This is a genomic window from Paenibacillus sp. TY11 (assembly GCF_059772165.1).
In genome coordinates, this window is record NZ_JCBAIQ010000028.1 from 1 (window position 1) to 57671 (window position 57671).

The 57671-nt window shown below is 46.8% G+C and carries 57 protein-coding genes, 1 other RNA gene, 1 pseudogene and 1 riboswitch (1 of these 60 running past the window's edge); of the genes and pseudogenes, 21 read left to right on the forward strand and 38 right to left on the reverse strand.

Annotated elements, in window-relative coordinates:
* Positions 1-518 precede the first annotated feature (518 nt).
* The 14 genes from AC6EJC_RS23405 to rpoE all read right to left on the reverse strand — a co-directional run bounded on the left by AC6EJC_RS23405 (position 519) and on the right by rpoE (position 13579).
* Entirely contained in the window at positions 519-794 is a 276-nt protein-coding gene (locus AC6EJC_RS23405) for a pro-sigmaK processing inhibitor BofA family protein (protein WP_444956028.1), read from the reverse strand.
* Positions 791-1102, reverse strand: coding sequence for a DUF2508 family protein (locus AC6EJC_RS23410; RefSeq protein WP_025719101.1), 312 nt, complete (start codon positions 1100-1102; stop codon positions 791-793). Before AC6EJC_RS23410 ends, AC6EJC_RS23405 begins: the two co-directional genes overlap by 4 nt.
* A 211-nt stretch (positions 1103-1313) precedes the next feature.
* The gene (gene recR, locus AC6EJC_RS23415; protein WP_103050204.1) at positions 1314-1913 is read right to left on the reverse strand and encodes a recombination mediator RecR; all 600 of its coding nucleotides are present in this window, start codon (positions 1911-1913) and stop codon (positions 1314-1316) included.
* A 27-nt stretch (positions 1914-1940) separates the two neighbouring features.
* On the reverse strand, positions 1941-2252 hold the full coding sequence (locus tag AC6EJC_RS23420) for a YbaB/EbfC family nucleoid-associated protein (RefSeq protein WP_444956029.1): 312 nt from the start codon (positions 2250-2252) through the stop codon (positions 1941-1943).
* 43 nt (positions 2253-2295) lie between these two features.
* The gene (gene dnaX, locus AC6EJC_RS23425) at positions 2296-4047 is read right to left on the reverse strand and encodes a DNA polymerase III subunit gamma/tau (RefSeq protein WP_444956030.1); all 1752 of its coding nucleotides are present in this window, start codon (positions 4045-4047) and stop codon (positions 2296-2298) included.
* A 157-nt stretch (positions 4048-4204) separates the two neighbouring features.
* Positions 4205-4471, reverse strand: an RNA gene (ffs, locus tag AC6EJC_RS23430) — signal recognition particle sRNA large type.
* A 110-nt stretch (positions 4472-4581) separates the two neighbouring features.
* On the reverse strand, positions 4582-4779 hold the full coding sequence (gene rpmE, locus AC6EJC_RS23435) for a 50S ribosomal protein L31 (RefSeq protein ID WP_165179801.1): 198 nt from the start codon (positions 4777-4779) through the stop codon (positions 4582-4584).
* A gap of 157 nt (positions 4780-4936) precedes the next feature.
* A complete protein-coding gene (locus AC6EJC_RS23440; RefSeq protein WP_444956031.1) occupies positions 4937-6208 on the reverse strand; it encodes a radical SAM family protein in 1272 nt (423 codons plus the stop codon).
* 96 nt (positions 6209-6304) lie between these two features.
* Entirely contained in the window at positions 6305-7642 is a 1338-nt protein-coding gene (gene rho / locus AC6EJC_RS23445; protein WP_444956032.1) for a transcription termination factor Rho, read from the reverse strand.
* 218 nt (positions 7643-7860) lie between these two features.
* On the reverse strand, positions 7861-9114 hold the full coding sequence (murA, locus tag AC6EJC_RS23450; RefSeq protein WP_322158330.1) for a UDP-N-acetylglucosamine 1-carboxyvinyltransferase: 1254 nt from the start codon (positions 9112-9114) through the stop codon (positions 7861-7863).
* A 230-nt stretch (positions 9115-9344) separates the two neighbouring features.
* Positions 9345-10199, reverse strand: a complete 855-nt coding sequence (gene fba / locus AC6EJC_RS23455; protein ID WP_013308219.1) for a class II fructose-1,6-bisphosphate aldolase — start codon at positions 10197-10199, stop codon at positions 9345-9347.
* Between the two features lie 247 nt (positions 10200-10446).
* Complete coding sequence (locus AC6EJC_RS23460) at positions 10447-10815, reverse strand: response regulator (RefSeq protein WP_013308218.1); 369 nt, start codon at positions 10813-10815, stop codon at positions 10447-10449.
* Positions 10816-11027: 212 nt separating this feature from the next.
* Positions 11028-12629: a CTP synthase gene (gene pyrG / locus AC6EJC_RS23465; protein WP_013368772.1), complete on the reverse strand. Its 1602-nt coding sequence runs from the start codon at positions 12627-12629 to the stop codon at positions 11028-11030.
* Between the two features lie 401 nt (positions 12630-13030).
* Complete coding sequence (gene rpoE / locus AC6EJC_RS23470) at positions 13031-13579, reverse strand: DNA-directed RNA polymerase subunit delta (protein ID WP_444956033.1); 549 nt, start codon at positions 13577-13579, stop codon at positions 13031-13033.
* Between the two features lie 405 nt (positions 13580-13984).
* On the opposite strand from rpoE, the gene AC6EJC_RS23475 reads away from it, so the two are divergent.
* Entirely contained in the window at positions 13985-15145 is a 1161-nt protein-coding gene (locus tag AC6EJC_RS23475) for a S8 family peptidase (protein WP_444956034.1), read from the forward strand.
* 14 nt (positions 15146-15159) lie between these two features.
* Here the strand turns inward: AC6EJC_RS23475 and AC6EJC_RS23480 are convergent.
* The 4 genes and pseudogenes from AC6EJC_RS23480 to AC6EJC_RS23495 form a co-directional block, all read right to left on the reverse strand.
* Positions 15160-16544, reverse strand: a pseudogene (locus AC6EJC_RS23480) (MBL fold metallo-hydrolase).
* Positions 16541-18211 (reverse strand): ABC transporter permease, encoded by a 1671-nt coding sequence (locus AC6EJC_RS23485; RefSeq protein ID WP_444956035.1) that lies wholly within the window; start codon positions 18209-18211, stop codon positions 16541-16543. Before AC6EJC_RS23485 ends, AC6EJC_RS23480 begins: the two are co-directional and overlap by 4 nt.
* A 4-nt stretch (positions 18212-18215) precedes the next feature.
* Positions 18216-19286: an ABC transporter substrate-binding protein gene (locus tag AC6EJC_RS23490; RefSeq protein WP_444956036.1), complete on the reverse strand. Its 1071-nt coding sequence runs from the start codon at positions 19284-19286 to the stop codon at positions 18216-18218.
* Between the two features lie 20 nt (positions 19287-19306).
* On the reverse strand, positions 19307-20305 hold the full coding sequence (locus AC6EJC_RS23495; protein ID WP_444956037.1) for an ABC transporter ATP-binding protein: 999 nt from the start codon (positions 20303-20305) through the stop codon (positions 19307-19309).
* A 202-nt stretch (positions 20306-20507) separates the two neighbouring features.
* Between AC6EJC_RS23495 and AC6EJC_RS23500 the strand changes: the two genes are divergently transcribed.
* Together AC6EJC_RS23500 and AC6EJC_RS23505 are read left to right on the forward strand one after the other, a co-directional pair.
* Complete coding sequence (locus AC6EJC_RS23500) at positions 20508-21401, forward strand: LysR family transcriptional regulator (protein ID WP_444956038.1); 894 nt, start codon at positions 20508-20510, stop codon at positions 21399-21401.
* 126 nt (positions 21402-21527) lie between these two features.
* A complete protein-coding gene (locus tag AC6EJC_RS23505) occupies positions 21528-22388 on the forward strand; it encodes a CYTH domain-containing protein (protein ID WP_444956039.1) in 861 nt (286 codons plus the stop codon).
* 111 nt (positions 22389-22499) lie between these two features.
* Here AC6EJC_RS23505 and argS read toward each other — a convergent pair whose 3' ends face one another.
* The 3 genes from argS to AC6EJC_RS23520 all read right to left on the reverse strand — a co-directional run bounded on the left by argS (position 22500) and on the right by AC6EJC_RS23520 (position 25600).
* Complete coding sequence (gene argS / locus AC6EJC_RS23510; protein ID WP_444956040.1) at positions 22500-24179, reverse strand: arginine--tRNA ligase; 1680 nt, start codon at positions 24177-24179, stop codon at positions 22500-22502.
* A complete protein-coding gene (locus AC6EJC_RS23515; protein WP_444956041.1) occupies positions 24176-24616 on the reverse strand; it encodes a YwiB family protein in 441 nt (146 codons plus the stop codon). The genes argS and AC6EJC_RS23515 overlap by 4 nt, the downstream gene beginning before the upstream one ends.
* 93 nt (positions 24617-24709) lie before the next feature.
* Complete coding sequence (locus AC6EJC_RS23520) at positions 24710-25600, reverse strand: LysR family transcriptional regulator (RefSeq protein WP_444956074.1); 891 nt, start codon at positions 25598-25600, stop codon at positions 24710-24712.
* Between the two features lie 147 nt (positions 25601-25747).
* Between AC6EJC_RS23520 and AC6EJC_RS23525 the strand changes: the two genes are divergently transcribed.
* From AC6EJC_RS23525 to AC6EJC_RS23540, 4 genes are all read left to right on the forward strand, one after another.
* On the forward strand, positions 25748-27499 hold the full coding sequence (locus AC6EJC_RS23525) for an ABC transporter ATP-binding protein (protein WP_444956042.1): 1752 nt from the start codon (positions 25748-25750) through the stop codon (positions 27497-27499).
* A complete protein-coding gene (locus AC6EJC_RS23530; protein ID WP_444956043.1) occupies positions 27496-29235 on the forward strand; it encodes an ABC transporter ATP-binding protein in 1740 nt (579 codons plus the stop codon). Before AC6EJC_RS23525 ends, AC6EJC_RS23530 begins: the two co-directional genes overlap by 4 nt.
* Before the next feature lie 210 nt (positions 29236-29445).
* Entirely contained in the window at positions 29446-29760 is a 315-nt protein-coding gene (locus AC6EJC_RS23535; protein ID WP_444956044.1) for a MazG nucleotide pyrophosphohydrolase domain-containing protein, read from the forward strand.
* Between the two features lie 13 nt (positions 29761-29773).
* On the forward strand, positions 29774-30355 hold the full coding sequence (locus AC6EJC_RS23540) for an LOG family protein (protein ID WP_444956045.1): 582 nt from the start codon (positions 29774-29776) through the stop codon (positions 30353-30355).
* Positions 30356-30541: 186 nt separating this feature from the next.
* Here AC6EJC_RS23540 and AC6EJC_RS23545 read toward each other — a convergent pair whose 3' ends face one another.
* Both AC6EJC_RS23545 and speE read right to left on the reverse strand, forming a co-directional pair.
* Positions 30542-31828, reverse strand: coding sequence for an MFS transporter (locus AC6EJC_RS23545; protein ID WP_444956046.1), 1287 nt, complete (start codon positions 31826-31828; stop codon positions 30542-30544).
* A gap of 271 nt (positions 31829-32099) precedes the next feature.
* Entirely contained in the window at positions 32100-32927 is an 828-nt protein-coding gene (gene speE, locus AC6EJC_RS23550) for a polyamine aminopropyltransferase (RefSeq protein WP_063212148.1), read from the reverse strand.
* Between the two features lie 281 nt (positions 32928-33208).
* Between speE and AC6EJC_RS23555 the strand changes: the two genes are divergently transcribed.
* The gene (locus AC6EJC_RS23555) at positions 33209-35266 is read left to right on the forward strand and encodes a transglycosylase domain-containing protein (RefSeq protein ID WP_444956075.1); all 2058 of its coding nucleotides are present in this window, start codon (positions 33209-33211) and stop codon (positions 35264-35266) included.
* 140 nt (positions 35267-35406) lie between these two features.
* Here the strand turns inward: AC6EJC_RS23555 and AC6EJC_RS23560 are convergent, their stop codons facing one another.
* Positions 35407-35871 (reverse strand): transporter, encoded by a 465-nt coding sequence (locus AC6EJC_RS23560; protein ID WP_444956047.1) that lies wholly within the window; start codon positions 35869-35871, stop codon positions 35407-35409.
* A gap of 135 nt (positions 35872-36006) precedes the next feature.
* On the reverse strand, positions 36007-37056 hold the full coding sequence (locus AC6EJC_RS23565) for a hypothetical protein (protein ID WP_444956048.1): 1050 nt from the start codon (positions 37054-37056) through the stop codon (positions 36007-36009).
* A gap of 119 nt (positions 37057-37175) precedes the next feature.
* Here AC6EJC_RS23565 and AC6EJC_RS23570 point away from each other — a divergent pair, with 119 nt between their 5' ends.
* The 3 genes from AC6EJC_RS23570 (at position 37176) to AC6EJC_RS23580 (ending at position 38942) form a co-directional block, all read left to right on the forward strand.
* Positions 37176-37568, forward strand: coding sequence for a VOC family protein (locus tag AC6EJC_RS23570; RefSeq protein ID WP_444956049.1), 393 nt, complete (start codon positions 37176-37178; stop codon positions 37566-37568).
* 335 nt (positions 37569-37903) lie between these two features.
* Complete coding sequence (locus tag AC6EJC_RS23575; protein WP_444956050.1) at positions 37904-38716, forward strand: pentapeptide repeat-containing protein; 813 nt, start codon at positions 37904-37906, stop codon at positions 38714-38716.
* 175 nt (positions 38717-38891) lie between these two features.
* Positions 38892-38942, forward strand: coding sequence for a putative holin-like toxin (locus AC6EJC_RS23580; protein ID WP_229716897.1), 51 nt, complete (start codon positions 38892-38894; stop codon positions 38940-38942).
* Between the two features lie 269 nt (positions 38943-39211).
* Here AC6EJC_RS23580 and AC6EJC_RS23585 read toward each other — a convergent pair whose 3' ends face one another.
* Together AC6EJC_RS23585 and AC6EJC_RS23590 are read right to left on the reverse strand one after the other, a co-directional pair.
* A complete protein-coding gene (locus tag AC6EJC_RS23585; RefSeq protein WP_444956076.1) occupies positions 39212-39565 on the reverse strand; it encodes a YunG family protein in 354 nt (117 codons plus the stop codon).
* 60 nt (positions 39566-39625) lie between these two features.
* On the reverse strand, positions 39626-40171 hold the full coding sequence (locus AC6EJC_RS23590; protein WP_444956051.1) for a histidine phosphatase family protein: 546 nt from the start codon (positions 40169-40171) through the stop codon (positions 39626-39628).
* 141 nt (positions 40172-40312) lie between these two features.
* Between AC6EJC_RS23590 and AC6EJC_RS23595 the strand changes: the two genes are divergently transcribed.
* Positions 40313-41062, forward strand: a complete 750-nt coding sequence (locus AC6EJC_RS23595) for an MBL fold metallo-hydrolase (RefSeq protein ID WP_444956052.1) — start codon at positions 40313-40315, stop codon at positions 41060-41062.
* A 156-nt stretch (positions 41063-41218) separates the two neighbouring features.
* On the opposite strand, the gene AC6EJC_RS23600 is transcribed toward AC6EJC_RS23595, so the two are convergent.
* Positions 41219-41725, reverse strand: a complete 507-nt coding sequence (locus AC6EJC_RS23600; protein WP_444956053.1) for a PTS sugar transporter subunit IIA — start codon at positions 41723-41725, stop codon at positions 41219-41221.
* 304 nt (positions 41726-42029) lie between these two features.
* Between AC6EJC_RS23600 and AC6EJC_RS23605 the strand changes: the two genes are divergently transcribed.
* Positions 42030-42389 carry a winged helix-turn-helix transcriptional regulator gene (locus AC6EJC_RS23605; protein WP_103050231.1) on the forward strand — a complete coding sequence of 120 codons (360 nt, stop codon included), beginning with the start codon at positions 42030-42032 and terminating at the stop codon, positions 42387-42389.
* Between the two features lie 9 nt (positions 42390-42398).
* Here the strand turns inward: AC6EJC_RS23605 and AC6EJC_RS23610 are convergent, their stop codons facing one another.
* Entirely contained in the window at positions 42399-42950 is a 552-nt protein-coding gene (locus tag AC6EJC_RS23610; protein WP_444956054.1) for an NAD(P)H-dependent oxidoreductase, read from the reverse strand.
* Between the two features lie 236 nt (positions 42951-43186).
* Positions 43187-43693 carry a YwhD family protein gene (locus AC6EJC_RS23615; RefSeq protein WP_444956055.1) on the reverse strand — a complete coding sequence of 169 codons (507 nt, stop codon included), beginning with the start codon at positions 43691-43693 and terminating at the stop codon, positions 43187-43189.
* A 123-nt stretch (positions 43694-43816) separates the two neighbouring features.
* On the opposite strand from AC6EJC_RS23615, the gene AC6EJC_RS23620 reads away from it, so the two are divergent.
* The 4 genes from AC6EJC_RS23620 (at position 43817) to AC6EJC_RS23635 (ending at position 48398) form a co-directional block, all read left to right on the forward strand.
* Complete coding sequence (locus AC6EJC_RS23620; protein WP_444956056.1) at positions 43817-45829, forward strand: M1 family metallopeptidase; 2013 nt, start codon at positions 43817-43819, stop codon at positions 45827-45829.
* Positions 45830-45840: 11 nt separating this feature from the next.
* Positions 45841-46668, forward strand: coding sequence for a hypothetical protein (locus AC6EJC_RS23625; protein WP_444956057.1), 828 nt, complete (start codon positions 45841-45843; stop codon positions 46666-46668).
* Between the two features lie 276 nt (positions 46669-46944).
* A riboswitch (cyclic di-AMP (ydaO/yuaA leader) is annotated at positions 46945-47082 on the forward strand.
* 5 nt (positions 47083-47087) lie between these two features.
* The gene (locus AC6EJC_RS23630) at positions 47088-47588 is read left to right on the forward strand and encodes a C40 family peptidase (RefSeq protein WP_444956058.1); all 501 of its coding nucleotides are present in this window, start codon (positions 47088-47090) and stop codon (positions 47586-47588) included.
* Between the two features lie 303 nt (positions 47589-47891).
* Positions 47892-48398, forward strand: a complete 507-nt coding sequence (locus AC6EJC_RS23635) for a GNAT family N-acetyltransferase (protein ID WP_444956059.1) — start codon at positions 47892-47894, stop codon at positions 48396-48398.
* 78 nt (positions 48399-48476) lie between these two features.
* On the opposite strand, the gene AC6EJC_RS23640 is transcribed toward AC6EJC_RS23635, so the two are convergent.
* On the reverse strand, positions 48477-48776 hold the full coding sequence (locus AC6EJC_RS23640; RefSeq protein ID WP_444956060.1) for a 4a-hydroxytetrahydrobiopterin dehydratase: 300 nt from the start codon (positions 48774-48776) through the stop codon (positions 48477-48479).
* 117 nt (positions 48777-48893) lie between these two features.
* Complete coding sequence (locus AC6EJC_RS23645; protein WP_444956061.1) at positions 48894-49187, reverse strand: hypothetical protein; 294 nt, start codon at positions 49185-49187, stop codon at positions 48894-48896.
* Positions 49188-49374: 187 nt separating this feature from the next.
* Here AC6EJC_RS23645 and motA point away from each other — a divergent pair, with 187 nt between their 5' ends.
* Together motA and motB are read left to right on the forward strand one after the other, a co-directional pair.
* The gene (gene motA, locus AC6EJC_RS23650; protein WP_025723780.1) at positions 49375-50169 is read left to right on the forward strand and encodes a flagellar motor stator protein MotA; all 795 of its coding nucleotides are present in this window, start codon (positions 49375-49377) and stop codon (positions 50167-50169) included.
* Positions 50162-50989, forward strand: coding sequence for a flagellar motor protein MotB (gene motB, locus AC6EJC_RS23655; protein ID WP_444956062.1), 828 nt, complete (start codon positions 50162-50164; stop codon positions 50987-50989). The genes motA and motB overlap by 8 nt, the downstream gene beginning before the upstream one ends.
* A 138-nt stretch (positions 50990-51127) precedes the next feature.
* On the opposite strand, the gene rluF is transcribed toward motB, so the two are convergent.
* Positions 51128-51829, reverse strand: coding sequence for a 23S rRNA pseudouridine(2604) synthase RluF (gene rluF / locus AC6EJC_RS23660; RefSeq protein ID WP_025723782.1), 702 nt, complete (start codon positions 51827-51829; stop codon positions 51128-51130).
* A 51-nt stretch (positions 51830-51880) separates the two neighbouring features.
* On the reverse strand, positions 51881-54157 hold the full coding sequence (locus AC6EJC_RS23665) for a PAS domain S-box protein (RefSeq protein ID WP_444956063.1): 2277 nt from the start codon (positions 54155-54157) through the stop codon (positions 51881-51883).
* Positions 54158-54485: 328 nt separating this feature from the next.
* Between AC6EJC_RS23665 and tadA the strand changes: the two genes are divergently transcribed.
* Positions 54486-54986 carry a tRNA adenosine(34) deaminase TadA gene (gene tadA, locus AC6EJC_RS23670; protein WP_444956064.1) on the forward strand — a complete coding sequence of 167 codons (501 nt, stop codon included), beginning with the start codon at positions 54486-54488 and terminating at the stop codon, positions 54984-54986.
* A 93-nt stretch (positions 54987-55079) separates the two neighbouring features.
* Positions 55080-55646, forward strand: a complete 567-nt coding sequence (locus tag AC6EJC_RS23675) for a GNAT family N-acetyltransferase (protein WP_444956065.1) — start codon at positions 55080-55082, stop codon at positions 55644-55646.
* Positions 55647-55763: 117 nt separating this feature from the next.
* Here AC6EJC_RS23675 and AC6EJC_RS23680 read toward each other — a convergent pair whose 3' ends face one another.
* From AC6EJC_RS23680 to AC6EJC_RS23695, 4 genes are all read right to left on the reverse strand, one after another.
* Positions 55764-56840, reverse strand: a complete 1077-nt coding sequence (locus AC6EJC_RS23680) for a hypothetical protein (RefSeq protein WP_444956066.1) — start codon at positions 56838-56840, stop codon at positions 55764-55766.
* A 197-nt stretch (positions 56841-57037) separates the two neighbouring features.
* Entirely contained in the window at positions 57038-57193 is a 156-nt protein-coding gene (locus AC6EJC_RS23685) for a small acid-soluble spore protein P (RefSeq protein ID WP_444956067.1), read from the reverse strand.
* Between the two features lie 72 nt (positions 57194-57265).
* Positions 57266-57436 (reverse strand): hypothetical protein, encoded by a 171-nt coding sequence (locus tag AC6EJC_RS23690; RefSeq protein ID WP_444956068.1) that lies wholly within the window; start codon positions 57434-57436, stop codon positions 57266-57268.
* 27 nt (positions 57437-57463) lie between these two features.
* Positions 57464-57671, reverse strand: the 3' portion of a protein-coding gene (locus AC6EJC_RS23695; RefSeq protein ID WP_444956069.1) for a hypothetical protein. The gene runs 134 nt beyond the window's last position; 208 of the gene's 342 nt are visible here — the last part of the coding sequence; the start codon falls outside the window, past its right edge — the gene reads right to left on this strand; its stop codon occupies positions 57464-57466.

Genomic DNA, 57671 nt, shown 5'->3' on the forward strand with positions numbered 1-57671 from the left:
GCCGCCAGCGTTCGTCCTGAGCCAGGATCAAACTCTCCATTAAAGACCAACCGAAGTTGGTTTATAGAAAGAGCGATAAGCTCATTTTGAAACTGACGAGATAAAATATCTCTTGTTTGCTTCCATCTCATACAGCCTGATGGCATGTACCAAAATTTCAGCGTTGGATTTTGCAAACAAAATCCGTACTCACTCGTTGTTCAGTTTTCAAAGATCAAACCTGCATAATGTCTTGCTTTATCTTCGCTTTGTTTCACCACCGCATCTCAGCGGCGACTTGATTAATATAACATACATTCGGGATTTAAGTCAATACTTTTTTTGAATTTATTTTTTAATTTCATTCAAGCATTGTTCTCATAAAAAAATTCCCGGGCTTTAAGGGCCGAGAATTAATGTATCACATTTTTGAATTCGCCGTCAACTATATTTTAAAAATAAAAACAATACCGCATTAAAGTCACTAAAGCCACCCTTTTAGCCCAACTCTTTCCTTATCACTGATACATTTAAGTTTTTCATATAGCCTGTCCGAATAATATTATTTTCAATCCCAGTAAGAGCGCAATCCCAGGCAAGCCTAATATCGTTACCGCCCCCATCGTCACTGGATTAATCGGAATGTACACCTGGGTGATCCATCCTGAATAATTGATAACATACAATGCGATGGCTGCCAAAGCCATATGTGCCCCGAATACTACAAGCCAGCCGATACCCAGACGTTTTTTTAGGTTTAGATATATCAGTATCCCGACACAGGCAATCAGAACAAGCCAGACTGCCCCTCTCATTCAGCTCTCCGTTTGTGAACACGGTCCGCGTCATTGGCATACCCCGGTTCATCTGCAGGCAGGTGGAAACGATGTAAGCCTTGCTGTTTCGCACTTTTTAAATGTATCTGATATTTACGCTCCGCAGCCTCCAGAACAAAAATAGCGTAGTCGATCTCATCCTTACCCGTAGCTTCATGAAATAAACGATGCGCTCTTAACCACTCCGCATGCGAAGCCCGAATCTGGGCAAACAATTCCTGCCGATACTCCGCTTCTGATTTGCCGTTCTCCTGACGACGGAAATTTTGCTTCATCCGTTCCCACATCCATTCATCCTCCTCACAAGCTGAATTATGTGTACAGTCTGCAAGACTACCTTATTCATACTTATTGAACAAAGGACAAACTTAGAACCAGGAACGATCTATACTGCCGTCTATCACTACAAATAAAAAGGAGCCGTAGCGGCTCCCCAAGTGAGTCGAGAATGTCCAAGGACATTTCGGACTCTCTGTTTATAACGTATAAATACACCTATTAATTGAGCTCTCTACGGCCTTCCAGGGCTTTGGACAGGGTAACTTCGTCGGCATACTCCAAATCTCCACCCACTGGCAATCCGTGAGCAATACGAGTAACCTTGATTTCAAAAGGACGCACTAGCCGAGAAATGTACATGGCCGTGGCCTCTCCTTCAATGTTCGGATTCGTAGCCAAAATCAGCTCCTTGACGCGTTCATCACTGAGCCTGTTCAGCAATTCCTTGAGTTTGATATCCTCAGGACCAATTCCCTCCATAGGAGATATCGCCCCGTGAAGTACATGGTAAAAACCATTAAACTCCTTGGTACGCTCCATAGCCACCAAATCCTTGGAATCCTGAACAACACAAATGACGGAAGCGTCCCTCGTCTTATCCTGACAGATCCGACAAGGGTCCGTGTCCGTAATGTTGCCGCAGACTGAACAGAAGTGCAGATTGCGTTTCACATTGACCAGCGCTTTGGCAAAATCAATCACATCGTCTTCCTTCATTTTCAGTACGTGAAAAGCCAACCGGGCAGCCGTCTTTGGCCCTACTCCCGGCAGGCGCGTAAAAGCATCAATCAGCTTTGCAATCGGCTCCGGATAATACAATAGCGTGTTTCTCCTTTATGCGGCAGACTAGAACAAGCCCGGAATTTTCATACCGCCTGTAAATTTACCCATATCATCATTAGCCAGTTCATCTGCTTTGGACAAAGCATCATTGACTGCAGTCAGCACGAGATCTTGCAACATTTCTACGTCATCAGGATCTACAGCTTCCGGTTTGATCGTGATGGACAACACTTTTTTATGTCCACTTACCTCTACAGTCACAACACCGCCGCCAGAAGTACCTTCAATTACTTTCCCGCCAAGTTCCTCTTGGGCTTTCAGCATTTGTTCCTGCATTTTTTTCACTTGCTTCATCATTTGGTTCATATTGTTCATTTCAATCATCTCCTTTAATGAAGTATACATCCAGACACTTGATTTAATCTTTAATGACTACCAGATCTTCCCCGAAAAGCTGAATAGCTTCATCAATCCAGGGCTCCTTGGACTTTCCCGGCGAATCATGCTCCGGCTCCAGTTGCAATTCTTCGGCAGGCTGGTCGGAAACTCCTTCAATCGCAGCGTTCCAATCCTTTTGCATCATCGTTACCAAACGATAAGGATGGCCCAACTGCTCGTGCAAAACCTTCTCGATGACCTGCTTATTGGCAGGCTTTTCGGTAGTTTCACGATGAATATTGTTCTTAAACGCGACCAGCACGCTGTCCTCTAACACAGAAACCGGCTCACCGTCCATAAACCAAGCATGAACCGTAACTTTCGCCTCTTTTACTCCTTGCAAAATCTGGCTCCACTTGCGCCCTGCTGCTGCAAATGCTTCGCTCGACTTCTCAGCGATATAGCGATCCAGCTGAGAAGGGAGTTTGGCTGGCGCTGAAATCCGCGGAGCAGGAGCACGACCACCGGAAGCCTGACGACCACCCGACGATGCTTCCTGTCCCGCTCCGACGGCCAACCCACCTTGCATCGCCCGCTCCAGCTTCTTTTCCAGCTCAGCAAGCTGGCGCTTCAACATTGCCACATCTTCCTGATCAGCCGCAGCGCCAGAGCGCTGTGCAGTCGGCTGAGCAACAGTTCCGGCTTCCCCCGGAATACTGCACAGCTTCAATAGAGCTACCTCAAACAAAGTTTGGGGCTGAACGGCATATTTCATCTCGCTTTGGTAACGATTAAGGGTGTCGATCATCCCAAAGAGTTGCTCTTTGGTAAAAGCATCTGCCACTTCCTTAAACCGCTCTGGATCCAGCACTCGCTCCGTCATTTTGGTCGCCTGCGGCACCATCTTGATCATTAGCAGATCTCGGAAATAGTACAGAAGATTCTCCATGCACTTATCCGCACTTTTACCTTCCTGCATAAAGTTCTCGATCATTTGGAGCACCGTGCCCACATCTTCTTTCAGCAAAGCCAAGGCAAGCTTACCGAATTGCTCGGACGCAATACCTCCCGTCATATCCAGCACCTGCTGATAGGTAACCCGACCATCTGTAAACGAGGATATCTGATCCAAAACGCTAACCGCATCTCGCATCCCGCCATCTGAAAGACGCGCAATGTACTGCAGTGCATCCGCATCAGCCTGTATGTTCTCCTGTTGACATATAAGGTCAAGCCGCTGTGTCTGCTCTTCCAGGGATACCCGTCGGAAATCAAAACGCTGACAGCGTGAAATAATCGTCGCTGGAATTCGATGTGGTTCTGTCGTAGCCAATATGAACATTACGTGTGGCGGCGGCTCTTCCAGCGTCTTGAGCAGCGCATTGAACGCTTCCGTCGTCAGCATGTGCACTTCATCAATGATATAAACCTTGTGCCGCACTTCTGTGGGCGCATATTTGACTTTATCGCGCAAATCACGAATCTCTTCAACGCCCCGGTTGGAGGCTGCATCAATCTCCTGTACATCCATGACCGCTCCGGCCGTGATCCGTTTACAGGCTTCGCATTCGTTGCAAGGTTCCGGCGCAGGTCCATGCTCACAGTTGATTGCCTTGGCCAAAATTTTGGCCGCACTCGTCTTACCTGTTCCTCGCGGACCGCTGAACAAGTAGGCATGGGACGTGCGATTTTCGCGGATGGCATTCTGCAATGTCTGGATAATATGCTGTTGTCCTACCATGTCCTTGAAAGCCTGTGGCCGCCAAGCACGGTACAACGCTATATGTTCCAATGCGCGTTACCCTCTTTCCCATTCACTTTCATGACCATTTATGGTCACTTCATTATACTATACTCCCGTCCGAATCTAAACCAGACACCTTCCAATTTATAAACACAAAAAAACATCTTCGCAATGATTGCCAAGATGTCCTAATTTCTAATATATACCGTGCACCTGTTATTGATCGTTGTGATCCGAGCGGCAACCCTGAACAACAACTCGGGCTAGGCAACCCTCCGGCACAAGAGTGGGCTTGCTTATGGCTGCTTCCTTCCGGACCTGACCAGGTTCACAAGTACTCATTGCGGAGGACCCAGCCGTCAACATTGTGCGCAGGGACCAGCCTCACATCAACAACACCTCTAACAGGAATTCAACCTCGCTATAGCGGATTGCGAGTTACAGGGCACCGCTACCTCCCCATCTAGCACGGTGAAAATAAGTATATCTTAAGGGCGCATAAAAAGCAAATACACATTATTACAAAAAGAGCCCTCTGCCGTAGCAGAAGGCTCTAATAACTTTATAACCTGCAGTAATCCATTAGATACCGTATTTCTTTTTGAAACGATCCACGCGTCCACCAGCATCAATAAATTTCTGCTTGCCTGTGAAGAATGGGTGGCAGGCGGAGCAAATCTCTACACGCAGAGATCCTTTCACAGAACCAGTTTCAAACGAATTTCCGCAAGCACAAGTGACAGTAGTTACGTTAAATTTTGGTTGAATAGCTTGTTGCATTGAACTTTCACCTCTTTCCGCCCTGAACGTCCTATCAGTCCAGAGTTGTATGAACACATGTTCACATTATAGCACTTGAATATGAGCGTTTCAACAACTCTTTTCTGCATTCAAAAATGGCGTAAAACAGGTGTATTTCAACTTGCTATCGACCGTTTTAGGCCTTGGCAAATTTGGGACGTGCCAACCCTTGCGGCGGTACATGGGTGTATGAACCGATAACAACATCAGGCAGTTCCTCACGATAAATCTCAAGCATTTGCTTCATGCCAAGTATCTCTCCTTGAGCAGACGGAATCAACTCCAGATAGCTTTCAGGATCAATATTCAAATTACGCATTTGAATCAGCTTGAGCTTAGTACGTTTGGCAAATTCAATCATTGCCTCAATTTCTTCCTCTCGGTCAGTAACACCCGGAAAAATCAAATAGTTAATCGACGTATATACTCCCTGCTCGGAAGCATAACGGAGTGATTTTTCCACATTAGCCAACGTGTAACCGCGCGGCTTGTAATACGCATTGTAATGATCGTCCAGTGCACTAATTGTACTGACACGCATCAGATCAAGACCCGCATCCACGATTCCCCGGATATGATCGTTCAATCCCGCATTCGTATTGATATTGATGTATCCCATGTCCGTAATGGAACGCACCTCTTTGATCGAATCAATAATCAGTTTGGCTTGCGTCGAAGGCTCACCTTCGCAACCTTGACCAAAACTGATGATGGACTCCGGTGTCTTCAAATGTTCTAACATGACTTCTACAATTTCTTCAACGCGAGGACGGAAGTTCATTCTTGTCTGCGGAGATACGAAGCCACTGTCATCCGGCTGTTCAGATATACAGCCAAAGCAACCAGCATTACAAGAATAAGATACTGGAACTCCCCCTTCCCAGCGATTCAGGAATGTGTTCGAGGAAGTAAGACATTCGTAACCCAGCGCACAGTTAGACAAATGTTGGTACAGCCGATTTTCGGGATATTGCTCCGTCATCCGCTGAACACCCAATTTAACTTGATGACGGTCACAGTTTTCCGGATTCCATTTGGATGGACTGTCACTCTGCTCTGCCGTTACATAGAATGCCCCGTCTTTCCAGACTACGGCCGAATAACCGAACAAGGGGAGTTTATACTCCTTATCGGTCTTCACATATCCCGGCAGGCACAAGCGCGTAAAACCTTGCGGTAATAAAGCCCCTACTGCCTGCATATCTCCGGGAAGAGAAACCATTTCCCCTGTTTCAGGGTTCATACCGACCGGGCGGGTGCTGGGCAGGCTTACCAATGTAGCTCCTTCCGGTAACGGAATAAGCTCATCCTCCATGATTTCAACAATCATGTCTGCACTACGTGCAAGCCCATACAAAGAAGCATGATCATATACATTGCCTTTTTCGTCGGCATACACCAAATACATTATGGAGCTCCTTTCGCTCCGTTAAGCGTACGCCATTAACAGAATGAATGGTAACGGCTGTGTACTTACGGAACAGATAAAATACATGAATTGGTTTTAGTTGGTTGTGGCCGGGACTGATGCTGTGGTAGAACGCGTAGTTCTCCGTTGTTGGCCACCAGAACTGCTTTGCGAGCCACTGGAAGAAGGTGCCGTCATATCAAACGAAGCCAAAAACTCAGCGTTAGTTTTGCTGTTACGCAGCTTTTTGAGGAAGCCTTCCACAAAATCATGGCTTTCCGTCATATTTTTACGAATAGCCCAGATGGTATCCAATTCTTCCTTGCTCAACAACACTTCCTCACGACGTGTTCCGGAACGACGAATATCAATCGCAGGAAAGATACGACGTTCTGCCAGCTTGCGGTCCAAATGCAGCTCCATGTTGCCTGTACCTTTGAACTCTTCATAGATGATATCGTCCATGCGTGATCCTGTATCAATCAGCGCTGTAGCAAGAATCGTCAAGCTACCGCCTTCCTCCACATTCCGAGCCGCACCAAAAAAGCGTTTCGGACGGTGAAATGCCGCCGGATCAATCCCCCCGCTCAAAGTACGACCAGAAGGAGGAATAACGAGATTGTACGCACGGGCCAAACGTGTGATGCTATCCAGCAGGATGACAACATCCTTTTTATGCTCTACGAGGCGCAGCGCACGCTCCAACACCAGTTCTGCTACTTTGATGTGATTTTCAGGAAGTTCATCAAATGTAGAGGCCACAACTTCACCTTTGACAGAACGCTGCATGTCGGTCACTTCTTCAGGGCGTTCATCAATCAACAAGACAAAAAGCTCGATCTCGGGATTGTTGGTAGAAATGCTATTGGCAATTTCTTTGAGGAGAAGCGTCTTCCCAGCTTTGGGAGGTGCTACAATGAGTCCGCGCTGTCCAAGTCCGACAGGGGCCAGTACATCCATAATTCTCGTAGACAAATGGTTGGGGGAAGTTTCAAGGACTAATTTGGTTTGCGGATACAGTGGAGTCAGTGCAGGAAAATGTAGCCGCTCAGCAGCTTGCTCAGGACTTCTTCCATTGACGGCGTTAACTTGAAGCAATCCAAAATATCGTTCATTCTCTTTTGGCGTTCGGCATTTACCGGAAACAAGATCGCCTGTTCTCAAGTCAAACTTGCGGATTTGTGAAGCAGAGATGTAAATATCTTCGGTACTCGGGAGATAATTGATCGGCCTCAGAAAGCCGTAACCTTCAGGAAGTATTTCCAGAACCCCCTGCATAAACATCAATCCGCTCTTCTCAGCTTGTGCGCGCAGAATGGCGAAAATTAATTCTTTCTTTTTGAGCGTTCCGTAGTACGGGATCTGGTATTGCTTGGCCAGCTTGTACAGGTCGGTCAGCTTCATTTCTTCCAGATCGGAAATTTGCAGATCCATATAATAACCACCTATTCAATTATTAAGTCCATTCATACATCTAAATGATAGACAATGATATCATAAACACCATTAACATAATTTTAACCAAAACAAATAAAGTTATGCAGCCATCTGCCTGGATTATACCGAATTATTCCGGTTTTCCGATAAAAGATTGTTAGGTATGAACCACAATCTTGTATCAAGCAGCGGCTGCATAGTGTTATCCGTTTTAATTATTCAGTCTGCCGCCATACATCTGCGCCCAAAAGACGCAGGTTGGAGACAAGGTGATCATAACCACGGTCAATGTACTCGACACCCGTCACCTCCGTTACGCCTTCGCTTACTGTAAGTCCAGCAATGACAAGGGCCGCTCCGGCGCGCAGATCTGCCGCTTTCACCTTAGCTGCATTCAGCCGACCACCTTCAATAATGGCAGACCGACCCTCTACGCGAATTTTAGCCCCCATTCGCACCAGCTCAGGGACGTGCTTAAAACGATTGCTGTACACAAAATCGCTCAATACACTGACACCCTGCGCTTGGGTAAGCAAGCTGGTCATGGGAGATTGTAAATCAGTGGCGAATCCGGGGTAAATCAAGGCTTTAACGTCTACATGTTCATAGGAAGGTGCACCTAGTACGCGAATACTTTCATCATATTCCTCGATGCCGATGCCCATTTCCTGCATTTTTGCAGTAAGAGCCTCCATATGTTTGGGGATTACGTTGTCAATCAATACATTTCCACGGGTTGCCGCAGCAGCAATCATATATGTGCCCGCTTGTATACGGTCAGGTATGATGGAGTGACGGCAGCCATGCAGCTCCGACACACCTTCAATTCGGATCGTTTCCGTACCGGCGCCTTTAATAATGGCTCCCATGGAGTTTAACAGGGTTGCTACATCTATAATCTCAGGCTCTTTAGCCGCATTTTCGATAATTGTGGCGCCTTTGGCACGTGCGGCCGCCAGCATAATATTAATGGTAGCTCCTACGCTACTGACATCCAAATAAATCTTGGTGCCGCGCAGTTCTTTGGCGTGCAAATGAATAGCGCCGTGCTCGTTCGTAACCGTGGCACCCAGCGCTTCAAAACCTTTGATATGCTGATCAATGGGCCGAGGCTCAAAATTACACCCTCCTGGCAAACCGATGATCGCTTCCTTGAATCTGCCCAGCATGGCTCCCATCATATAATAGGAGGCTCGTAATTTCTTAACAGGTCCATTCGGCATGGGAATGGATTTAATGGAGGAAGGATCTATTTTCATCTGGCTACCTTCCCAGGTAACTGTTGCACCAAGTTCCTCCAGTATTTCGGAATACACCGCCACATCACTCAACAGCGGCAAATTATCCAAAATGACTTCCGACTCTGCCAGAATGGCTGCGGGAATCAAGGCGATGGCACTGTTTTTGGCACCGCTGATGGAAACTGTACCTTGAAGCGGTCGTCCACCGGTGATCATCAATTTTTCCATAAGCTTGAGGGTCCCCCTACGTGTTTTGCAGTCGGTCAAACAAATAAACTCAAACCATAATAAACTTTTAACTTTTTTAGTGGTGAAAATGGAAAGACACCGGCTAAGCGGTGTGCTTTCCATACCAAACTATTCAACTGTACAGATTTAAATATTTTGTGCAGCAGAACTACAGCTGCAATCAAGAAATGCATCTAGCCTGTGCAGACGCACGACCAGGTGACATGTTTTTACGCTTTGTTGTTGGAACCGAACTCACGAATTTTACCGATAACAGTTTGTTTAATCGCTTCACGACCTGGAGCGATGAATGTACGTGGGTCATAAGCATCCGGTTTCTCAGCGAGCACTTCACGAACCACTTTCGCGAATACGATTTGGTTCTCAGTGTTTACATTGATTTTGGAAGTTCCCAGCGAGATTGCTTTTTTAATATCATGTGTTGGGATACCAGTACCACCGTGCAGAACGAGTGGAAGTTTGATTGCATTGCAGATCTCTTCCATTTCTTTGAATCCGAGGTTTGGCTCGCCTTTGTAAGGTCCGTGTACGGAACCCAGTGCAGGTGCCAGTGTGTCGATACCTGTTTCGTTAACGATACGCAGACAGTCGTCCAGCTTAGCGTACATTACGTCGCCTACAACATCATCCTCTTGACCGCCAACCATTCCAACTTCAGCTTCAACAGAAACGCCTTTGGAATGAGCATATTCAACCACTTTTTTCGTTGTTGCAATGTTTGTGTCGATTGGGCTGTGGGAATCGTCAATCATAACGGATGTGAAACCAGCGTCGATAGCTTCTTTACATTTTTCAAAGCTGGAACCGTGGTCCAAATGGATCGCAACTGGAACCGTAATTTTCATGTCATGAATAAGACCTTCTACCATTTTAACAACAGTGTAGAATCCGCCCATGTGACGTGCTGCACCTTCAGAAACACCCAAGATTACTGGGGATTTTTCTTCTTCAGCAGCGCCCAAAATAGCTTGAGTCCACTCCAGGTTATTAATGTTGTATTGACCTACTGCATATTTTCCTTCGAGTGCTTTGTTCAACATGTCTTTCATAGATACCAATGGCATGGTTACAGTCCTCCTAAAGGTGTTTGGGTTTGTCTATATTTTAGCCGACATCACATACGGGCTTATTATACCACAACCCATGTTAAATACTAAACAAGCTTTTGCATATCAACACATACAAAAATCACGCCCAGGACGCCGTTTTTTCATAGAATTGTATAAGGAGAGGATTTACTTTCAGTATTTCCCATAATCACAAACAAAAAACCCTGTTTTGTTAACAGAGTTCTCAACCAAAGTGACTCACCTAGTCACCTCTGAGTTGTTTGTTCACTGCAATCCGCATTTCGTCAATATCAAAGGGCTTGGTAAAGTGCATAAGCGCACCTAGCTCCGTCGCCTCTTTAATCATGTCCAGTTCTCCATATGCTGTCATCATAATAACCTTGATATCGGGATTCATGGTTTTTAGATGCTTCAGAATTTCGAGTCCGTCCATACCTGGAATTTTCATATCGAGCAGAACCAGATCAGGCGGTTCCTTCTCAACAATTTCAAGTGCAATTTTCCCGTTCGCTGCCTGAAAGGTCTCATAACCCTCACTTCCGAACACTTCCATCAGTAAAATCCGTATTCCATTCTGGTCATCGACGATTAATACTTTTTTCTTTTCCAATGTTTTAACCTCCTAAGATCTTAAAACGAGGATCATGCAGCTATTGCCATAACAGCGTCCGATGACGTACAATATCCGTCCCATACCTAAAACTATATTCGCTCCTGCAAAAAGAAAATCCTTCTCTTATACATAATTGTGGAATATTCTTTCATAATCAGGAAGCATGGGATAAAAAAAGACCTCCCTGAGGAGGTCTTACGACTGTAGTATTAACCTTGAAGCTGCAATGCTGCCTTTACAAATTCACGGAACAAAGGCTGTGGACGATTCGGACGGGAAGTAAATTCTGGGTGGAATTGTACCGCCAGGAACCATGGATGCTCAGGAAGCTCCACAATTTCCACTAAACGTCCATCTGGTGAAGTACCAGAAATACGAAGACCTGCTTTTTCAATAACTTCACGATATTCGTTATTGAACTCGTACCGATGACGGTGTCTTTCGTACACCAGCTCGTCGTTGTAGCAAGCCGAAGCCAAGGAACCTTCTACCAGTTTGCACGGATACAAGCCAAGACGCATTGTACCGCCCAAATCTTCGATGTCTTTTTGGTCAGGAAGCAAGTCGATGACAGGATAATCAGTAGCCGGGTTAATTTCCGAGCTGTTCGCTCCTTCGAGACCAGCCAGGGAACGGGCAACCTCAATGACAGATACCTGCATACCCAAACAAATACCGAAGAACGGAATTTTTTGTTCCCGCGCATAACGGATAGTGCTGATTTTGCCTTCAATTCCGCGATCGCCGAAGCCACCCGGTACGAGAATACCGCCAATGCCGCCCAGCATGTCAGCTACGTTCTCGTCCGTCACTTCTTCGGCATTCACCCAACGGATTTTTACGTCCGCATTCGCATCAAATCCAGCGTGGGAAAGTGATTCAACTACACTTAAGTACGCATCATGTAACGCAACATATTTACCAACAATAGCAATTTCAACCGTTTTATCCAACTTGCTGATTCGATCAACTAACCCTTCCCATTCGGTCATATCCGGTGCAGGTGTTGTCAGCTTGAGGTGGTTAACTACGATTTCGTCCAAACCTTCTTCACGTAGGTTCAACGGAACCTCGTAGAGGGTCGAAGCATCGCGACATTCCACCACTGCATTCGCATCAATATCGCAGAACAATGCAATTTTAGCCTTCATATCGGAGGACAGTTCATGCTCTGTACGGCAAACAATGACATTTGGTTGGATGCCGATGCTGCGCAGTTCTTTTACACTGTGCTGAGTTGGTTTGGTTTTAACCTCACCAGCAGCTTTAATATAAGGAATGAGCGTCACGTGAATGTACATCACATTCTCGCGCCCAACTTCGCTTTTGAGCTGACGGATGGCTTCCAAAAATGGCAAGCTCTCAATATCGCCCACAGTACCGCCGATTTCTGTAATAATTACGTCCGAACCCGCTTCACGGCCTGCACGGTACACGCGCTCCTTGATTTCGTTCGTAATATGAGGGATAACCTGCACCGTACCGCCCAGATATTCTCCGCGACGCTCTTTGCTGATTACGCTGGAATATACCTTGCCTGTTGTGACATTGCTGTTCTTGGACAGATTAATATCAATAAAGCGCTCATAGTGTCCCAAGTCAAGATCCGTTTCCGCACCATCATCCGTCACAAACACTTCACCGTGCTGGTAAGGGCTCATGGTACCCGGATCGACATTCAGGTAAGGATCAAATTTTTGAATCGTTACCTTCAGTCCCCTGTTCTTCAAAAGCCTCCCCAGTGAAGCTGCCGTAATCCCTTTGCCCAAGGAAGACACAACCCCGCCTGTCACAAAAATATACTTTGTCACTGTTCAAAACCCTCCTAGATAAGATGCAAAATTCAGGCGACATTATGATGTTATCGTAACCCGTTTACACGGATTATCATCCATGAAGAAGGCAGCGGAATCATTTTCCATGTCCGCCGCCCTTAGCCCTCTTTCATGAGTGAAAACACCCCTATAAAAAACAAAAAAGCACTCCCGTAGTACGGGGCACTTTTATACAAAAAGCAAACATATAAGTGAATCAATCATAAGCCCAAGCAATAGTTTACCCCGTGTCCAACCCGCTGTCAAGGAAGTTATCTGTGTTATTTTGTCCATTGAACCAGATTGGAATGAATCCACCTGAAAGCTATAAATCAGGAGGGGTTTCAAGAAAACGGTCATGAAAAAGGGGAGAACGCATCTCCCCTTGCAGCCTGTTCCTAACGAAGCGAATCGTCGTCGTCTTCCGTCGACTCATCGTCATTTTCATCTTCTGAATCTTCCTCATCACTGAGGTCTTCGTCGTCTATAACCACGTCTTCATCACTATCATCATCTTCTCCGTCGAACAGCTCGTCTTCGCCATCCTCGTCTTCGCTATCTGCATCGAAGTCGTCATCGGAGTTGTATGTTTCTTCTTCCTCATGATAGTCATCTTCGTCGTCATCGTCTTCGTCGTTAATAATACGAGGACGCTTGGCGCCTGTCAGGGCATCTTCGGATTTATCTACCGGATACCAACGTTTCAAGCCCCACAGATTCGTACCGACACAGGCAAAACGCCCGTCAATGTTGATTTCAGTATATAGCTGAGCAATAACGTCATTAATTTCTTCGTCGGACAAGCCGCGCAATTTGGCGACTTCATTCATCAGGTCACGGTAATAATACGGAGTATTGGCCGCTTTCAATACCATAAATGCCAAATCCACCATTGGAGTCTCGTGGACTTTCTCCGGGTCAATCTTCAAGTTGAGTGGGGTACTCACCTAGGGACACTTCCTCTCACACGTAATTCACAAGAACATGTTTCAGAGCATACACGATACATGCAATACTAACATATCCATTATCAAAACTAAGTAAAACCTATTTGGAAGCAAATTGCAAGTTAAACATGGGTATCGTCATAATTTCCAGGAATATCTCTCTAAACAAGACGGCACACGTAAAAAGACGGGGTCCCCCCCGTCTTCGACTGTACCCGCTCCGGGAGAAGCCCCCCAAAGTTGTTGCACAAGAGCTTATGCCCTCCATGTATCGTATGTGTCCACGGACACTTTGACACGACAAGCAGGCCTATTTCCATAAAAAAGGGGCAGGTTTCCCATGCCGCCGCTGACGCTTGCTCATACAATACCTCAGCATGGCTCATCGGAGGGGGACCGTCTCAAATGGACTATCCGGATTTTTTGCAGCGTTTGCATGAGGGTATTTCGGAGCCGTCCGGCAGTGGACGGAACAAACAGATTATCACGTTCGATAAGCCTCACCAATACCGGGAATGCCTGTCCTATCTCAGGAAGCTAAAACCCGAGCTTTCGGGATTACGGCAAGTACAACCGGCCCGACTAATCCGCGCTCTAATCGCCCCGCTTTCAGGGAGAGACAGGCTGGGCAAATATCACAACGGTGTTACCGTTGAAGAAGATACCCGCATGAAGGTTCACGCAGAAACAGCTCATATACCAAGAACAGAGAAAAACCTTTCCATGCCATGGGGAGTCAAACAGGTACGTGCATACAAGGCTTGGCCTTCCTCGACAGGGAATCGGGTCAGAATCGGTGTGATCGACACAGGAGCGGATTTTCAACATCCTGATCTTCGTCATTCTCTCGCCAGAGGTATTAATTTGCTTAACCGGACCATGCTACCCTATGATGATAACGGCCATGGTACTCATATTGCTGGAACCATCGCGGCATCCAACTACGACGAAGGTATGGTCGGCGTAGCACCACGGGCTTTAATTCATCCTGTAAAAGCATTTGATCATAATGGAGCCGCCTACGTCTCCGATATCATTCTGGGTATCGACTGGTGTGTATTAAATCGTGTCGATATCATCAATATGAGCTTTGGTATGAAGTCACGCAGTAAGGCACTACTTGATATGGTGAATAAAGCATATCATAATGGCATCGTGATCGTAGCTTCCTCGGGAAATGAGGGCAAGCGCCGAAGTATTGACTATCCAGCCCGCTATTCCCAGACGATTTCAGTCGGAGCTACCGACAAATACAGACGCATTGCGCCTTTCAGCAACCGGGGGCAATTTGTTGACGTGTACGCACCTGGCGAAAAGATCACATCCTCCTGGATCCACGGCAAGCATCACGAAATGAGCGGCACCTCTATGGCTACTTCCCATGTGACCGGGAGCATCGCACTTCTCCTTTCACTGAGACCGGAACTGGAGCCTGGAGAAATCAAAGCGCTGCTTAAGCGCACCGCCACACCGCTACGCCTTCGTAAAAGCGCTGGACGCAGCTCCATTTCCACCAAGCTCGGAGAAGTGGATGCCTTCCGATTGATGCAGGAGGGCACGAAGTGAATCATGATGTGATGCTAAACCTCTAGCGTTGCGCCCGGCTCCAGAGAATGAACTTCGCTGGCAGGACCTTCACACCCACTATTTCCTTCTCTTATCAACTCATCTCGTACAAGGTCGGTCTGCGGCTTTGGCGCATGAACGAGTACAACCTGTTTGCTAGGCAACTCCTTCAACATCTTCCGCACATCCGATACCCCCTGATGCACCTTGTAAATCAAATGCCGAGCTACACAATTGTCATTTTGATCCGCACGTTCCAACAGAAGTTTGCCAAAAGAACCATTTGGGGCATGCCCGGTCAATATAACACTGTTGCTAATGCTTTCTCCGCTATCTTTGCCATCCCCCATGTTGCGGTTATCCGATAGATACTGATAGTACCAGCGCGCCTGTGGGGAATCCATCATGCCGTCTCTTGTTACGATAATAGTCGCAGCGTTCTGTTCCAGCAGACTTACTCGTTCCGCAGCATCACGAGGCACGAAGATCCTACCACTGTTTAGCACATGTTTTATTCGCGCAGGAGCTTCCGGACGCAGCCATTCTTTCCAGTGGTTTAACCGTTCCAATCCCTGCCATATGTCGGGTTCTACAATCATTGCCTGTCCGGGGAATTGCTCGCTGACCCATACGATCAAATCCTGTCCTCTGCCAAAGGCAGGTACCGGCAACAATACATGACCACCAGACAATAAAATCTGCTTCATTTCGACCCTCAGCCGCTCCAGCTTAACAGGCTGCGGGTCTATATCCATGCCATAGGCATTGTCCATGACGGATATATCGGCTAGATTGGGCTTTGACTTCCATTCAGGCAGGTCGTCAGCCCCTCCCTAACGCCCAAGTCTGGCGCGTCGGCAGCAAGAAGCTCAGATTCGCGGCTGTAGTCTCCAGAAAAGAACAACCGCTTCCCTTCCATTTCTACCACATACCACACTGCACCAGCCAAATGTCCACTGCGTCCCCACATGATTCTCACACCCGGACAAGCCTCATGCCATACTCCTGACGGCGCTTCATCTTCTAGATAGCGATAAGCAATGGATTGAATATCCCGTTCGTCGTATGGCAATTCGCCTCCTCTCGATTCAACATAAGTATGCCAGGAGCGAAAATAGGAGCCCAACTGTTCGGCAGTAGCCTTGGTCGTCCAGACCTCTCCCCGGTATCCATACTTGTACAGTAAAGGGAGCGCCATGGAATGATCCTCATGGGCATGAGACAGCAATACAGTGGTCAGTCCCTTCGCCTTCTGCGGCGGAAAAACCGGATACTGACCGGTTCCTTCCTTTTTCACACCACAATCCAGCATGACGCGATGCTGCTTTCCTTCAAAAACATAGCAGGAACGGCCATGTTCGCCCGCCCCGCCCCAAATCCTAAGCTTGGTCATCATCATTTCCACTTTCTTTGCGAGTTTAGGCTTTCCATTAAGATCAGTAGCAGTGTGGTCAACCCAACCGATATGACTGCCATCGCCATGCCAAGTGACACCTGTCCCTGCTCAAACTGGGCAAATATGTAGGTTGCAGACGTCTGGACGGATGGCGGCAAAATCAGCAATGATCCTACCAGCTCGCGTGAAGCAATGGTAAAGGTCATCATCCAACCCGCGAGCATTCCCGGTACAATCAGCGGCAGTACAATCCGGCGGAATAGATAAGACGGTCGTCCGCCAAATACCTGTCCCGCCTGAAAAAGAGCAATGTCCACCTGTGTAAAGGCGCTTTTGACATACTGAACCGTATAAGGAACAAACAAGATAACATACGTCAGAATGACCATGCCGTATGTGTTATACAACGGAATCGGCATCCACGGCGAGTTCCACCACAAAATGAGGCCGACCACCATAACAATTCCCGGAACCGTGTTCGGAAGCAAGCTGAATGCATCAACGGTCCGTTGGATTCTCGTGCGTGAGCCGCCGATGACAAGTGCAAACCAGGTGCCCAGCACCACAGCAAGTGTCGATGCGCCCAAAGAGAGAAACACGCTGTTCAGTAGCGCCTCCATGCTCTCTGAGCCCCAAGACAGCAGTTCCTTGTAATAGTCGAGTGTAAGGTTGTCCCACGCCAATCCGATTCCCCGTAGCTTCATGGTGGAAGCCGCGATAACTGAAAAGTAAGGGATACCAATAGCAGCGATTAGCAACAATAGAATGAATGCGACACTCAGTCCCGTAGTCCAGCCCGATAGACGAAGACGGGAAGGACGCGAACCTTTACCCCCTACCAGCCTGTATGTAAACTTTCGGTTGATCACCGATTGCACGTACCACATGAGCAGGCAGGCGGTTAACAGCACCGAGGCCATTGACGTCGCTTTGCCGAAATCTATGGGCCAACTGGAAATATATTTGTGAATTTCCGAAGTCATGACCTCATATCCGATACGTCGCCCAAAGGTAGCGGGGGTGCCAAACTCGGCAATCGTTTTAACGAAAATGAGTAGTGCGCCCATTCCGTAAGCCGACAGCAGCAGCGGTAAAATGATTCGACGGAATCTGTACAGAAAGCCGCCGCCCATTACGGCACCCGCCTCTTCCAGACTCCCGCCAATCCTCACCAGCGCCCCGCGCAGCAGCAGGTACAGGAACGGAAACAGATGCAGGCTCATGATCATTACCATGCCACCGAGGCTGAAGAAGGACGGCGTTAAAAAATGCAGGTCCGGAAACAACTGCTCCAGATATCCGTTTTTTTGCATAAACAGAATCCATCCCATGGACCCGATATAGGGCGGAGTCATAAACGGTATCAGAAGCACGACATCCAACCAGCGCCAGTGTGCAAGACGAGTGTTGGACATGATCCAGGCTAGCGGAAGTGCAAGTACCGTCGTTCCTGCAATCACACAGATGCCTAGCCAAATCGAGCTGAATAGCACTCCTGCAAATTGCGAAGCAGCTAACGTCCTAAAAGGCGCATCCCATTGAAATTTCTCATCAACATACACACTTTGGATGAAGATTTGCAGCAACGGCAGCACAATCAGGAAAAGAAGCGCGATCAGAGCAAGCGTCAGACACCACGCTCTGATGTGTTTAACGGATAAGCCTCTCATCGGCTTACTTGAACATTTGCGTGAACTTCTCCGTCACGTCTGATCCGTGCTCGCCCATCCATTCCCAATTGGTTTTCAGCAATGGAATCTCGTCCAGGTTGGCACGCTTGTCGGCTTTGACATCCGTGCGGCCCGGGAGTAAGGAGGCATCTGCTACTAGTTTCTGCGCCTCGTCCGACAACAGATAGTCAATGAATGCTTTGGCATTTTGCTCATGCTGCGTTGATTTGAGAATTGCGGCAGGACGTGGGCTGATGACCGTTCCCTCCTTCGGATAGACGATGTCAATCGGTTCACCTTTGGCTTTAGCCTTGTAGGTCATGTAATCGACCGCAGCGGCGACTATACCTTTAGCTCCGGTAATCACTGGGTCCAGCGCTTCCTGATTGGCACCAGCCATGGCAACACCGTTAGCCTTGTACTGTTCGAACAACGTCCAGCCCCCATCGCCCTTGGCGCTCAGATAGCCTGTCATAAAATCCAACGCTGAGCCAGACAGGGATGGATCGGGAATGTTAACCTGATCCTTGTACTCGGGCTTCGCCAGATCAGCCCATGAGGTTGGTGGTGTTTTCACCAGCTTGGTGTTATATGCGATGCCCAGAGCAGAAGCACTGGTGCTGAAGTAGTTACCCTCCTTATCGGACCAGTCTGGGTTTAGCTTGTCCGCGTTTTTGGCATCCGGGTAGGGCAGCGTGAGTCCTTCTTTTTTCAAGCCTTGTACAGACGGAAGAGATGCCAGCACAACCACGTCCGCTACCGGATTCGTCTTCTCAGCTTCCATTCGGGCCAAAATTTTACCTGTTGTTCCCTGGAACAACTCTACCTTAACTCCGCTCTGCGCCTCATACCCCGCTACCAGCTTTTTCGCCAATCCATCCGGGCCTGCGCTGTAGACAACCAGCTTCTGATCGGTGGATGTAGCCCCCGCTTGTCCTGCTGATCCATTGGCTTGCGTCCCATCCTTGGATGGCGTAGCTGTTCCGCAGCCTGCCACGGTCAGTCCAAAAGTCAATGTTAATGCGAGCATAGCCCCTCTTTTCCATCCTGTACGAAAAACACGCCTATTCATCATCTTGTATATACCCCTTTTCCCTATGCTTCAAATTGGTGGATGTATTGCGGTGATACCCAAATGTGCATTTGTTCCCCTATGGGCAAGCGAGTAGAGTGATACGCAGTCCATTGCTCGCCGTTCTCGGCTAGTATACGGATTTCATAACGATCGCCAACATAGCTGACATGCAGGATCTCTACTATAAAAGCGTGCTGATCCGCTTGCTCCTGTTCCCAACGGACATGTTCAGGACGAAATAGTGCCCGTTCCGACTCCAACCAGTTGGATTTGCCGATAAACCTGGCCACCTCGGGATGAGTTGGCCGGCCATAGATCACCTCCGGTGTTCCCGTCTGCAAAATATGTCCACTTTTCATAACAACCACTTCATCAGACATTGACATCGCCTCGATCTGATCATGGGTAACGTATAGAGCGGTCAGCCCCAGATCGCGCACAAGCGATAGCATCTCAATGCGCATCTCTTCCCGTAGCACCGCATCCAGCGCACTCAGCGGCTCGTCGAACAAAACAAGTCGGGGCCGGATAGCAGCCGCCCTTGCAAAAGCAACTCGCTGCTGCTGACCACCGGACAACTGATGAGGATAGCGATCCTCCATCCCTGACAGTCTGACCTTGTCGAGCGCCTCCAGCACCACTGTCCGCAGTTCCTTGCCTCGTGCGCTAACGAAACCTTTTCCCCGCTTGCCCGCACGCAGGCCGAAGGCCACATTTTCAAACACTGTCATATGCGGCCACAGCGCGAAATCCTGAAAGACCATACCAAAGTGTCGGAGATGTGCGGGGATATCCTTTTTGCGTTCAGCCGAAAAAAGAATTTCCTCTCCCATCGTGATTGTGCCGGTATCCGGCGTCTCCAGCCCGGCGATCAAGCGCAAGAGCGTTGTTTTCCCACAGCCGGACGGTCCGAGCAGTGTTGTAAATTTGCCCCGTCGTACAACCAGATTCGTCTCATGCAGCGCGGTTATTTGGCCGAAGGTTTTACTTAATTCGTGAATATATAGATCCTGATTCATCGCATTACCTGCCTGTTCTTATGACTGTTCCCAGTGTAAAACTTGAATTCGCAACCTGTGTTATTGGAAAGTTAAAACAAAATTAATTATTTCAATGAATTGTGTTAACACTCATAGATTTAATCTATATAGAGGAGATTGATGCTGTGCTACCAAAGAATAGGCACGATTGTTCGATTAACCTGAAAGCGAGGCATTCTAAGTGAACTTAAGTCTTCTAAAGCTACATATTGTAGAGCTACTGAACAAGCACCATAAAATTACTACGGTAGCCGAGCTTCTCGGCCTAAAGCAACCAACCGTTACTTTTCATATGAAAAATCTGGAGCGCGAATTCGGAGTAAAGTTGTTTGACACACGTATGGGCAAAATCATCCTGACGGATGCCGGAAATGCGCTGCTGCACTATGCCACCAAGATTAATGCACTGGCTGCTGAGGCTGAGCGAGTCGTTCGCGAGTTTGATACGCTCCAACGGGGAAGTATACGTATTGGTGCAAGCTATGTACCCGCTACCTATCTGCTTCCTGTTGTGCTTCACCGTTTTGCCCGTGAGCATCCGGGTATTCACATCGCCTTGTCCGTGAAAACAGCGCCCGTGATCAAGGACATGCTCGCTCGCCATGAAATTGACCTCGGCATCATTTCGGCAGAGCCGTTTCAATCGCCAACGCTAGTCTCAGAATCCTTGGGCGAAGATGAACTGGTGCTCATCTGCTCACCCACTCATCCGCTCGCAAACGAAACCCATTTGACGCCTGAGCGTATCGCTTCTTCCTCTTTCGTACTACATGGCAAGGATTCCAGCACACGCCACGTAACCGACAAATGGCTGGAGCGTGGGAGTCGGCGACTTCCTTCCTATCTGGAGTTGGAGTCACTGGAAGCAATCAAACAGGCGGTCATGTTGGGAGAACACATCTCTTTTGTCTCTCGCATTGCCGTTCAGTCAGAGGTTGAGCGAGGCTTACTGGTTGTAAGACCTATTCCGGGGCAGCCTGTTGAGCGGTACATCTATTTGGTCAGCAACAAAGACCGTCATCGTTCAGCGCTGATTCACAGATTCACTGAATATTTATCATGGAACCAAGATTAAATCTTAGCTGTCATATAGAAAATATGTTATTTTTTAACCGGAGTGCCCTCTTGCCTTGACATACGACTGACAATACACCCGTAAAGTGTAACGTGTAACCCATTCGGACGAACAGGAGAGGATGAAATGAAACCAGGTCTTCGTATCACCAAATTCATGTCAGTAATAACCCTGAGTGCAGTGCTGCTCGTAACAGGATGGAAAGGAGCAGAGCCTGTACAAGCCGCCGCCAATGCTACACCAAGCTATGAGGTAAAGCTGCTGCTGGATACAGCTCAGGTCCTCAATGCGGACGGTTCTTTAAAAAGTGGCATCGTGAACGAGTTCCAAATTAGCGAAGATGCGCAACGATTGAGCGTCGAGTATTTTGATACAGATTCATTGCAATTGAATGACGAGGGCTGGAACGTCAGATTTCGCAAAAAAGAGGACAAAAAAAATTATGAATTAACCTACAAAAAGCGCTATACGGTCACAGACGGAAATATCGACGCGGCGCTCACCCAAGCCAATAAAGAAGGTTTCAGCGCATCCGATGATAATTATGAGGCTGAGGTGGATTGGGGATACAACAAGCAGACTCTAAGCTTTTCCAATGATAAGAAAACGAACGCTTCCAAAGGATTAGCTTTACCTTCCCCGGATCAGGCGTTAAAGCAATTGCAGGATAATCTTCCGGGCAAGCTGCAAAACTGGAAAAGCAGCAACTGGGGCAAACAAACCTTGGCAAATTCCAGAGTACGCGGTCCTGTACAGGTCAGCAAATACGAGGGTAGCTTTCAAGGATTGGACACTGATGTTGAAGTATGGCCAATTCGCAGCGCAAACGGATCGGGTACAGATAATATCATCGAAATCTCTTTCAAAACCTCGGATTACAACGTTGCCGCGAGCAACCGCACCAAGCTGATTAACCTGCTGCAATCCAAAGGATGGCTGGTTCCCGCCGATTCCCTGAAAACGAATCTGGTACTGGAACGCTACTAAGCTACTCAAACATAAAAAGGAACCGAACGCGCCACCCTGTTGAGGTGGTACGAACGGTTCCTTTTATCATTATAAATATGACTACAAGGTCATTATGTTAAGGTTGCTTGCTTACATACGTTCCGGTGCAGAAACGCCCACCAGCTTCAGTACGTTGGCAATGGTAGTGCGAACTGCTCCAAACAACGCCAAGCGAGCCTGCGTTTGAGCGGCATCCTCTGTGATGACGCGCTCTGCCTTATAGTAGCTGTGGAACAATGAAGCCAGCTCGTAGACATAGCGAATCATACGGTGTGGCGCAAAGTTTGTAGCCGCCACCGATACTTCTTCCGGCAGCTCGCCAATTTTACGTAAAAGATCGTATTCATGCTCAGCCGTCAGCTTCGACAAGTCAACCTCTGCCAACGGCAGTACAGCAATACCCTGCTCTTCGGCTTGACGATATACGCTGCATGCACGTGCGTGTGCATATTGTACGTAAAATACCGGATTCTCATTGGAGGTGGAAATCGCCAAATCCATGTCAAAATCCAGATGCGAATCCATACTGCGCATGGTAAAGAAGTAACGGATCGCGTCCACACCCACTTCTTCCATCAGATCCTCCATCGTCACGGCCTTGCCGGTACGTTTGGACATTTTTACCTTTTCTCCGTTTTGGAACAAGCTGACCATTTGGGCAATCAGCACTTTAAGCTTATCCGGGTCATTACCCAGTGCTTCCATTGCTGCCTTCATCCGTGGAATGTAGCCGTGGTGATCCGCTCCCCAGATGTTGATGATCGTGTCATACCCACGAGCATATTTGTCACGGTGGTAAGCAATATCCGGAGTCAGGTACGTATAGGTGCCGTCATTTTTGATCAAGACACGGTCTTTATCGTCGCCGTACTTGGTTGTGTTCAGCCATGTAGCTCCGTCCTTATCGTAAATCTCCTCACGGTCACGAAGTTCGTTCAACGCTTTAAGCACTTCACCGTTATCATACAATGATGTTTCGCTAAACCAGGAATCAAAAGGTACACGGAAACGCTCCAGATCACGCTTGATCTTGTTCAGTTCCTTTTCCAGACCGTAGTCACGGAAATAAGCGGCGCGATCTCCCGGTTCCATGGACAACAGAGAATCGCCCTTCTCGGCCACCAGTTCCTTGGCAAACCCGATAATATCCTCACCATGGTATCCGTCCTCCGGCATCTCGGCAGACTGTCCCAGCTCCTGCAAATAACGCGCTTCAATGGAGCGGCTCATGTTGTAAATTTGGTTGCCCGCATCATTAATGTAGTATTCACGAGTTACTTTGTATCCGGCAAAATCAAGCACGTTGCAGAGGGCATCCCCTACGGCTGCACCACGTGCATGACCTAAGTGCAGGCTACCTGTCGGATTGGCGCTGACAAACTCGATTTGTACCTTTTTACCTGCACCTTCCTGTATGCGTCCGTAATCTGCCCCCTGCTCCTGCACCTGTCCAATGACTGCATAAAGATAGCTCTTGTTCAGGCGGAAGTTAATAAAGCCCGGCCCAGCGATTTCCGCACTTTCAATAGAAACGGACGCCAAATCCATATTTGCGATCAAATCTTCAGCGATTTGACGCGGGTTCTTCTTCGCAATGCGGGTAAGCTGCATCGCAGCGTTGGTAGCCAAATCACCATGTGACTTGTCCTTTGGTACCTCCAGCGTAATGGTCGGCAGCTCTTCGCGGCTCACGATTCCGGCAGCCAGCACCGCCGCCTCGATTGCTGAGGTCACCTTTTGATTAATAAGTTCCAGTGGATTGCTTGTCATGATTGTTGCTCCTCCTGTATATGCAAACTGATGGCAAAATGCCCCGAGAAATCCTCAAATACGTACAGATCATAGGTCCAGCTCACATGTCCGGTGAATCCATCCATCCGAATATCGAGCTTCTGCGTATGCGCAGACATGTTCAGGTTTAAGTAAGGCGAGCGGTAAAATCCAGGCAACCTGCGTCCCAGCGCAAACGACTGCTCCGATTGTACCTCACCGTGACGAATCAGTTTTAGCTCATCCGGTCCGATCTTGACTGTGTTCCGTGTCGTACCGCCCTCAGGACTCTCTTGCGGCTCATCGTACCTTATATATAGATGCTTCCCACGCACGATCGCTTCTCCAGGAAGCTCCTGTACCACATCTTCTCCGTCATGATGACTATGAAGACGGATTCGGACCTTTGCATTGTGTGGCATGTGTTCAAACTCCATTCTATCGCTATCCTACTGTACTACTATATCCAGTTCCCGATTGCAATTCAAATGAGTTTTTACAAAAAAGATGCTTTCGTCCAAAAAATTCAGCTACCTTAAGTCAGCTTCATCGGATGCTTGGCTAAAACTTTCAATGAATCGGGAAGCTAGAGAAGACATGTATTTATCCTTCAGCCAGACAGCCGCCACACGAGTATGCAATTCTTCACACATAATTTCCTTAACCATTAATTGATTGTTGCTGCCCAGAGACAACGCGGACCGCGAAATCATGCCGATCCCCAGCCCTTCATTGGCCCAGTGAAGCGTGGTGCGGGCATCATCGTTTTTGCAAAAGAAATTCGGCTCAAATCCATGCTTCATACAGGTATCGTGGATCAATTGCTCAAAGCGGCGGTAGACGATGAGCGGCCTGTTTTTCAAATCAGACAATGGGATGGTCTTTTGTTCGGGGTTCCAGTCATGTTCTTCTGTCATCACTGCTACCATCGGCTCGGAGGCCGCATATCTGCATCCTAAATCGGTGGTATTAAAAGGGGTTCTGACGATACCGACCTCTACAATCCCTTTTTTCAAAAGATCGAGAACCATGAATGTATTTCCCTCATGGATTTCAAATTTTACACCCGCATAGGTTTTATGAAATTCGGAGAGCCTGTCTTTCATCAGGGCTGCGCCAGAGGAAGAGACCGTTCCAATGGTGAGCGTACCCTTCATCCCCATGGCAAAATCATTTATTTCTCTCGTCGTGGCTTCCGTTAGCTCCACAATCTGCCTGGCCCTGTTCTGCAAAATGATGCCGGCCTCCGTCAATTGGATGCTTCGTGAGCCTCGATGCACAAGCTTCACACCAAGCTCTTCCTCCAGCTGCATGAGCTGCTGACTTAAGGGAGGCTGCGCGATTTGCAGCTTTTTGGCTGCCGCTGTAATCTGTCCGGCCTCTGCAATCGCCAAAAAATACTTGAGATGCCTCAATTCCATCATGAACCTCCGGTGCTGATATATGTAAAACCTATACCTCTAATATATATTAAATATTATTCATATGGTTGGGGATATGCCATAATCATATTCAGTTATTCTATTGCGGCACGAGGTTATACATTATTAAGTTAGGTGATGGTTTAGTTGCTGAAATTTGCTGTTTTTTTGAAACCCTATAAAAAGGAAACGATTCTCGGGCCTCTGTTTAAACTGATTGAGGCCATCCTGGAATTGTTGCTGCCTACTATGGTCGCATTAATGATCAATCATGGCGTTGGTAAAGGAGACACCCATTATGTTTGGCAAATGGGTCTTTTGATGTTACTCATGACTATACTGGGCTTTGGCAGTTCATTAGTGTGTCAGTTTTACGCAGCCCGGGCCTCTCAAGGATTCGGAACCACGCTGCGCAATACGATGTTTAAGCACATTTCATCGTTTTCTTATGCTGATCTCGATAAGTTCGGTACGCCCTCGCTCATCAACCGAATTACGAATGATGTCAATCAGCTCCAAACGGCTGTGGCGATGCTGATTCGTCTGGTCATTCGTGCTCCTTTTATTTGTATCGGGGCTATTATCATGTCAATGATCTTGGATTTCCGCCTTGCTTTGGTACTGTTGGCGGCTACACCGGTTCTGGCATTGATCCTGTATGTGGTCATTACGAAGGCATCACCACTTTACCGTCTATATCAGAAAAAGCTGGATAAAATCGCTCTTGTGCTGAGCGAAAATCTTACAGGCGTAAGGGTCATACGCGCATTTGCCAAAAGAGGAGCTGAACGAGTAAAGTTCAATACCGCCTCAGATGACCTGACCCAGACCGCCATTCGTGTCGGACGTATTTCTGCTTTGCTAAGCCCGGCCACCTTGCTGGTGGTGAACGGAGCTATTATTGCAATCCTGTGGATCGGCGGCATTCATATCCAACACGGATCCCTTACACAAGGGGAGATTATTGCTTTTATTAATTACATCACGCAGATTTTACTGGCCCTGATTGTGGTGACTAATTTAATTATTTTGTTCACCAAGGCTGCTACTTCAGCCGCGCGGATTCAGGAGGTCTTAGACACACAAGCTTCGATTTCCAATACTGCTACATCTACATCTATAGGCCAGGAAGGAATAGGTGAGCAGGGCACTGTGCCAGCCATCTCTTTTGATCATGTCTCCTTTGGATACAATAAGACAGGACAAATGGCACTTAGCGACGTAGTCGTAGACATCTATCCCGGTGAAACGGTCGGAATCATCGGAGGAACAGGTTCGGGGAAATCCACCTTTGTGAATCTCATTCCCCGCTTCTATGATGCGGTAGAAGGTCGTGTACAGGTCGACGGCGTCGACGTTCGGCATTATAAGCTTGAGCAGTTGCGGCAGAAAATCGGGATTGTTCCACAGAAGGCGCTGCTGTTCACTGGGACTATAGCGGATAATATCCGCTGGGGGCATGAACACGCCACCGATGAGGAAGTCGCTCAAGCCGCAGCTATCGCGCAAGCGGATGAGTTTATTTCCAACTTGCCGGAAAAATTCGATGCTCCGATCACCCGAGGGGGGCTTAATCTGTCAGGGGGTCAAAAGCAGAGACTTACCATTGCCAGAGCTATTGTAGGCAATCCGCAAATTCTTATTTTGGATGACTCCTCAAGCGCACTTGATTTTGCAACCGACGCCGCCCTCCGCAAATCGCTACGGGAAAATAGCACAAGCATGACCGTCCTACTGGTCTCGCAACGAGTAAGCAGCGTACAGCATGCCGATAAAATAATTGTGTTTGATGAAGGGCGGATTGTCGGTATCGGCACACATGAACAGTTGATGAGCAGCTCAGATGTATATCAGGAAATTAATCATTCCCAGCTCTCAACGCAGGAGGTAGACCAATGAGTGGCAAGGAAACCTGGAGAAGATTGTTAACCTATGTGGGTCAATATAAAAGAACAACGTTTTGGGTCATCGTCAGTGCGATTCTCAGCGTGCTTGCCAGTCTGATCGGACCCTATATGATTGGTCAGGCTATCGACCACATGGTGGATAAGGGAGCGGTGGATTTTAGAGGTATCGCGCAGATTCTAGCTGGATTAGGCATCGTATATGTTGTAGGCAGTCTGTTTAGCTGGCTGCTCACGTATTTGACGAACCGTATTGCTTTTCAGACCGTAAATGATATGCGGCGGGAGTTATTTGATCATTTTAATATCCTTCCGTTAAGCTTTCATGACAATCATCCGCAAGGAGACAGCATTAGCCGATTTGTGAACGATATGGATGCCGTGTCGGATGGATTGTTACAAGGTTTCTCTACCTTGATTACCGGTATTATTACGATTATAGGCTCGATTGTGCTCATGCTGTATATCAGTCCATTGATGACGCTGGTCGTGCTAGTGTCAGCCCCTGTCACATATGGTGTGGCACGGTTCATTACCACACGATCCCAGCGCATGTTCCGCGAACAAGCCCGAATTTTAGGAAGCCTGAATGGCTACGTGGAGGAAATAATTGGCGGACAGCGGGTAGTTACCGCTTTTCACTATGAAAACCGCTCGTTTGAGGAATTTTCCGCCAGAAACGAACAATTGTATCAAGCCGGGGTAAAATCACAGTTTTACGGATCATTGTCCAACCCCTCCACCCGATTGGTGAACAACATGACTTTTTCAGTTACCGCCATGATTGGCTGTATCTCCATCATTATGGGTGTGATCTCGGTAGGCGGATTGTCGAGTTTTCTAATCTATACGAACCTGTTCGCCAAGCCCTTTAATGAAATTACGGGTGTGCTGACCCAGTTTCAGGCGGCTACTGCTTCCGCCCAGCGCATATTTGCTATTTTGGACTCACCGCCAGAGCAACCGGAAAAATCGAACGCCGTACAGCTGGAGCGCAGCAAAGGCACGATTCTTTTTGATCATGTCAAATTCTCCTATAACCCGGAACGTACGCTCATTACGAACTTTAGTCTGGAGGTAAAGCCGGGTACTCGTGTTGCCATTGTCGGGCAGACTGGAGCAGGCAAAACAACACTCGTCAACCTGCTCATGCGGTTTTACGATGTGGACAGCGGCTCGATATCCATCGACGGGGTGAATATCAACGACATGAGCCGGGACAGCCTGCGGACTAACTTTGGCATGGTGCTTCAAGATACATGGCTGTTCAGCGGGACTATTCGGGACAATATCACTTACGGGAAGCCGGAGGCTACGGACGAAGAAGTCATCGCGGCAGCGACGGCTGCCAATGCGCATAGCTTCATCAAGCGCCTGCCTCATGGCTACGATACGGTCATCAGCGGATCGGGCGACAGCCTGTCGCAAGGCCAAAAGCAGCTGCTCACCATCGCGAGGGTGATTCTCGTCGATCCACCTATGCTGATACTGGATGAAGCGACCAGCAGCATAGACACCCTGACAGAAGCGCGTATCCAAAAAGCATTTATGAAAATGATTGCCGGACGCACCAGCTTTGTGATCGCCCACAGACTATCGACCATCCGCGAAGCGGATGTGATTTTATACATGAAAAACGGCGATGTCGTCGAAAGCGGAACCCATGAGGAGCTGCTTGCCAGCGGTGGCCATTATGCTTCACTCTATAACAGCCAGTTTATTACGGCCTAGCAGGTGTACCGGATAGGGTAGCATCATTAAGAACGAGTTTTTTTGAAAAAGTCGGTTGCTTTTATAGCAATCGGCTTTTTTGTTTTTATTTTTCTTTGATAAATCCACTCTCATATTTTATAATTAAAACACGAACAAACGTTTCGGTTTTATTCTTGGGGTTTTGTGTATAGCAACACCTACGCATCGGTTTATGTTTGGAGGCTGGAAATGGATATTAATGAATTTCAACAGTGGGTAAAGCAATATTACCATGAGAGAAGCTGGTCAGATCTAGATATCTTCGTCCGAATTGGCTTTCTGGCGGAAGAAACCGGGGAGGTTGCGAGAGCCATTCGCGCCTTGGAGATCGGCAGAGACCGGCCTGATGAGATTGATGGTTCATTCGAGGATAACAAGGAACATTTAACTGAAGAGCTTGGAGACGTACTGGGTAATCTCATCGTGATCGCCAACAAGTATGACATCACCCTGGAGGACATATTCCGGACACATCAGAACAAACTTGCACAAAGATATTCATAAAGGAGAATCTTATATGAAAAGTATTGCTGTTTTCTGCGGTTCCAGTGATGGAGCATCTACGATTTATCGTGAGCATGCTATGGCTCTGGGCAAGGCACTTGCTGAACAAGAGATAACCCTGGTTTATGGAGGAGCAAGCGTTGGTTTAATGGGTGCAGTAGCTGATGCGACACTTCAGGCAGGAGGTCACGTTATCGGTGTACTCCCTCACTTTTTGCAAAGCCGTGAAATTGCACATAAAAGCCTGAGCGAATTAATCATTGTTGATTCTATGCATGAACGGAAATCTAAAATGGCAGAGATTTCGGACGGGTTCATTGTTTTACCAGGTGGCCCAGGTACGATGGAAGAATATTTCGAAATTTTCACATGGGCACAGCTAGGCTTGCATGAAAAGCCATGTGGTCTTCTAAATATTAACCATTATTACGATCCACTTATTTCTTTGTTTGATCGTATGGCTGAGGAACAATTTATGCAGGAAAAATATCGTGCGATGGTAATTACGGACACTACTCCGGAAGGAATCCTGCGGCAATTTACCAACTACACTCCTCCTGCCATCAAAACATACCTCACGAGCAAACGGACCTGAATTTAAAAACGATGCATACCGCCCAACAGACATATTGTTTAATAGATTATAAATAGAACACCACCGTCAACGTCATTCTGGTGGTGTTCCTGTGAAATAAGGGGAGAATTACAAGGTCATTATGCTTATATTCTCCATTTATGTAGTCATTCAATGAACGATGCTCCAGCTACGAAAATGCCAAATTCAAATCCCTGCCCCCGTAGCGGTTGGATGGTCAATTTGCTCACTTTCCTGAAAATCACGTCGATACAACCAGCCGATCAAGACAGCAATGGTCGTCATAACCGCAGCCAGTAAATACACCTGTACCATACCGAAACGGTCTGCATACCAGCCCATGAATAACAAGGACAGGCCGAAAGCGAGATTGGTCAGCACATCAATTCCCGCCATGACTTTGGGCAGCTGGGCTGCCGGTGCACTGGTTTGCAGCAAGGTGCGGCGAATGATACCAGCCATTTGAACAGGTAAGCCTGATACAGCAAAAAGAATAAGGGCCGCGACCGGAACGGTATTCAGTGCAAATACAACCGTAATTAGCACGTACACCAGCAACGCTCCAAGCATGTATAAAAAGCTGTTCTTTTGTAATCGCTTGACCAAGCCAACGACAATCAATCCACCCAAAATCATGCCCGAGAAAAAGGATGCATTCATAAAGCCCCACCAGCTCGCATCCCGATGCAGCACTTGGCTGACGTACGCCAAAATAAATACGCCGAGCCAGGAGACTCCCCCAATACTATCCACGCTATCGACGATCATCAGAGAACGAATACGGCGGTTATGCCAAATGATCTGCCAGCCTTCTCCAAGCTCTTTCCAATGGGATCCTTTTTCTTTTGTTGGTTCTGCCAGATTGGTCGAGGAATCTGAAGCTTCGAGACTTAATTCCTTCTGATCTAGCGGATCACGAATGAAGGACGTGACAGTTACAGCCACGAGATAGCAACAGGATGCGATCACAAGCGTATTCAGGGAACCTAGCCAAGCCACAATAATTCCGCTCAATGCCCAGCCTGCACATTTGACCACCTGATCACTGACCGCTACCATGCCGTTTGCCCGCATTAGTCCTTCGCCAGTAGCCAAACGGGGTACAAGCGAATTACGCGCAGGATTCGTCCAGCCATCCAGGAAAGACATACCGAACACCATCACAAAAATGAACAGAAACGACCTTTGCTCAGGTACGATCCACAAATAAAGCAGCAGCAGCGTAAAGATGACAAACTGACCAAACTGGGAAAATAGCAACACTCGTGTCAGCCGAAATCGACCGAGGACTATTGGTGCAACGAGCCCACTAAGCACTTGAGCAGACAATCGGAACAACGGAATCAAAATTGTCGTCATTAAGGAATTACTTGAACTGAACACCAATACCACTACACTCAGCATATAGATGATATCTGCTACGTTGGAGATCGTCTGAGACCCCCACAGGTAATAAAAAGAGCGTCTGATCAAAAAAGTTTCCCCCTCTTTGGTACATCGCCGATTTATGTATTTCCATAACCAAACCTCCCCTGTTGACACATTACAAATCTGTTAAATGTCTGGCTTTTTGTATATTCTACACACACCCTTATATTTCCTTCTTTTATCTTTAAAGGAAATCCAGTGTCCAATATGCTTTCATATCCATTTTCAAATCTTATTCAACATAAGAAAAGCGCCACAGCGCTCTTTTTCACCCCAAAACAGGTAATAAAGACCACTAAGACGCTTCTTAAAATGTTTACTTCGTTAAATCTTCCACAAATTTAGGTAGTACAAACGCCGCTTTGTGCAGACGCGGACTGTAATATCGGGTGTCCATCTCTGGAATTTGGGTCTCGTCTACTTCGAGCGGATCATACTTCTTACTCCCCAACGTGAATGTCCAAAGACCGCTTGGATAGGTCGGAATGTTCGCACCGTACACACGTACAATCGGGAAAATCTCCTTCACATCTTTGTTGACCTTCTGAATCAGGTCAGCCTTGAACCAAGGATTATCTGTCTGCGCCACGAAAATGCCGTCTTCCTTCAACGCTTCAAAAATACCTTGGTAAAACCCGCGTTCGAACAGCGGAGCTGCCGGACCTACCGGCTCCGTAGAATCGACCATAATGACGTCGTATTCATTTTTGTGTTCAATAATGTGCATGTAACCGTCATTGACCAACACTTCCACATTAGGCTCGTCCAGCTTCCCCGCGATTTCAGGCAAATATTTTTTGGAATATTCAATGACCTTACCGTCGATCTCAACCAGTACAGCCTTTTCCACTTCAGGGTGCTTGATGACCTCACGAATAACGCCGCCATCGCCACCGCCCACAACCAAAACCTTTTTGGGATTCGGATGTGTATTCAGGGCCGGATGCGCTACCATTTCGTGATAAACAAATTCATCCTTAACCGTTGTCATCACCATGCCATCCAGTACAAGCATATTGCCGAATTCCTCTGTCTCGATCATTGCCAGATCCTGAAAATCTGTTTTCTCAGAGACGTAGGTTTGTTTGATTTTTGCTGTAATGCCGAAAGAGGGAGTCTGCTTCTCCGTAAACCACAAGTCCATCATTCCAACCTTCTTTCTGATCAAAGTATGTGTCCGGCAATCCGGTAGCATAAACTTGACTTTCCTTATATCTGCAACACGCAAACGCCGAGTTTGCTATATTTATTGTACCAAACACACTGGACTTTCACACTTTTTGCATTATAAGCGATACCTGGATGGACTGCAAAAGCATTCTTGAGATTTAATCTTGTTTAAAATAGATACGTATGCGTATCTGATGAATAGACGCTTTCGGATTGACTATACTGAGAACATCAACTATGGAAGGAGGTGGCATGATGACCGATACTACTGGGCGATCCCCCAAGCGTAAACCGCTTTGGCTTCGATGCTTTCAAGGACTGATGTCTCTCACTATTCTGACGGTCATCGCCGCCTGCATTCTACTCGCTTATTTGTACACGACCAGCCTTCCGCTCGCGGATACGGATCGGAATTCACGTCTGCTCGATAGTCAGGGGCAAGTCATTGCCACCTTCTCTGCCGGAGGCAAGGAATCCATTCCTGTCCAACTTGATCACATTTCCCCCGATTTGATTGCAGCTACGCTGGCTGTGGAAGACCGGAAGTTTTACGATCATTTTGGCTTTGATTTCAAAGGTCTGGGCCGGGCGGTAATCGTTAATCTGACCCGCTGGGATATGTCGCAAGGGGCCAGCACGCTGACTCAGCAACTTGCACGCAATCTGTACTTATCTCATGAGAAAACATGGACGCGCAAGGCCAAGGAGGCCATCTATACCGCACAGCTTGAAATGAAGTACACCAAGGACGAGCTGCTGCAAATGTATTTGAACGAAATTTACTATGGTCACGGCGCCTATGGCATTGAAGCAGCTTCGCAAATGTATTTTGGTAAATCCGCAAAGGAGCTCGATTTGGCCGAAAGCGCCCTGTTGGCAGGTATTCCGAAAGGACCGACCTACTATTCACCGTATAATCATATGAAAAATGCAAAGGATCGGCAGAAAATTGTACTGGACTCCATGACGCTCACTGGTAAAATTACTCCGGCCGAAGCCACCAAGGCCTATGAGGAAATGCTGGCCCTGCGGCCCGAGAGCCAGCGCCGGACAGTGGAAGCCGCTCCCTGGTTCCGCGATTACGTCCGCCAGCTGGCGACTCATCAGCTCGGGATTAGCGAAGGGGTGCTCGAGCATGGTGGCCTGAGCATTTATACCACGCTGGACATGCACATGCAGCAGGCAGCCGAGGCGGCTGTAAACGAGGGAATGAAGAACAGCAACGGACTGGAAACCGCGTTAATTTCCATGGACCCGCGCAACGGACATGTCAAGGCCATGGTCGGGGGAACGAACTACGTCGGTAATCAATATAATCATGCGCTAGCAACAACCCGGCAGCCAGGCTCAGCCTTCAAGCCGATTATGTATCTGAGCGCACTGGATTCCGGCGAATTGACGAGTACGTCCAAGTTCGAAAGCCGACCGACGTTGTTTCACTACGACAACAACCGCAAGACCTACAAGCCCAAAAATTTTGGAGACAAATATTTGGGCGAAATAGATCTACGGCGCGCGATTGCAGCGTCCGATAATATTTATGCCGTAAGCACCATTTTGAAGGTGGGAACGGATAAGGTTATGGACCTCGCCAGCAAAATGGGCATTACGAGCGAGCTCAAGCCCGTGCCTTCGCTGGCGCTGGGTGTGTCGCCCGTCAGCCCGTTCGAGATGGCCTCGGCCTTCTCGGTCATCGGCAACGGCGGGCAAAAGGTGGCTCCGGTGGCGATACTGCGCATCACCGATGCGGCCGGGCGATCGCTTTACGAAGCGCCGCAGGCCGCGCCCGAGCAGGTGGTGAAGCCCGCCTCCGCCTACGTCCTCACACGCCTCATGGAAGGCGTATTCGAAGAAGGCGGCACCGGCAACCGGGTCGCGAAGCTAATCAAGCGCCCGGTTGCCGGCAAGAGCGGCACGACCAACACCGATGCGTGGATGGTCGGCTTTACCCCCGAGCTGTCCACCGCTGTCTGGGTCGGTTATGACAAGGGTAAGGACATCAGCACGCAGGATGCCCGACGGGCGGCTCCGATTTTTGCGCAATATACGGAGAAAGCGCTGGAGAATGTGCCGCCCAAAATCTTCCCCATCCCTGACGGCGTAGTCAGCGCCTATATTGATCCGGCCAGCGGCAAGCTGGCTGCACCAGACAGCCCGGACAAGCGGCTGGAGGTATTCGTCAGCGGTACGGAGCCGAAGGAGACCCTATCGGGGCAAGATAACCCACCGGCATCGACACCAACTGATCAAGCGGAGCGACAAGCTGAAAAGAAATCGTGGTGGGGCAATTTTAAGCGATGGTGGATGGATTAATTCCAAAAAAAGACTGAGAGAACGCTATAGGCGCTCTCTCAGTCTTTTTACTTTCACTTACCTCATTTGCCCATTTATCTCTCTTGCCAGTGCTATCAGCCATCACCCGTTAACTCCCGCTCTTCCCTAAAGCTGTGCTATTACCAATAACAGCTAAACGACTCAATACGGTGGGTGTCCACACCATAATAAAACCAAAAACGTCCATTCCATCGAAAACCCGCTACAGATGTTCTGCCTACAAAGACAGGATACAGCCAGAAACGCTCTCCGTTTGTCAGCCATACAAATGTGTTGCGGAACAAACAACCGTAAATGGCTCCAGGGTCAACCGCATATGCCGAAACCAGCGGCTTCGGTGGTGTAAACTGCGGTGGTGGAGAAGTTGGTGCTTGGGCTTGTGGCCCACCTTGCGGACCAAACGGTCCCTGCGGCGGCGGTGAGAACGGCTGTGGCGAAAATGGCCCCGGGCCTGGTGGCGGACCTATCGGAGACGGGAACGAATCCTGCATATCAGGAAATTGTGGAATCGAAGGACCTGACGGCGTGAATGGACCCGGAGTACCCGGTTGCGTTCCGAAAGGGACTTGTGGCAGTAAAGACATGTGTTTCACTCCTTGTGTTCTAGGCTGATGTATCCTATGCGGGACATCAGCCCGTGGACTGGGCGAATCCCCATATCGCCGCCAAACTCCGATATTTCATCCTTTTACATCAAAAATTCTGATATCCTGACCCGATTAACTACCTTTACGGACATGCTCCAGCTCAATTTCATGCACCATTTTAATCTCGACTCGTTTCCTTAGCTCATTATACTGTTCCAGCAGTCGGTGCTCATATCCCAACTGTTCGTTCATCCAGCCTACAATAGAGTCATCGTGATGCTCGGTAGACCAGCTAAACAAATTGCTATATAGCTGACTAAATGATTCCTCGTTGCTGCGAGCGAACCGGATTGGTCGTGCTGTATAGCTGAGCTTTAGTTCCAACATTTCATACAACACATCCAAACGGTATTCCAATGCCTCTACATCCTCTTTGGATGCATCGTAGCTTTTTATATCCTGAATAAGCTCCCTGAAAGTTAACCCTACATGCTGCATGGCAAAATAAGACCACACACAACTGCCTGTAGCCGTTCCGTGAGCCTCCCAAAGCGGATTCCACAAGATAGATCGGATCGTATCCTTCTGTCCTTCTCCAAACAATGCTATTCCAGCAATAATTCCTGCATTGCAGTCTACAGAAGCATGTTGCTCTCCCCAATATACCAATTGCGGAACCATATCTTCAGTAGTGCATTTGAAGCTTAACAGAGGTAAGAATTCATTAAACAAATTCTGATCCTTCGCTTTTTCCAATTCGGTCGCCAGTTGTTCACGATGCGATTCGCATGGAAGATGTACCAGTCCCAAACATGCATCCACAGACGCAGCTCCATATGGCCCGCTCACCAAAGCGACGAGATCAGCCGTAGCTTCCACATAACCCAAATAACCTAACACATACAACACACCGTTAGGTATATGTTCCGGGGATGCCTGATTTCGAACGTAACGTTCATACATATCCTGCGCCAAAGTAACATCCCCGCATCTCATGATCGGCTGGAGGAGCAACCCCCTGATATAATGATGGGGATCTTTTACAAAAAGCCTGTATAACTCCCAAGCATCTTCCATTGTCCCATATTGGGCAACTACATCCGTATAGGCAGAAATGATACTGGCGTCCAGCTTCTTGCCTGAGTCGAACATGTCAATAAGTCTTGCTGTCGCGTCCATCATCCTGGTTTTCTCCTTTCACGTGTGTACGTCTTCATGAAGCACTTCTCTAATGTTGAATATTTCTATTAAAAATGAGGAAAGATGTTATCATCTACGATCCAGTCTAGGGAGTTGATCTCATGCACGATTCCAGTCCAAAAATTACAACATTTTTCATGTTCTCCGGTCAAGCAGAGGAAGCCATGCAATATTATACCTCTGTATTTAAGCCGTCTGGTATCATGAGCGTTTTTCATCAGGAAGATGGGAGCGTGTTACATGCTGTATTCAACCTCAAAGGGCAAACCTTCATGGCTATTGATCAAAATCATCAGAACAAACACCCTTTTACTCCTGCTCTATCGCTATTCGTCACCTGCGATTCGGAAGAAGAAATTCACAGCGTGTTTGACCAGCTATCTCAGGAAGGCCGAGTTTTAATGCCCCTCGAAACCACACCCGTAAGCCAACAATTCGGCTGGGTTGAAGATAAATACGGAGTTTCATGGCAATTGAACCTGGCAAAAGTCTGACCTACTATATCTTAATGTATCCAATTGCAAAATAACCCGGCTAAGATCACTTTGATCTACACCGGGTTATTTGTTATCATTCTGGCATTGCTTACCTACATGAAATAGAAATAGACCGCCTCGATCCATGGTAACGGTCTATTGTTTTGCTGGACCCTACTGCCGACTACTCTTTAAGCAGTTGTTTGTACACTGGAGTCGTGTTAGGCTTTTTCTGATTTCTTTTCTAACTATCTAGCAGACTTCGAGAAGTTTAATCACAAACAATATACTATACCCCATCTTTTTTTGGTAATATTACATTTAATAGGTGCCAGTAAAAGGATGTGTGTTTATTGTATAGTGCAGATTGTGAAAAATGTTTTGGTTTATGCTGTGTAGCTTTACCTTATGCAAAATCTGCCGATTTTGCTTTCAACAAGGATGGAGGAACTCCTTGTCAAAACCTAAATGTGGATTATCGTTGTGGCATTCATAAAAATTTAAGAACTAACGGCTTGCGAGGCTGTACTGTATATGATTGCTTTGGAGCAGGTCAAAAGATTTCTCAAGTTACGTACAACGGAAAAAGTTGGCGAGACAACCCGGCAATAGCTGAGGAAATGTTTAAAATATTCCCCATCATGCAACAGCTTTACGAAATGCTTTATTACTTAAATGAAGCCCTTAGCTTAGAAGAAGTTCAACCCATCTATACAGACTTACAAGAAGCTATGGCAAAAACCGAGCAACTTACGGATCAAGATCCAAAATCCCTTATAGATCTTCATGTACCAACCCATAGGGCCCTAGTTAATGATTTACTTTTACAAACAAGTGAATTAGTGCGGGCAAAGGTTAAGAACAACATGGAACACAGCAAATATAGTAAAAAAATTAGGGGGAGAGATCTTATTGGTGCAAATTTAAGAGGTGCTAATCTTAGAGGTGCCAATTTGAGAGGAGTTTTACTTATTGCTGCTGACCTCCGAGAAGCTGATTTGAGAATGACCGACCTTATCGGTGCGGATTTTAGAGACGCTGATTTAAGTGAAGCTAATCTGGAAGGAAGTATTTTCCTTACACAAGCGCAATTAAATTCGGCTAAGGGCAATTGTAAAACCAAACTGCCCCCTTCTCTAAGTATTCCCGGTCATTGGCTGCATTAGAGTTTATTTTATAGTACTCTCCAAGAAAATGCGTAATTAAGTAATTAATATCTCAAAAACGTTCGATTTATGGTATACTTTTCTAGTACGGCATACGGCTAAAAGGGCGGTCGGCTAGTCTCCCCGAAGGGAGGTGATGCCCATGGAGGTTAAAGACGCGATTTCCTTGATGATCATGTTCGGCATGTTCATTCTGGCATTGCTTACCTACATGAAAAAGAAATAGACCGCCCCCCACAAAGGTAACGGTCTATTGTTGGACCCTACTGCCGACTGCTCTTTAAGCAGTGGTTGTACACTGGAGTCGTGTTGGCGCACGACTCCTTACTATTCTTACCTCAGTATAGCTCATTTTATAACGTAAATACAGCTTTTATCTTCAAGAATTTTACTGATTACTCAGCTCTTTAATGTATATTGGGCAACAAAAAGTACCTTCCATTGGATCAGGTTCAAAAATCACGTCTTTATGACTGCATCCAGATTTAAATCCGCTCATTCTTTTTCGTTTAGAAATTCCCCTAGTCTCCGACTTAAGGCTGCATACTGCTCTGCATTGGTGTCCGAAAAAGCCTCCTCCCGGTTGGAATGTACATTCTGATACTGTGGAAGGATTGAAAATTGCGACCTCGTAAAATCCATAATGTCCTCACCAATGCGGTTGTAATAGTGCCAACCATTATCCAGCCATGTCTTCAAAATATAGCCGCCAAACCTGTCCTGCACGACGAGCGCTGTGACACCACATTGTCCCGCCGCAGGATTATTTGCTGTCCATTTAGAGCTAGACTCCAAAGACCAAGCTTGAAACAGCGCATTTTCCAATTCTAAAAAACGGTTTGCATTCAACATGCGCGTCCCCTTTCGATTCCATTCTGCATTTATGGTGAACGTGCTCCTTCACTCATTTCAACACGTAGTCCACACTCTGCGAATCTTGGCTTCTACTTCTTTTAGTTCTAGCAAATACACGTCGGGATTCGAAAGTTTTTTCCAGTCCTCAAACCCAAACTGCGGATCGTAATGTCGAATGAGAAGAGATAGTAAAGCTCCATGAGTTACAATGATAACCGTTTTTTCCGCCCGCTCTATAAGCTCCTGAACAAGCTGGATTCCTCGATCTACTGCTTCACGGGATGATTCTCCTCCCTCCAGCTTCAAGTCCTCGTCCAGATAGGTCTGTTCCAACACGTCCAGCCAATGATCCAAATGATCATGGCTAAGTACCCGTTCTTGAAGACGTACATCAGTATACACCTGCAACTGTTTCCGTTCAGCCAAGGGCTGAATGGTTCGCACGGCCCGTTTCCACGGGCTGGACACAATATATTCCACACCTACATTCTCCATAAAATCAGCTAACTGCTCAGCTTGTCGGGTACCCTCATCGGTGAGTCGGGCATCTGGTTCCTGTCCTGTTGCTTGGGCATGTCTGACAAAATAAATTTTCTTCACGTCATCACTCCTAACTGTCACACAAATTTAAAATTCTACATATTTACAAATAATTATTTTTGTGTTATAATATAGGTTTACATATTTTGATTTCATGATACGATTCCTTTGTATTACATCAACTCTTCTGGGAGGGATTCGATGCAATTGGACAAGGGAATACACATACTTCAGGTTTCTGCTAACATCATGGGAAATACAGAGAGCATTTACCCCACTTTAATGTGGGACGAAGATAACATGATTTTAGTCGATACGGCTTACCCCGGGCAACTCTCACTTTTACATGAGGCCATTCTAGGTACCGGATTAGCAGTCCATAAACTTACCTCCATATTAATAACACACCAGGATCTTGATCATATCGGCAGTTTAGCAGATGTGGTTCGGACTTGTTCATCCCCAGTTCAAGTGTTTGCCAGTTCTATTGAAAAGCCCTATATACAGGGAGAAAAGCAACTTATAAAGCTGACACCAGAGGCGATAGCTCAAGCTGTAAGCTCCTTGCCCGAATCCGTTCCAATGGAGTGGAAACATGCATTCCGGCGTACACTTGAAAATCCCCCAAAGGCTGTAGTAAACTCCACGATCGTTGCCGGAGAGGAATTGCCCTTCTGTGGAGGGATCGTAGCTATAGATACTGCTGGTCATACACCGGGACACCTAAGTTTTTATCATAAGCCTAGCCAAATCCTGATTGCAGGAGATGCTCTTCGCACAGTAAGCGGCGAATTACTAGCTCCAGACCCGCAATACTGCTCTGATTTCAATATGGCGAAAGAGTCTCTTAAAAATCTGCTGCCCTATGATATTAAAAAAGTGATTTGCTTTCATGGAGGGCTTTACGAAGGCAATTGCAATCGGCGGATATCCGAGTTGTGTGGATCCTAGCCTTTGATTCACATGTTCATACCAGCCCCTTGACCGATAAGTGAATCATCTAAAGAAAAGACTAACCAGGAACTCCTGGTTAGTCTTTTTTCTAACATATTTTATTGTTAATTCTAAAATAAATCTCACTATTACACAAAAGAAAGAAGATGAGAACTAGGCTTTTAAGTGGACTCTTAATACAGGTACTTCTGGAGAGGCAGATGTACCTTCCAAGATTTCCACATGACTAATCATCTCTTGCCCGTCTGGAACGATTACCGGAGTAATTACAGGAAATCCACCCTGTTGAATCGCGTCTAGATCAAACTCCATCAGTAATTGCCCTGCTTTAATGTTATCTCCTGTTTGAACGTGAGGGTTAAACCCTTGTCCTTTGAGGGAGACTGTATTAATCCCGACATGTATCAAAATTTGTACTCCGGATTCATGCTCAATGATCAGAGCATGCTTACTTTTCTCCATCACGTGGACGACTTTACCCGTAAAAGGAGCAGTAACTTTACCTTCAGTCGGATGAATAGCGATGCCTTCCCCCATAGCCTTCGTAGAGAACGCAGGATCTGGAACCTCTTCAAGGGAAACCACTTTTCCTTTGATTGGTGCTACCATGTCGAATTCTTCAATACGAGGAGCCGCCTTCTTTTTCAACCATTTAAACATAACGATGCCACCTTATTTAGAGATTACATTCATAAACAGTGAATAGGACTTAACTACATCTTTTAAGGAACCGGTTCCACAAAATGAATAAAAAGAAGAGTGGAAGCGATTTCTATCTGAATTATAGTGAACGCCTTTCCAGGATGTCAAGGCGCTCCTCTCCGTTTCTAAAATCACTCTATTTAAAGATACAGAAACATTTTATAACGAGCATACTTTACATCATTTCACTAAGATTGCATAATGATCAGTTGTAAAGTATGCACATTTATATTATATACTTACCTAAAGGAGAGTGTAACTTATGGGTGAAACCTGTGTTCCGTCTGGCGTGGTCCTAAAAGACACTGGCTTTGGATATACGTTGTCCTTAATAAGTGGTAAATATAAAATGATCATTATATATTGGCTTTCTGAAAATAAGGTTATGCGGCATAACGAGCTGAAACGAAGTATCGGCACCATTTCCTTCAAAACACTAAGCATTATGTTAAAAGAGCTAGAGGCAGATGGCCTTATCATACGCAAGGAATTTCCCCAGATACCTCCAAAAGTTGAATATTCATTATCTAAGCGTGGCCTTTCTCTCATTCCATTGTTAAATATGATGTGCGAGTGGGGAGAGGAAAATGGTTTGCCAGCTCTGGAGGACGGACAGCAATAGGCATTCCTATTACAGGCTGTCAATAAAACTCAAATAATCTCGTGCGCTTTTTTCCAATTCGCTTTCAGACAAACCTGGGGCATCTGCGCCAGGCTCATTTTCTGTACCATAAAACGCAAAGAACGAACGATAATCTGCACTGCAATATAGGAAGGTTGTTTCAAAAGGGGATAGTAGACGCTCAAGTGTATAGCGATATCTTCCCTTTTCACTATAATCTTCTTTTTTAATTCCGGCAGATACAGCTAAAGCAACTTTGCGATTCTTTAATTTGTCTCCTCCATTTGAACCATAAGCCCAGCCATAAGCAAAAACATCGTCAAGCCATTTTTTAAGGAGAGGCGGACTACTAAACCAATAAACAGGGAACTGTAAAATAAGCTTACTATGCGATTCAATTAAGTGCTGCTCTTTTTCCACATCAATGTTCCCGTCAGGGTAAATCGTATGCAATTCATGTATAGTATACTTTTCTGGATATTTTTTGAGTTCTCCTACCCATTGCTTATTTATCACAGATGTTTCTATGCTTGGGTGTGTTACGATAACAAGAGTTTTCAAAGACTTATCCTCCTTGAGTATTATTTATTTTCTGAGTATAAAGCGCGCACTACAAATATGTAAGTATGCACTTTTAGTACAACTACTTACTAAAAGGTTAGTGTCAAATCAGAAAAATATTCTTTCTATACCATCACCACGATCATACGTTCATGCTGAAAGCTATTTCGCAACAAAAAAAGCAGCCCACAGAAGCGGCTGCTTTTTACAATACTATTACTACGTTAACGCTTTTCTTACCCTTCCAGCGCCTGCTTCAATTCCTCCGGCGAGGCGGCCCACCATTCCTCGTTATGCGAAATCAGCAGGCTTTTGAGCGCTGCTTTATCTTCGCTGCCGAGATCATCCAGCATAAAACGGCGCTTGAGCGCATAATCCATACGGTTGACGTGATCGGCGAGAATTTTCCAGCCGCGTTTGGCTTCGTCGTCAATCAGCATCTCGCAGGCGGTCGCGCCGCCGTACACACGTCCTTCGGGCGTACGGTCCACGGCTACCCATACCAGCCATACCTGGCGTCCGTTTGGTACGTCCTCTTTATTCGTAGAGAACTTGATGCCACGTTCCACTTTACTTTTGGCATGCATGGCACCGATATCAATTTTCGCCTCTCCTCGGTCAATGATGACCGGGGACATGCTGTTCAAGTCGATTGAGCCTGCGCCGAAGCCCTTATGCTTACTCTTGCCACTGACAATGTTCAGTGCAATCTGCTTTTTGCCATCCGGCTGATTTTCACTCATGCGTCACTAGGCCTCCATTTTCCGTCTTCACACTATTCTACACTATAAATATTTTAACTAATAATCTCCCGAAAGCAAACATATACATGCTGTAGATGCTTGTCAACGGGAGGTATCCATTGTATGACCCCAGCACGCACCAAAATCGTTTTATTGTCTACACTAGCCCTCGGTCTCCTCGCAGGGACGTTATGGTTTGCCTGGCAGCCCCAATCGCAATCCGATCCGCAGTCCATAGGCAAACCACTATACGGCTCCCCGTCTGAGTCTGCGCTTGCGCCAAATATGGGCAAGCCCCTAGGGGCAAACATCCTGCCTGACCTGCCCAAGAACCCTCCACAGCCCGCTACAGAAATCCTCAGCAAACGGGTGGTGGAGTACCACATTGATGTGTCTCTGGAAAAAGGACAGGTTTTGCGAGGCACTGAGACACTGACCTGGAAGCATCCGGGCAAGAAAACCGTGAATGATCTGTATCTTCATCTATACCCTAATGCTTTCTCTTCCATGGAAACCACCTTTATGAAGGAATCCGGGGGGAAGCTGCGTGGAGACACCATGCCCAAGGACGGCTACGGCTCCATGACGCTGACTGAACTAAAAACGGAAGACGGTTTATCTCTCATGCACCGCACCCAATATGTGCAACCAGATGACGGTAACGCAGGCGACCGTTCGCTCATGAAGGTGCGTCTACCCAAGCCGGTACGAGGTGGCGAAGAAATCACATTATATATGAAGTTTGAGGTAAAACTGCCTGCCATCTTCGCTCGTATGGGCGCGACAGATGATTTTGTAATGGCAGGACAGTGGTTCCCGAAGCTCAGCGTCTACGAGACTGCAGGACAGCGTGGACGCGCCGAGGAGGGCTGGAATCTCCACCAATATCATGGCAACTCCGAGTTTTATGCCGATTTTGGGATTTACAGCGTACGGATTCGGGTGCCTGAAACACACATCGTAGCTGCGACCGGATTTCCCACCCGTGGTGCAGTCCGACAGAACGGCCAGAAAATATATCAATTTTATGCCGATGATGTACACGATTTTGCCTGGTCCGCTTCACCCAATTTTGTAACTGTAGAAGAACCCTTTTCTTCTGCTGAAGTCCCTGGTGTCAAAATCAAGCTCTACCTTGATCCGTCGCACAAGGAGCTCAAAGGACGCTACATGAGCGCAGCGAAGGCCGCCCTTTCGTACTACAGCAAATGGTACGGGCCTTATCCATATTCCACCCTATCCATCGTGGTTCCACCCAAAACAGGCAATGGAGCCGGCGGCATGGAGTATCCGACACTGATCACGGCCGCGGCTGCGGATAATCTGAATCCCGGCTATAGTCTGGAACGGACGCTGGTTCATGAGATTGGACATCAATATTTCTACGGAATGGTAGCCAATAATGAATTTGAGGAGCCTTGGCTGGATGAAGGCTTCACCTCCTATGCAGAGGAGCGGCTCATGGAGCAAGAATATGGGCTTACCCCCAACTTGCCATTACAATCGGGACAGGTAGCTTCCCCACAGCCGCTAAACCGCGAGTCATGGAAGTACGGCTCAACTGCTGAGTATGCGCAAAATGCCTACTCTCGAGGCAAATTGGTACTGCGGGGCATTGAACGTCAGGTGGGGTTGAAAAAAATGGATCGGATTATGCGGACCTACGTCCAGACGTATCGATTCAAACATCCGTCCTCACAGGATTTTCAGCGCATCGTGGAGAGAGTCACCGGACGCTCATGGAGCCACTATTTTGAACAGTATGTATATGACGGCCAGATGGCGGACTTTTCGGTGGATCGCATTACGAACCACAAGCTGGAGAATGGATATGAAGCGGTCGTGACGCTCAGCAAGAAAGGGGCGGATTATCCCAAGATCCCTGTTCAATTTACCTTCAAGGATGGCACAACCATATTTAAGGCATGGGACGGCACGGGCAAAAGTACAACTTTTCGGCTCAAAAGTACCTCTCCCGTTTCCTATGTGACCCTTGATCCTCTATATACCATTGCACTGGAGAACAAGCATATTAATAATAACCTGAAAGCCGAATTGAACGAAAAGCAACAAACCCGTTGGAGTGTAAGTGTAACCAAGCTGTTGGAGACACTGCTTGGAAGTCTGTCATGGTGAGGTGTCTATAGATGCGGACTGTCATAAAAGAAGGCTGGGCGCTTGTGCGCATACGATTTTATATCGTTATCATTCTATTTCTGTACCGACTACTGTGGGGGGTATTTCTCTATCGGTTGGTGCAATCTGCCGTTATCCCGTTGCTGCTGCGTTATCCTGATCAGGGTCAAAACGAGCTGGGACAGACCTTGTTTTGGATGGAGGGCCAGATTGCCCTGATGGACAGCCGGGAAGTGCATGTGTATTTGTGGGTACTACTAGGGGCGACCGTACTGCGCATTCTGATCACTCCCTTCATTAGAGCAGGAATATATCAAAGCCTGCATACCGATGCGACTGAACCGCAAAGCCTGTCCTTCTTCAGGGGTATGAAACGCCACGGCTTGTCGTCGCTGTTGTATTACATCATCGAGTTGGGACTGTTGCTGCTTCCCGCCTTTTGGGTGGTACCGAGACTCTACCCCATTGTAGCAGGAGCGCTGCAGTCTTCCTCTCACCTGCTTCATTTGTTGCCCTATGTCATTGGGTGGATAGCTTACGGATGGTTCATTCGGCAGTGCATCCTGTATATGCAACTGGGTACTGTCGGCGATCACGCCATACTATCGTCCCTGCTCGCCTTCTTTCGCCAGCTCCTCCCAGCTGTCGGCATATCCCTTTTGCTCGGTGCTTGTGTGCTGCTGGTTTTCGGTCTATTTGGCACCGTGGCGATGATTTGGACTGGCATGTTGGCGCTCATTCTCCAGCAATCGTATCATTTTGTTACCAGTCTGGTCAGGCTGTGGCATATCAGTTCGCAGTACAGACTATGGCATACCTATATCTCCAGTAGAGGCTAAGCCCTCCCTTATATTTTCCAACTTCATTTCCAGCTGTCGAAAAATCTTTTTGCTTACCCGTGCAAACGGCACATAACTGAATACTGTTAACAGAATCTGTTCCTGGGGCATTAGGAGCAGATTTTTTTTGTAACTTTTTGCGATGAAACATTTGCCAAAGCCAGCCGTCTTTGTTACAATAATCGCAGTGAACTGATAGTAACAACTTTGTAATCTTTATTGTAACCTTTATCTCAAAAACATCGTTATCGTGAATACTGCTCTCCAAGGTGCACATCTTAAGTTAAGCCTAATTCCTGGCACCTAGGAAGCGGGGGAACCAGTTTGGGTGAATTGATCTCGCAACAGAGTGGTCATAGGGGAACCTTCTACCGAATCCTTAAGCTAACCTCGCAGGCAATGGAAGGGGTATATTTTTTTTGAAGAAGAAGCTAACGATCGCAGCCATGGGGCTTGCCATTGCCTTTACATCTTTTACATTCGGTGGCGGCAGTGCATTTGCAGACTCCAAGATGGACCAGGTCATCCAAGATGCCAAAGGAACGAGCTACAGAAGCGGAGGCACTACACTCGAGGGATTCGATTGCTCCGGCTTCACAATGTATGTATTCAACAAACTGGGAATTAAACTGCCGCATCAATCTGGTTCACAATTCAAAATGGGATCTTCCGTATCCCGCGATGAAATGAGACCTGGGGACCTCGTGTTCTTTAACACCACAGGAAGAGGCATTTCCCATGTGGGTATCTTCGTAGGTGAAGGGAAATTTGCCCATTCCTCGTCTTCACGTGGTGTAGTAGTTAGCTCACTGAACGAAAATTATTACGCTAACCGTTATGTCGGTGCAAAAAGAATTATGAGCACAGACGCTTACCACTCTGTAGCTTCAGATGTTCCTGATGACGACAACGTAGAATAACTAACGCACAGCAAGCTAAACCTAGCCGCAATTTGATTCTGGCCGGAATCGAATTGCGGTTTTTTATGTCCACAACATCAGCAATTATTATCATTACTGACGAACTGACACCTCAAAAGGTTTCAATTTTAGCGAACATCGTCGGTTTTACCGTCACCGCTGGGGGAGCATATGAGTAGTAAATCCTTCTTATTGAATGTATACCCGACTTGGGTATGAAATAAACACGCTTGCCATTCCCCTGCAACTTGTCTACAATCTGTTGTTAATGATTGAAGTACCTGTAAAAGGAGGATAGAAAACATGCCTGCCTCAATATCCAACTATCGGATCGTACCGATGGACGAGCATCAAGCGGCTACAATCTGTGAATGGCGCTATGATCCACCCTACAACATATACGGCTGGCTCCCCTGGGAACAAATGAAGGCGCTTGAAGTCGAATTTGGAAGTCCCTCGCTTCGCCAAGAGCAATATGTTGCCGTACTGGATGAAGAGAACAAGCTGACGGGATTTGCTCAATATTTTCCTATGGTCGGTGTGACCCGGCTAGGTCTTGGAATGCATCCTGAAAGATGCGGACATGGCAGAGGCTCCGATTTTGTCCGTGCCATTGCCGAGGAAGCCAGACGACGCAAACCGAAGAATGAAATTGATCTGGAGGTACTCACTTGGAATGGGCGCGCTATCCGGGCCTACAAGGCGGCCGGATTTGAGCTTACGGATACCTATGAACGCCAGACTCCCGACGGCAAAAAGCCGTTTTATTGTATGGTATATCGTCCCGACCACCAGACCCGGGTTCTATGATAAAAGCGCCTTCGGCATACAACCGCGATGTTGTATAGCGAAGGCGCTTTTATCATCATACGACAGATCATTACAAGCTCAATGACTGGTACGCATTTTTTCAAAAGCTTCATTATATTGTTGGGCTTCCTTAATATCCACGGCCATAATACCGCCGTCGTCCCAGGAGGTCAAACGCAGAGTCACGGTCTTGTAATCAATCGTAATAAATGGATGATGATTGAATGCTTCAGATATAGCGGCAACTTCATCCACAAATGCAATCCCTTTCATAAAACTGGAAAAATTATATTTTCGAACGATCCAACGTCCTTCCTCCAGTTCCCAGCCCTCCAGTTTCTCCAGATGTGCTTCAATCTCTTCTTGTGTAAAAGGCATGTTACGAACTCCTCCCCGTTTATACGGAAGCCTTTTAGCCGCTTAAATGCGGCCAAAACTACGATATATTGGTGTACATATTACCACGGCCCCGTTGATAAATCCATAAGACGGCCTTCAAATCAAAGGCACCGACGTCAGTTCCTCATCTCCAATGAGTACATAGATACGATGCTGCTCCGGCTCATAGATCACAACGCCGCTGCCTACAGTGATTATGGGCTCTGTACCCAGTGCATAAAATAAGTCTTCTGCCAAAGCTTCATTGACTTCCTGCCGCCCCGGCGGGTCCAGCCTGTCCCAATCTTCTGCTTCCATCTCAAAAAATTCATAGCTATCTGGGATGCGTCCCACAGCCTCTGTCAAATCGTTCAAAATTTGTTCATACTCGCGCCCATGCTTTACTCCCATACCATTTCCTCCAATAGTTCCGCCATTCAATACATAATCACCTTATTATACCGGAAATTCGCACTTAACAAAAAAGAGAGTTTTGTCGATAAATACTATAATCCGTCTTGTAATGACGCGCTTGGGGCAAGGACGACCCCGGCGGCATGAAAGGATTCAAAATCTATTCTCATGGATGAGGTGTATCATGCAAATTTCAACCATTATCGGACTTGTGCTCGGGATTGTGTCACTGGTCGTCGGGATGATCTTAAAAGGCGCTCCAGTCGTCAACCTGGTCAATAATCCCGCTGCTTACATGATTATTTTCGTCGGAACGGCAGCGAGTATATTTATGGCCTTCCCGATGGCAGAAATCAAACGGATTCCGAAGCTGTTCAAGGTTATTTTCACCGAACAAAAACTGTTAGACCGCAAAGAACTCATCGGTACGTTTACCGAGTGGGCATCCATTACCCGTCGTGAAGGTCTGCTCGCCTTGGAATCCAAGGTAGAGGAAATCGACGATCCCTTTATGCGTGGCGGCATGCGAATGATTATTGACGGCAATGATCAGGAATTCGTACGGGACGTTCTGATGGAAGATATTAATGCTACCGAGGATCGACATCGCTCTGGCGCGCTGATCTTCTCCCAAGCCGGTATGTACGCTCCAACTCTCGGGGTACTCGGTGCGGTTGTAGGTCTGATTGCCGCTCTGGCCGACCTGAGTGACATGGAAAAGCTGTCTCATGCCATTGCAGCAGCCTTCATTGCGACGTTGCTCGGTATTTTTACAGGTTATGTCCTGTGGCATCCGATGTCCAACAAGCTGAAACGGTTATCCAAAAAAGAAGTAGAGCTTAAATTAATGATGGTCGAAGGTCTGCTTTCGATTCAATCGGGTATATCGACTATTGCCATCAGTCAGAAACTGACGATCTTCCTCACTCCGACCGAACGGGCTACGATGACCCAGAAGGATGGCGATTCCAGTGAGTAAAAAGAGACATGAACCGCATGAAGAGCATGCTGACGAAAGCTGGCTGTTGCCATATTCCGACTTAATGACCCTTCTGTTGGCTCTTTTCATTGTCTTATTCGGTATGAGCTCGCTCGACGCCAAAAAATTCGAAACTATGGCTCAATCCCTGAGTGCAGCTTTTAGTGGCGGCACCGGCGTGCTGGATCACTCGGCCGCGAATCCGTCGTCACAATCCATGGATATGGGCAAAAATAAAGAACAGGTATCACAACCGTTAAAATCTAAAGCCACTTCTACCTCTGATCTGCAAAAGCAGCTTGCTCAGCGGGAAGAAGAAGATTTAAAGAAGCTAAAAAAACAAATGGATCAATATATTCAAAATAACGGCCTGTCCCCTCTGCTGAACACCAAGCTGAACCAATCCCAGCTGATGATCACCATTAGTGATAATGCCTTGTTTTCATCCGGGCAGGCCGAAGTAAAGCCGGAAGCAAGAAAGCTGGCCAAGTCCATTTCCAGCATGCTCCAGCAGTTTCCTGGCTATGATGTTATCGTATCCGGTCACACGGACAATGTACCTATTTCCAATAGCCAGTTCCCGTCCAACTTTGATTTGAGTGCCAAACGTTCGCTTAATTTCTTGCGTATTTTATTGCTCAATCCACAGCTCGACCCAACCAAGTTTGTATCCATCGGTTATGGCGAGTATCGCCCATTAGCAAGCAATCAAGATGGACAAGGACGTTCCAAAAACCGTCGTGTCGAAATTTCCGTTCTCCGCAAATATCAGAACGGTACACAAGTCATTAGTCCTACCTCTAGCTCGAATGAAGGTTGATCATGCATATGTTATATGAACAAAGGCACCGCCGCATTTTTTATGCAGCTGGTGCCTTTTTGTTTAGTGATTCCTGTGCTCTGGTCCTGTCATATACGAGGATCATACGCTGTAGGCTATTATAAGGCCCTTCTGGCATTAGCTAAGCGTATAATCAAGCATCTGGCCCAGTTCTAGCTTCTCGGCCTCTGTCAGATCACGCCAGGCGCCTTTCTGAAGGGACCCCAACCGAATATTCATAATCCGCAGGCGTTGCAGTTTTTTAACTTCATAACCGAAGGCAGCACACATACGCCGGATCTGACGATTTTTCCCTTCCGTCAGGATAATACGGAATACATACTCAGATACACGCGTTACCTCACAGGGCAGCGTCCGCTGACCGAGTATTTTCACGCCACTGGACATCCCCTGCACAAAAGATGGTATGACAGGGCGATCCACCGTTACGATATATTCTTTCTCATGCTTGCCTTCTGCCCGTAAAATCTTATTCACAATGTCTCCATCATTGGTAAGTAAAATGAGACCTTCTGAATCCTTATCCAGGCGTCCGATCGGGAATATCCGCTGCGGGTGCCCCACGAAATCGACAACATTGCCTCTAATGTGGCTCTCTGTCGTGCTTGTAATGCCCACCGGCTTGTTCAATGCAATATAGACGTGATCGGACTTCTCGCGTAGCGGCTTGCCGTTCACACGAACATCATCGCCTTCCTCCGCTTGACTGCCCAGCACGGCTACTTCACCGTTAATCGTCACGCGGCCGCTCTCTACCAGCTTGTCCGCCTCCCGGCGCGAGCAAAAACCGGTTTCGCTGATAAACTTGTTAATGCGCAACCTGTGTACCCTCCATTTCTACTAACACACTTCCTCCTGCGCCCCAACCCGTTACTCAGGCTTGGCAATCGGAAGCTGCACCAGGGCTGTCGTTCCCTCTCCCTCTGTGCTTTCAATATCCAGTGTGCCTTTATGACTCTGTATAATACGCTGGCTGACCATAAGTCCTAGTCCTGTACCTGTTTCTTTGTTTGTGAAAAATGGTTCCCCCAGCTTGGACAGCATTTCTGCGGGAATCCCCGTTCCCTGGTCCCGTATGAAGATTTTAACGCTTTCTCCCTCCAAGAACAAATGAATCGTGATGATACCACCTTTACTCATAGCTTCCATGCTATTTTTAAGTAAATTAATGAATACCTGTTTTAACTGATTTTCTTCAGCGTATACCAGGGCAGGCTCGTCCGTAACCTGAAGGTCGAATACAATGCCCAGCAGATGCGCCTGACTATCAAGCAAAGAAATCACGTCGCTCACAATATAGCGAACATCTTTTTTCTGAAAATGCACTGCCTGTGGCTTCGCCAGTATTAAGAACTCGCTAACGATCAAATTGATGCGATCCAGCTCAGACATCATAATATCGTTGTGTTTCATATTCAACACTTGATTTTGCTGCTGTAGTTGGAGAAAGCCACGTAGCGTGGTTAGCGGATTACGAATTTCATGCGCTACACCTGCCGCCAGTTGTCCTACGGTTGTCAGTTTCTCCGATCTGCGCAGCAGTTCCTCCATCCGGTTGCGACTCGTGATATCACGCGAGACGCTGATAAACCCCAAAATTTCGCCTTCTTCATCCAAAATAGGCGACGTGCTCATACTGATCTCTACTGTACTTCCATCCTTACGCATTCTAAGGGACTCACTTGACACGATGCTCTCTCCCTGAAGCAGGCTCTCCTTCTGAAATTCATACTCCTCCTGTTGCTGCGGAGGTACAAACTCCAGCTTACGACCAACCAATTCTTTCTTGGTCCAGCCATACAAAGCTTCGAAAGCATGATTGACCCGAACGACACGATCCTCCTGATCGGTCACATGAATTGCATCTGCCGTCTGATTAATAACCGATTCTAGATGCTCCTTTACAGAACGGTTCTCTTCGTACATCTGTTCGAGTCTTCTCGTATACATCCCTAGGTTGTAAGCCATCGCATTGATGCGCTCACCCAGCTGTGCAAGCTCATGACCACCCTTAATTTGTAGCCGTGTATCAAAATGACCATCAGCCATCTCGTTCACTTTACCTAGTATCGACTGAATTGGACGGACAAACAAACTGGCCAGCACATAGCTTCCAATGATCACAACCTCCAAAAGGACAATGGAAATGGCAACTAGACTAATCAATTGCTTGGAAATAACAGAAGTGATCGTATCGTAATTCATAACAATACGAATGACATAGGCATCACGGTTAGCCGGATAAAAAGGTATGTAACTGACGAGAACCCGTTCGCCTTTAATATAACAGTCTTGTACGATACTCTCCCCCGAGAGGATAGCCCTGGACACGGCCAAACGATCTTCCTGCACTCTCGTTAGTTGATACGTGCCGAATTGGATCGGTTTGTTGTACATGTAATAGTATTTCCGGTCGTTCCCGTTCTTGTCCATCGTAGCGCCACCAAAGGTTGCAGGATTAATTCCTGTAATCTCCATGATGCGATAATCCACTTGTTGGGTTTGCTTTACGATCTCATCGGGGCTCAGGATGGTTATGAAATTTCGTACTGAAGTATCCTGAAAGGAAATTCGAATTAAGTAGTTACGTTTTTGGTCATAATAAAATCCCCATTTATTAATATGTGAGGAGTCTGAACCCGTGTAGTCAAATGATCCGGTCCAAAAATGGTCCAGTTTTTGACCTTGCGCCATTGGAGCCTGTCCATGCTCATATAATTGGTCAACTGCATTTTTCCAATGCCCTGTCAATGGATCAGATGGCGTCACTTCTTTAGGATCCGAGGATTTGACAACCTTATACCCCTGCCCGTCTCGAATCATCAAGGAAATATTAATATCCCTGTGGAGTGTGGCTATCTGTTGAAGCTGTTCCTGCTGAATATTTCGGATGTCAGGATCGAGCTGATTGGCAGCCAAGGTGGCAGAAAGCCACAAATTATATCCGAGCTGTTTGTCAACGGCCTCCCAGCTATGTTGGGTTTGTTCGATGGCTCCTCCGATGATTTTAGCCGTCAGAACCATTTTAGTTTCGCTGTCACTTCTTAGATTTTCGTGGGTCGTGTAATAATTGAGTGCGATGTTTAACAAAAGGATAAACAGGACGGACCCCGACAAAATGATCGTTATTCTGATTTTTATCGACACACTGATTTCTCACCTCTTGCCGTATGCTGGCGATTACTGGCAATTGCTAACTCAATGATACCGTAATAGCGCCTGTGATACCAGCATTTACATTTACCGGATATACATAAATACACACTTTGTGTACAGTGTTGTCAATAGACGGGCGTTTGCCTACAATATAATAAGATAATCATCCACAGGTAGTCCACAAATACACAGATTTTATTATAAACTGTGGATAAACCTGTGGACAAGTGCTGTGTTATCCACAATTTTATTCACATCATGTTAACAACGGAATATTTGTTCGTTGGATAATTCCGCGTTTGAAAGGAGCATTTTCCCAGTGACCACTATGGATCACGCCTATTGGATGAAAGAAGCCATTCAGGAAGCGTACAAGGCAGAAACGTTGGGTGAAGTCCCCATCGGAGCTGTCATCGTAAAAGATAATAAAATCATCGGCCGCGGTTACAATTTGCGCGAGACTGATGCTGACCCAACAGCACATGCAGAGATGGTTGCCATTCGTCAAGCCAGTGAGCATTTGGGCGCTTGGCGCCTGCTGGATTGCAGGCTGTATGTCACTCTGGAGCCGTGCCCGATGTGCGCCGGAGCCATTGTTCAATCACGAGTCCCCCATCTGATATATGGCACCACAGACCCCAAGGCAGGCTGCGCAGGCACGCTAATGAATTTATTACAGGAGCCTCGGTTCAATCATTGCACAGAGGTAACCAGTGGTGTACTTCAGGAGGAATGTGCCTCGTTGCTAACAAACTTTTTTCGGCATCTCCGGCAAAAAAGAGCGGCTGCCAAATTGTCTCCTCCCCCATCTTCATCCTGAGGGGAAAGTCCAAAACATCTTATCTCATACAACCAGCAGTGCAACCGTTATTTACATCTCATTGCTAATTTCCCCATGGAAGGAGATCACCCCATGCCTATGAGCTTGTATAATACACCTCAAGGTATCTTTTTACGGCCATTTAGCTTGGCGGATAGCGAAGCCCTTCTCGCCCTTAGGCTCCGAAATAGGGATTCCCATGCGCCCTATGAGCCGCTTTACGAGAATTCATTTTTCACATTAGAGAAACAGCAGGATTACATCCGTCAGAGATTGCGTCAAGCGGAAGAAGATCGAGGATACTTGTTCGGTATCTTTCTCTTAAAGGAAGAAAGGCTCATCGGTTATATCTCCATTTCCAATCTGGTGCGTGGAGTTGGACAATTCGCCGATATCGGCTACATGATGGATCATCATGAACAGGGTAAAGGGCATATGACCGCTGCCTTAAAGTTGATCATACAATATGCCTTTCGTGCCTTATCTCTACATCGTCTCCAAGCGGGTACCCTCGTGCATAATGATAGCTCACAACGTGTATTAAAAAAGTGCGGCTTCCAACCGGAAGGGATTGCTCGCAAGCTGGTACAAATTCAGGGTACATGGCAGGACCACCAAATGTTTGGACTTTTAGCTGAGGATGACGTGTGGCGGACCTAAATGACTGCACAGGGAGATAACATTAACAGTAGACAAAAAAACCGCCCGGCTTATGCCGAGCGGTTTTTCTTACATCACATTCGAAAAAATGATGTTTGTAATCATGTCATCCCCTGTTTAAGGAGCAACAGTTTGCATTTTTTGTTGCAGTTGTTCCATAGTCAGGACTTGATCACCTGTTGGAATACCCACTTTAAATGCTGCTTTATCATTGATTTTGCTGTATTTCGTGTAGCCTGTTACAGACAATTTCACATTATCTTTCGTAGTAGGATCATTCAGTTCCACGTTTGCATTCAGGTCCTGATACACAGGAATGTTATCCTTGTTCAAAGCTGTGTTAATGTCAAACTGTTTCACCGTCAAATAGTTTTTCAACTCATCCAGCTTTTTGCTAACTTCACTGGTGTTGGATTGCAGTTCTTTCTTCGCTTCAGCCAGCTCTTCCTTCTTCACTTGAAGCATGCTAGCATATTCGTCTTTAGACATCACATCAAGGACTTTAGGAAGCGCCTTAGTGATAAATGTATTGGTCGCTTGCTTCACGTTGTCGTTCGTTATTTTAAACTGAACCACTTGTTTAGCTTCAACGCCTTGTGGCAATTTAGCGTCTTTAGGATCAATATCAAAGAAATACGTAGCTTGATCATACTCGTTCATAATAGCAGCAATCACTTCATTCGCAAATTTTTGCGATTTTTCCTGATCCATGGTTGCAGGGTTAAATTCTTGTCCCGATTGTTTAGCCAGTTCTTGTGGATCAATGATCAGGAATTTACCTACAACATCCTGTGGAAGCGGGTAAAATGGAATATTAGGAATTTTAACGTACAGTTTATCTTTAGTCATTACCATTGGAATCGTGAAGCTGGTGGAAAGATCACCTTTCAAATGAATACCAAGCGTCATTTCAGATTGGAAAGGCTCTTTTTGGTATACACCATCCAGCGTAATATCTGCATTTTTCAGCATGCTGGTTACCATTGCACTTTGCTCACTTGGAACAGAAGCGGATGTAATTGTCAGTTCCTTAATGGTGAATTGACTTTTGGATTCATAAGAATTCAATTTCATTGCATTTGCAGTACCTGTCGTAACAGCTTCCTTCGGTTCTAACTTCTTGCTACAACCTACCAGGGCTACCGTCAAAAGCAACACCATAGTGAGTACCAAGACGGATAACTTTTTACTCATTGTGTAGATTCTCTCCTCTCGTAATTAACCCCTTTTTTATGCTAACAAAAAAATACACACCCTCTATTTTAACTCATATTCACAAGTAGCGAAACACTTATTGGAAAATTTTCTTGCAATAAGCACAAAGACACCCTGGCTCTCTAACCAGGGTGTACTACACTATGCATATATTTTTAGGAGAAAAGTCAGACTGCTTATGAACCTTCTCTGTTGTGGTGATCCACGTGATTCCGCTGTTTCACTTTCTTGGAACCGGATAACGGCTCTTGTTGGTGACTACGCTCACGCTTTTCGTTACTTCCATCAGTATCCTGTGCCTCGGGAACAGGAATGGCTTTAGGCTTGCTCATTTACGCACCCTCCATCCTCGGTCTATATTTCGGGTCCTTCAACGAATCCGTTTATTACCATTTAAAATAGGACTAAAGATGGTGTAGATCTTCCGTTTTATCGTGATTTAGTGAATCCTGATGACGGCGATCATTACGATCCTGCTCCACTTGCTGTGCCTGATGACTATTAACTGGACGTTGCTCCAAATCATCAACAATGTTGGACAGGTTTTTATCCAGTCCGTTTTTGGCTTTTGTCATGTAGCCTTCCTCCTCATTCCTTCATGACTACGAGTGCGTCAATGACTGTAATGTCTGGGCACATTGGTGAATATGCCGAGTATAATCGGACAGCAACTGTTGAATGATATCTGTTCGTTCATCCACAGACTGTCCGTCCCGCTCTACATCGACTAAGCTAACCTGCACTTCCCGAGAATCTACATAAGTACATGCAAAATCAAAGGAGTACATTTGTCTGCCTTCTACCTCGATG

Coding starts and splice junctions, on each gene's coding strand:
- AC6EJC_RS23675 (WP_444956065.1), top strand. CDS start 55,080: ATGCCTATGAGCTTGTATAATACACCTCAAGGTATCTTTTTACGGCCA.
- motA (WP_025723780.1), top strand. CDS start 49,375: ATGCAAATTTCAACCATTATCGGACTTGTGCTCGGGATTGTGTCACTG.
- speE (WP_063212148.1), bottom strand. CDS start 32,927: ATGGACTTGTGGTTTACGGAGAAGCAGACTCCCTCTTTCGGCATTACA.
- AC6EJC_RS23645 (WP_444956061.1), bottom strand. CDS start 49,187: ATGGGAGTAAAGCATGGGCGCGAGTATGAACAAATTTTGAACGATTTG.
- AC6EJC_RS23485 (WP_444956035.1), bottom strand. CDS start 18,211: ATGAGAGGCTTATCCGTTAAACACATCAGAGCGTGGTGTCTGACGCTT.
- murA (WP_322158330.1), bottom strand. CDS start 9,114: ATGGAAAAATTGATGATCACCGGTGGACGACCGCTTCAAGGTACAGTT.
- AC6EJC_RS23475 (WP_444956034.1), top strand. CDS start 13,985: ATGGACTATCCGGATTTTTTGCAGCGTTTGCATGAGGGTATTTCGGAG.
- AC6EJC_RS23560 (WP_444956047.1), bottom strand. CDS start 35,871: ATGTCTTTACTGCCACAAGTCCCTTTCGGAACGCAACCGGGTACTCCG.
- AC6EJC_RS23620 (WP_444956056.1), top strand. CDS start 43,817: ATGACCCCAGCACGCACCAAAATCGTTTTATTGTCTACACTAGCCCTC.
- AC6EJC_RS23570 (WP_444956049.1), top strand. CDS start 37,176: ATGCACGATTCCAGTCCAAAAATTACAACATTTTTCATGTTCTCCGGT.
- rpmE (WP_165179801.1), bottom strand. CDS start 4,779: ATGCAACAAGCTATTCAACCAAAATTTAACGTAACTACTGTCACTTGT.
- AC6EJC_RS23535 (WP_444956044.1), top strand. CDS start 29,446: ATGGATATTAATGAATTTCAACAGTGGGTAAAGCAATATTACCATGAG.
- AC6EJC_RS23605 (WP_103050231.1), top strand. CDS start 42,030: ATGGGTGAAACCTGTGTTCCGTCTGGCGTGGTCCTAAAAGACACTGGC.
- AC6EJC_RS23555 (WP_444956075.1), top strand. CDS start 33,209: ATGACCGATACTACTGGGCGATCCCCCAAGCGTAAACCGCTTTGGCTT.
- AC6EJC_RS23405 (WP_444956028.1), bottom strand. CDS start 794: ATGAGAGGGGCAGTCTGGCTTGTTCTGATTGCCTGTGTCGGGATACTG.
- fba (WP_013308219.1), bottom strand. CDS start 10,199: ATGCCATTGGTATCTATGAAAGACATGTTGAACAAAGCACTCGAAGGA.
- AC6EJC_RS23625 (WP_444956057.1), top strand. CDS start 45,841: ATGCGGACTGTCATAAAAGAAGGCTGGGCGCTTGTGCGCATACGATTT.
- AC6EJC_RS23440 (WP_444956031.1), bottom strand. CDS start 6,208: ATGTATTTGGTGTATGCCGACGAAAAAGGCAATGTATATGATCATGCT.
- AC6EJC_RS23565 (WP_444956048.1), bottom strand. CDS start 37,056: ATGATGGACGCGACAGCAAGACTTATTGACATGTTCGACTCAGGCAAG.
- AC6EJC_RS23600 (WP_444956053.1), bottom strand. CDS start 41,725: ATGTTTAAATGGTTGAAAAAGAAGGCGGCTCCTCGTATTGAAGAATTC.
- AC6EJC_RS23490 (WP_444956036.1), bottom strand. CDS start 19,286: ATGATGAATAGGCGTGTTTTTCGTACAGGATGGAAAAGAGGGGCTATG.
- AC6EJC_RS23530 (WP_444956043.1), top strand. CDS start 27,496: ATGAGTGGCAAGGAAACCTGGAGAAGATTGTTAACCTATGTGGGTCAA.
- AC6EJC_RS23680 (WP_444956066.1), bottom strand. CDS start 56,840: ATGAGTAAAAAGTTATCCGTCTTGGTACTCACTATGGTGTTGCTTTTG.
- AC6EJC_RS23595 (WP_444956052.1), top strand. CDS start 40,313: ATGCAATTGGACAAGGGAATACACATACTTCAGGTTTCTGCTAACATC.
- AC6EJC_RS23615 (WP_444956055.1), bottom strand. CDS start 43,693: ATGAGTGAAAATCAGCCGGATGGCAAAAAGCAGATTGCACTGAACATT.
- AC6EJC_RS23690 (WP_444956068.1), bottom strand. CDS start 57,436: ATGACAAAAGCCAAAAACGGACTGGATAAAAACCTGTCCAACATTGTT.
- AC6EJC_RS23520 (WP_444956074.1), bottom strand. CDS start 25,600: ATGGAATTGAGGCATCTCAAGTATTTTTTGGCGATTGCAGAGGCCGGA.
- AC6EJC_RS23495 (WP_444956037.1), bottom strand. CDS start 20,305: ATGAATCAGGATCTATATATTCACGAATTAAGTAAAACCTTCGGCCAA.
- AC6EJC_RS23685 (WP_444956067.1), bottom strand. CDS start 57,193: ATGAGCAAGCCTAAAGCCATTCCTGTTCCCGAGGCACAGGATACTGAT.
- AC6EJC_RS23640 (WP_444956060.1), bottom strand. CDS start 48,776: ATGCCTTTTACACAAGAAGAGATTGAAGCACATCTGGAGAAACTGGAG.
- AC6EJC_RS23420 (WP_444956029.1), bottom strand. CDS start 2,252: ATGAACAATATGAACCAAATGATGAAGCAAGTGAAAAAAATGCAGGAA.
- argS (WP_444956040.1), bottom strand. CDS start 24,179: ATGACAAGCAATCCACTGGAACTTATTAATCAAAAGGTGACCTCAGCA.
- rho (WP_444956032.1), bottom strand. CDS start 7,642: ATGGATCTGCAAATTTCCGATCTGGAAGAAATGAAGCTGACCGACCTG.
- AC6EJC_RS23635 (WP_444956059.1), top strand. CDS start 47,892: ATGCCTGCCTCAATATCCAACTATCGGATCGTACCGATGGACGAGCAT.
- AC6EJC_RS23505 (WP_444956039.1), top strand. CDS start 21,528: ATGAAACCAGGTCTTCGTATCACCAAATTCATGTCAGTAATAACCCTG.
- AC6EJC_RS23410 (WP_025719101.1), bottom strand. CDS start 1,102: ATGTGGGAACGGATGAAGCAAAATTTCCGTCGTCAGGAGAACGGCAAA.
- AC6EJC_RS23515 (WP_444956041.1), bottom strand. CDS start 24,616: ATGGAGTTTGAACACATGCCACACAATGCAAAGGTCCGAATCCGTCTT.
- AC6EJC_RS23540 (WP_444956045.1), top strand. CDS start 29,774: ATGAAAAGTATTGCTGTTTTCTGCGGTTCCAGTGATGGAGCATCTACG.